Origin of the sequence: Roseobacter sp. FCG-D35, from assembly GCF_033436665.1 — a bacterium.
GTDB lineage: Bacteria > Pseudomonadota > Alphaproteobacteria > Rhodobacterales > Rhodobacteraceae > JAWQFO01.
Genome location: NZ_JAWQFO010000004.1, coordinates 111585 through 165502 on the forward strand (window position 1 = coordinate 111585; position 53918 = coordinate 165502).

General features: G+C 66.4%; 60 protein-coding genes and 1 tRNA gene (1 of these 61 only partly in view). 17 read left to right on the forward strand and 44 right to left on the reverse strand.

Features of this window, described 5'->3' with window-relative positions:
• The first annotated feature begins 253 nt into the window (after positions 1 to 253).
• Together R5H30_RS11400 and R5H30_RS11405 are read left to right on the forward strand one after the other, a co-directional pair.
• Positions 254 to 574 carry a hypothetical protein gene (locus R5H30_RS11400; protein WP_318328442.1) on the forward strand — a complete coding sequence of 107 codons (321 nt, stop codon included), beginning with the start codon at positions 254 to 256 and terminating at the stop codon, positions 572 to 574.
• Positions 575 to 707: 133 nt separating this feature from the next.
• Positions 708 to 1406 (forward strand): glutathione S-transferase family protein, encoded by a 699-nt coding sequence (locus tag R5H30_RS11405; protein ID WP_318328445.1) that lies wholly within the window; start codon positions 708 to 710, stop codon positions 1404 to 1406.
• 36 nt (positions 1407 to 1442) lie between these two features.
• Here the strand turns inward: R5H30_RS11405 and R5H30_RS11410 are convergent, their stop codons facing one another.
• From R5H30_RS11410 to pheS, 4 genes are read right to left on the reverse strand one after another with little or no spacing between them, the layout of a single operon-like run.
• Positions 1443 to 1892 carry a YtoQ family protein gene (locus R5H30_RS11410; protein WP_318328446.1) on the reverse strand — a complete coding sequence of 150 codons (450 nt, stop codon included), beginning with the start codon at positions 1890 to 1892 and terminating at the stop codon, positions 1443 to 1445.
• A 34-nt stretch (positions 1893 to 1926) separates the two neighbouring features.
• Positions 1927 to 4326 carry a phenylalanine--tRNA ligase subunit beta gene (gene pheT, locus R5H30_RS11415; protein ID WP_318328447.1) on the reverse strand — a complete coding sequence of 800 codons (2400 nt, stop codon included), beginning with the start codon at positions 4324 to 4326 and terminating at the stop codon, positions 1927 to 1929.
• Positions 4327 to 4341: 15 nt separating this feature from the next.
• The gene (locus R5H30_RS11420) at positions 4342 to 4626 is read right to left on the reverse strand and encodes a YrhK family protein (RefSeq protein WP_318328450.1); all 285 of its coding nucleotides are present in this window, start codon (positions 4624 to 4626) and stop codon (positions 4342 to 4344) included.
• 3 nt (positions 4627 to 4629) lie between these two features.
• The gene (gene pheS / locus R5H30_RS11425) at positions 4630 to 5703 is read right to left on the reverse strand and encodes a phenylalanine--tRNA ligase subunit alpha (RefSeq protein ID WP_318328452.1); all 1074 of its coding nucleotides are present in this window, start codon (positions 5701 to 5703) and stop codon (positions 4630 to 4632) included.
• A 186-nt stretch (positions 5704 to 5889) separates the two neighbouring features.
• On the opposite strand from pheS, the gene R5H30_RS11430 reads away from it, so the two are divergent.
• The 3 genes from R5H30_RS11430 (at position 5890) to R5H30_RS11440 (ending at position 9222) form a co-directional block, all read left to right on the forward strand.
• A complete protein-coding gene (locus tag R5H30_RS11430; RefSeq protein ID WP_318328456.1) occupies positions 5890 to 7290 on the forward strand; it encodes a selenium-binding protein SBP56-related protein in 1401 nt (466 codons plus the stop codon).
• 81 nt (positions 7291 to 7371) lie between these two features.
• On the forward strand, positions 7372 to 7953 hold the full coding sequence (locus tag R5H30_RS11435; protein WP_412105134.1) for a hypothetical protein: 582 nt from the start codon (positions 7372 to 7374) through the stop codon (positions 7951 to 7953).
• Positions 7954 to 8028: 75 nt separating this feature from the next.
• Positions 8029 to 9222, forward strand: a complete 1194-nt coding sequence (locus R5H30_RS11440; RefSeq protein WP_318328458.1) for a YbfB/YjiJ family MFS transporter — start codon at positions 8029 to 8031, stop codon at positions 9220 to 9222.
• Here the strand turns inward: R5H30_RS11440 and R5H30_RS11445 are convergent.
• From R5H30_RS11445 to pyk, 5 genes are all read right to left on the reverse strand, one after another.
• The gene (locus R5H30_RS11445) at positions 9219 to 10331 is read right to left on the reverse strand and encodes an alpha/beta hydrolase (protein WP_318328459.1); all 1113 of its coding nucleotides are present in this window, start codon (positions 10329 to 10331) and stop codon (positions 9219 to 9221) included. The genes R5H30_RS11440 and R5H30_RS11445 overlap by 4 nt on opposite strands.
• Before the next feature lie 197 nt (positions 10332 to 10528).
• A complete protein-coding gene (rplT, locus tag R5H30_RS11450) occupies positions 10529 to 10894 on the reverse strand; it encodes a 50S ribosomal protein L20 (protein ID WP_318328462.1) in 366 nt (121 codons plus the stop codon).
• 18 nt (positions 10895 to 10912) lie between these two features.
• Positions 10913 to 11113, reverse strand: a complete 201-nt coding sequence (gene rpmI / locus R5H30_RS11455) for a 50S ribosomal protein L35 (protein WP_318328465.1) — start codon at positions 11111 to 11113, stop codon at positions 10913 to 10915.
• 141 nt (positions 11114 to 11254) lie between these two features.
• Positions 11255 to 11482 (reverse strand): hypothetical protein, encoded by a 228-nt coding sequence (locus tag R5H30_RS11460; protein ID WP_318328466.1) that lies wholly within the window; start codon positions 11480 to 11482, stop codon positions 11255 to 11257.
• A gap of 29 nt (positions 11483 to 11511) precedes the next feature.
• A complete protein-coding gene (pyk, locus tag R5H30_RS11465) occupies positions 11512 to 12957 on the reverse strand; it encodes a pyruvate kinase (RefSeq protein ID WP_318328467.1) in 1446 nt (481 codons plus the stop codon).
• A gap of 200 nt (positions 12958 to 13157) precedes the next feature.
• Here pyk and R5H30_RS11470 point away from each other — a divergent pair, with 200 nt between their 5' ends.
• Positions 13158 to 13481, forward strand: coding sequence for a DUF1244 domain-containing protein (locus R5H30_RS11470; RefSeq protein ID WP_318328471.1), 324 nt, complete (start codon positions 13158 to 13160; stop codon positions 13479 to 13481).
• A 293-nt stretch (positions 13482 to 13774) separates the two neighbouring features.
• Complete coding sequence (locus R5H30_RS11475; RefSeq protein WP_318328473.1) at positions 13775 to 14647, forward strand: DUF2189 domain-containing protein; 873 nt, start codon at positions 13775 to 13777, stop codon at positions 14645 to 14647.
• A 36-nt stretch (positions 14648 to 14683) separates the two neighbouring features.
• Here R5H30_RS11475 and R5H30_RS11480 read toward each other — a convergent pair whose 3' ends face one another.
• The 3 genes from R5H30_RS11480 to dgcN form a co-directional block, all read right to left on the reverse strand.
• Positions 14684 to 15544, reverse strand: a complete 861-nt coding sequence (locus R5H30_RS11480) for a D-amino-acid transaminase (RefSeq protein ID WP_318328474.1) — start codon at positions 15542 to 15544, stop codon at positions 14684 to 14686.
• Between the two features lie 12 nt (positions 15545 to 15556).
• A complete protein-coding gene (gene dgcA / locus R5H30_RS11485) occupies positions 15557 to 16522 on the reverse strand; it encodes an N-acetyl-D-Glu racemase DgcA (protein ID WP_318328477.1) in 966 nt (321 codons plus the stop codon).
• Positions 16523 to 16589: 67 nt separating this feature from the next.
• The gene (gene dgcN, locus R5H30_RS11490; protein WP_318328483.1) at positions 16590 to 17591 is read right to left on the reverse strand and encodes an N-acetyltransferase DgcN; all 1002 of its coding nucleotides are present in this window, start codon (positions 17589 to 17591) and stop codon (positions 16590 to 16592) included.
• A gap of 266 nt (positions 17592 to 17857) precedes the next feature.
• Here dgcN and R5H30_RS11495 point away from each other — a divergent pair, with 266 nt between their 5' ends.
• Positions 17858 to 18814 (forward strand): L-malyl-CoA/beta-methylmalyl-CoA lyase, encoded by a 957-nt coding sequence (locus R5H30_RS11495; protein WP_318328487.1) that lies wholly within the window; start codon positions 17858 to 17860, stop codon positions 18812 to 18814.
• A gap of 119 nt (positions 18815 to 18933) precedes the next feature.
• Positions 18934 to 19398 (forward strand): DUF302 domain-containing protein, encoded by a 465-nt coding sequence (locus R5H30_RS11500; protein WP_318328490.1) that lies wholly within the window; start codon positions 18934 to 18936, stop codon positions 19396 to 19398.
• A 2-nt stretch (positions 19399 to 19400) separates the two neighbouring features.
• On the opposite strand, the gene R5H30_RS11505 is transcribed toward R5H30_RS11500, so the two are convergent.
• Positions 19401 to 19853, reverse strand: coding sequence for an Lrp/AsnC family transcriptional regulator (locus R5H30_RS11505; RefSeq protein ID WP_318328493.1), 453 nt, complete (start codon positions 19851 to 19853; stop codon positions 19401 to 19403).
• A 72-nt stretch (positions 19854 to 19925) separates the two neighbouring features.
• On the opposite strand from R5H30_RS11505, the gene R5H30_RS11510 reads away from it, so the two are divergent.
• Positions 19926 to 20519, forward strand: coding sequence for a LysE family translocator (locus tag R5H30_RS11510; RefSeq protein WP_318328495.1), 594 nt, complete (start codon positions 19926 to 19928; stop codon positions 20517 to 20519).
• A 65-nt stretch (positions 20520 to 20584) separates the two neighbouring features.
• Positions 20585 to 21547: an acetyl-CoA carboxylase carboxyltransferase subunit alpha gene (locus tag R5H30_RS11515; protein WP_318328496.1), complete on the forward strand. Its 963-nt coding sequence runs from the start codon at positions 20585 to 20587 to the stop codon at positions 21545 to 21547.
• Between the two features lie 3 nt (positions 21548 to 21550).
• On the opposite strand, the gene R5H30_RS11520 is transcribed toward R5H30_RS11515, so the two are convergent.
• Entirely contained in the window at positions 21551 to 22201 is a 651-nt protein-coding gene (locus R5H30_RS11520; protein WP_318328499.1) for a GntR family transcriptional regulator, read from the reverse strand.
• Positions 22202 to 22256: 55 nt separating this feature from the next.
• Positions 22257 to 22943: a M48 family metallopeptidase gene (locus R5H30_RS11525; RefSeq protein WP_318328501.1), complete on the reverse strand. Its 687-nt coding sequence runs from the start codon at positions 22941 to 22943 to the stop codon at positions 22257 to 22259.
• A gap of 109 nt (positions 22944 to 23052) precedes the next feature.
• Here R5H30_RS11525 and R5H30_RS11530 point away from each other — a divergent pair, with 109 nt between their 5' ends.
• Both R5H30_RS11530 and R5H30_RS11535 read left to right on the forward strand, forming a co-directional pair.
• Positions 23053 to 23382 carry a TIGR02300 family protein gene (locus tag R5H30_RS11530; protein WP_318328503.1) on the forward strand — a complete coding sequence of 110 codons (330 nt, stop codon included), beginning with the start codon at positions 23053 to 23055 and terminating at the stop codon, positions 23380 to 23382.
• Between the two features lie 120 nt (positions 23383 to 23502).
• Positions 23503 to 23578: transfer RNA gene (locus R5H30_RS11535), tRNA-Ala, on the forward strand.
• Between the two features lie 187 nt (positions 23579 to 23765).
• Here R5H30_RS11535 and R5H30_RS11540 read toward each other — a convergent pair.
• The 10 genes from R5H30_RS11540 to pedA1 all read right to left on the reverse strand — a co-directional run bounded on the left by R5H30_RS11540 (position 23766) and on the right by pedA1 (position 32870).
• Positions 23766 to 25577 carry a DUF3604 domain-containing protein gene (locus R5H30_RS11540; RefSeq protein ID WP_318328505.1) on the reverse strand — a complete coding sequence of 604 codons (1812 nt, stop codon included), beginning with the start codon at positions 25575 to 25577 and terminating at the stop codon, positions 23766 to 23768.
• A 257-nt stretch (positions 25578 to 25834) separates the two neighbouring features.
• Complete coding sequence (locus R5H30_RS11545; protein ID WP_318328508.1) at positions 25835 to 26005, reverse strand: hypothetical protein; 171 nt, start codon at positions 26003 to 26005, stop codon at positions 25835 to 25837.
• Between the two features lie 324 nt (positions 26006 to 26329).
• Positions 26330 to 27136 (reverse strand): lanthanide ABC transporter permease protein PedC, encoded by an 807-nt coding sequence (gene pedC, locus R5H30_RS11550; protein WP_318328509.1) that lies wholly within the window; start codon positions 27134 to 27136, stop codon positions 26330 to 26332.
• Complete coding sequence (gene pedB, locus R5H30_RS11555) at positions 27133 to 27867, reverse strand: lanthanide ABC transporter ATP-binding protein PedB/LutE (protein ID WP_318328512.1); 735 nt, start codon at positions 27865 to 27867, stop codon at positions 27133 to 27135. The genes pedC and pedB overlap by 4 nt, the downstream gene beginning before the upstream one ends.
• Positions 27868 to 27870: 3 nt before the next feature.
• Positions 27871 to 28296, reverse strand: coding sequence for a cupredoxin domain-containing protein (locus tag R5H30_RS11560; protein ID WP_412105131.1), 426 nt, complete (start codon positions 28294 to 28296; stop codon positions 27871 to 27873).
• 2 nt (positions 28297 to 28298) lie between these two features.
• Positions 28299 to 28910 carry an ABC transporter ATP-binding protein gene (locus R5H30_RS11565; protein ID WP_318328515.1) on the reverse strand — a complete coding sequence of 204 codons (612 nt, stop codon included), beginning with the start codon at positions 28908 to 28910 and terminating at the stop codon, positions 28299 to 28301.
• Entirely contained in the window at positions 28907 to 29674 is a 768-nt protein-coding gene (locus R5H30_RS11570) for an ABC transporter permease (RefSeq protein ID WP_318328518.1), read from the reverse strand. Before R5H30_RS11570 ends, R5H30_RS11565 begins: the two co-directional genes overlap by 4 nt.
• A complete protein-coding gene (locus R5H30_RS11575; protein WP_318328521.1) occupies positions 29671 to 30639 on the reverse strand; it encodes an ABC transporter substrate-binding protein in 969 nt (322 codons plus the stop codon). Before R5H30_RS11575 ends, R5H30_RS11570 begins: the two co-directional genes overlap by 4 nt.
• Before the next feature lie 31 nt (positions 30640 to 30670).
• Entirely contained in the window at positions 30671 to 31657 is a 987-nt protein-coding gene (locus R5H30_RS11580) for a YVTN family beta-propeller repeat protein (protein ID WP_318328523.1), read from the reverse strand.
• A 7-nt stretch (positions 31658 to 31664) separates the two neighbouring features.
• Entirely contained in the window at positions 31665 to 32870 is a 1206-nt protein-coding gene (pedA1, locus tag R5H30_RS11585) for a lanthanide ABC transporter ABC transporter substrate-binding protein PedA1 (RefSeq protein WP_412105132.1), read from the reverse strand.
• Positions 32871 to 32973: 103 nt separating this feature from the next.
• On the opposite strand from pedA1, the gene R5H30_RS11590 reads away from it, so the two are divergent.
• Both R5H30_RS11590 and R5H30_RS11595 read left to right on the forward strand, forming a co-directional pair.
• Positions 32974 to 33486: a DUF3280 domain-containing protein gene (locus R5H30_RS11590; protein ID WP_318328525.1), complete on the forward strand. Its 513-nt coding sequence runs from the start codon at positions 32974 to 32976 to the stop codon at positions 33484 to 33486.
• Positions 33483 to 34325, forward strand: a complete 843-nt coding sequence (locus R5H30_RS11595) for a quinoprotein dehydrogenase-associated SoxYZ-like carrier (protein ID WP_318328526.1) — start codon at positions 33483 to 33485, stop codon at positions 34323 to 34325. The genes R5H30_RS11590 and R5H30_RS11595 overlap by 4 nt, the downstream gene beginning before the upstream one ends.
• Here the strand turns inward: R5H30_RS11595 and R5H30_RS11600 are convergent.
• The 6 genes from R5H30_RS11600 to R5H30_RS11625 form a co-directional block, all read right to left on the reverse strand.
• Positions 34322 to 34858, reverse strand: coding sequence for a PQQ-dependent catabolism-associated CXXCW motif protein (locus R5H30_RS11600; RefSeq protein WP_318328527.1), 537 nt, complete (start codon positions 34856 to 34858; stop codon positions 34322 to 34324). The genes R5H30_RS11595 and R5H30_RS11600 overlap by 4 nt on opposite strands.
• The gene (locus R5H30_RS11605; RefSeq protein ID WP_412105133.1) at positions 34858 to 35688 is read right to left on the reverse strand and encodes a substrate-binding domain-containing protein; all 831 of its coding nucleotides are present in this window, start codon (positions 35686 to 35688) and stop codon (positions 34858 to 34860) included. The genes R5H30_RS11600 and R5H30_RS11605 overlap by 1 nt, the downstream gene beginning before the upstream one ends.
• On the reverse strand, positions 35672 to 36151 hold the full coding sequence (locus R5H30_RS11610; RefSeq protein ID WP_318328785.1) for a c-type cytochrome, methanol metabolism-related: 480 nt from the start codon (positions 36149 to 36151) through the stop codon (positions 35672 to 35674). The genes R5H30_RS11605 and R5H30_RS11610 overlap by 17 nt, the downstream gene beginning before the upstream one ends.
• Positions 36152 to 36266: 115 nt before the next feature.
• Positions 36267 to 38069, reverse strand: coding sequence for a lanthanide-dependent methanol dehydrogenase XoxF5 (gene xoxF5 / locus R5H30_RS11615; RefSeq protein ID WP_318328529.1), 1803 nt, complete (start codon positions 38067 to 38069; stop codon positions 36267 to 36269).
• 290 nt (positions 38070 to 38359) lie between these two features.
• Positions 38360 to 39190, reverse strand: a complete 831-nt coding sequence (gene fghA, locus R5H30_RS11620) for an S-formylglutathione hydrolase (RefSeq protein WP_318328531.1) — start codon at positions 39188 to 39190, stop codon at positions 38360 to 38362.
• Between the two features lie 4 nt (positions 39191 to 39194).
• Positions 39195 to 40322 carry an S-(hydroxymethyl)glutathione dehydrogenase/class III alcohol dehydrogenase gene (locus R5H30_RS11625; protein ID WP_318328533.1) on the reverse strand — a complete coding sequence of 376 codons (1128 nt, stop codon included), beginning with the start codon at positions 40320 to 40322 and terminating at the stop codon, positions 39195 to 39197.
• A gap of 167 nt (positions 40323 to 40489) precedes the next feature.
• Here R5H30_RS11625 and R5H30_RS11630 point away from each other — a divergent pair, with 167 nt between their 5' ends.
• Entirely contained in the window at positions 40490 to 41104 is a 615-nt protein-coding gene (locus tag R5H30_RS11630) for a hypothetical protein (RefSeq protein WP_318328534.1), read from the forward strand.
• Position 41105: 1 nt separating this feature from the next.
• Here R5H30_RS11630 and R5H30_RS11635 read toward each other — a convergent pair whose 3' ends face one another.
• The gene (locus R5H30_RS11635; RefSeq protein WP_318328535.1) at positions 41106 to 42149 is read right to left on the reverse strand and encodes a quinoprotein relay system zinc metallohydrolase 2; all 1044 of its coding nucleotides are present in this window, start codon (positions 42147 to 42149) and stop codon (positions 41106 to 41108) included.
• Between the two features lie 132 nt (positions 42150 to 42281).
• Between R5H30_RS11635 and R5H30_RS11640 the strand changes: the two genes are divergently transcribed.
• Complete coding sequence (locus R5H30_RS11640; protein ID WP_318328536.1) at positions 42282 to 43076, forward strand: quinoprotein dehydrogenase-associated SoxYZ-like carrier; 795 nt, start codon at positions 42282 to 42284, stop codon at positions 43074 to 43076.
• A 7-nt stretch (positions 43077 to 43083) separates the two neighbouring features.
• Here the strand turns inward: R5H30_RS11640 and R5H30_RS11645 are convergent, their stop codons facing one another.
• The 12 genes from R5H30_RS11645 to R5H30_RS11700 form a co-directional block, all read right to left on the reverse strand.
• Positions 43084 to 43431: a hypothetical protein gene (locus R5H30_RS11645; RefSeq protein WP_318328538.1), complete on the reverse strand. Its 348-nt coding sequence runs from the start codon at positions 43429 to 43431 to the stop codon at positions 43084 to 43086.
• The gene (locus tag R5H30_RS11650) at positions 43428 to 44069 is read right to left on the reverse strand and encodes a hypothetical protein (RefSeq protein ID WP_318328539.1); all 642 of its coding nucleotides are present in this window, start codon (positions 44067 to 44069) and stop codon (positions 43428 to 43430) included. Before R5H30_RS11650 ends, R5H30_RS11645 begins: the two co-directional genes overlap by 4 nt.
• 49 nt (positions 44070 to 44118) lie before the next feature.
• A complete protein-coding gene (locus R5H30_RS11655; protein WP_318328543.1) occupies positions 44119 to 46395 on the reverse strand; it encodes a hybrid sensor histidine kinase/response regulator in 2277 nt (758 codons plus the stop codon).
• On the reverse strand, positions 46392 to 47561 hold the full coding sequence (locus R5H30_RS11660; RefSeq protein ID WP_318328544.1) for an FIST N-terminal domain-containing protein: 1170 nt from the start codon (positions 47559 to 47561) through the stop codon (positions 46392 to 46394). The genes R5H30_RS11655 and R5H30_RS11660 overlap by 4 nt, the downstream gene beginning before the upstream one ends.
• Before the next feature lie 7 nt (positions 47562 to 47568).
• On the reverse strand, positions 47569 to 48291 hold the full coding sequence (locus R5H30_RS11665; protein WP_318328545.1) for a response regulator: 723 nt from the start codon (positions 48289 to 48291) through the stop codon (positions 47569 to 47571).
• Between the two features lie 121 nt (positions 48292 to 48412).
• Positions 48413 to 49606, reverse strand: a complete 1194-nt coding sequence (locus R5H30_RS11670) for a hypothetical protein (protein WP_318328547.1) — start codon at positions 49604 to 49606, stop codon at positions 48413 to 48415.
• Positions 49600 to 50283, reverse strand: a complete 684-nt coding sequence (locus R5H30_RS11675) for a tetratricopeptide repeat protein (RefSeq protein WP_318328550.1) — start codon at positions 50281 to 50283, stop codon at positions 49600 to 49602. The genes R5H30_RS11670 and R5H30_RS11675 overlap by 7 nt, the downstream gene beginning before the upstream one ends.
• On the reverse strand, positions 50283 to 51197 hold the full coding sequence (locus R5H30_RS11680) for a VWA domain-containing protein (RefSeq protein ID WP_318328551.1): 915 nt from the start codon (positions 51195 to 51197) through the stop codon (positions 50283 to 50285). The genes R5H30_RS11675 and R5H30_RS11680 overlap by 1 nt, the downstream gene beginning before the upstream one ends.
• 2 nt (positions 51198 to 51199) lie before the next feature.
• Positions 51200 to 52150 carry a VWA domain-containing protein gene (locus R5H30_RS11685; protein WP_318328553.1) on the reverse strand — a complete coding sequence of 317 codons (951 nt, stop codon included), beginning with the start codon at positions 52148 to 52150 and terminating at the stop codon, positions 51200 to 51202.
• Complete coding sequence (locus R5H30_RS11690; RefSeq protein WP_318328554.1) at positions 52143 to 52526, reverse strand: hypothetical protein; 384 nt, start codon at positions 52524 to 52526, stop codon at positions 52143 to 52145. The genes R5H30_RS11685 and R5H30_RS11690 overlap by 8 nt, the downstream gene beginning before the upstream one ends.
• Positions 52527 to 52530: 4 nt before the next feature.
• On the reverse strand, positions 52531 to 53427 hold the full coding sequence (locus R5H30_RS11695) for a DUF58 domain-containing protein (protein ID WP_318328555.1): 897 nt from the start codon (positions 53425 to 53427) through the stop codon (positions 52531 to 52533).
• Positions 53424 to 53918: the 3' portion of an AAA family ATPase gene (locus R5H30_RS11700; protein ID WP_412105135.1), read on the reverse strand. It continues 471 nt past the right edge of the window; the window shows 495 of its 966 coding nt (coding positions 472-966); its start codon lies off the right edge, out of view; its stop codon occupies positions 53424 to 53426. The genes R5H30_RS11695 and R5H30_RS11700 overlap by 4 nt, the downstream gene beginning before the upstream one ends.

The window sequence follows — 53918 nt, forward strand, 5'->3', positions numbered from 1 at the left end:
TTTCCCTGAAATTGCGTCACCGCACGCCCCGCACCGGGCCTCGGTTCGCGATTTGCCTAGCACAGGTTTTGCCGGATCGGTCACGACTAATCTCGGACGGCGGTGCAATTTCTACAAATTTCTGCGTGAAAACGGGGTGTTATCAACCACGCCGCGACTCGTTAACGAAGACTTAACCTTCCCGTTGTGACGACGCACCGGCGGCGGCTAGGCTAGCGGGCGTTCCGAAACTCTTGCCGATCCGGAGAGATCAATGTCTGCCCATCGCCGTGCCGGGTTCTTGCTGTTGCTCTTGACGCTCGCCGCCTGCGGCCGCCCGTCCCCGGTCGAAGCCCCGCAGTACCGCAACTTCGACCTGCGCATCAGCCACCCGTCGCCCTACAGCACCTTCCTGCTGGTCGAGCCGGCGCATCGCGGCGCCGACCTGCCGGGTCCGGGTCTGGTGAACAACCGCCGCTTTGCGATCTACCTGCGCGAGGCCACGGGCTGCGGCATCGACATGGCGCGGGATACCGTGGCGCTTGGGAACAAGCGGGTGCCGGCAGGCTACATGATCCCGGTGGTCTGTCCCTGATCCGGGGCCCCGTCCGGATGGGCGCGCATGCGGGGGCTGCTGCGCGGTCACGCACAGCAAATCGGCTCTCGGCATCTTCCCGCCGCCGCCACGTCTCCTACAGTTGGGATCAGACCCCTTTAGGAGACATGCCATGAAAGACCTGGAATCCTTCCCGATCGAAAATCGCTGGCCGGCGGCGGATCCGACCGTCCTTCAGCTCTATTCCTTCCCGACCCCGAACGGCGTCAAGGCCGCTATCATGCTCGAGGAGACCGGACTGCCCTACGAGGCGCATCTGGTGACGCTCGCCGACAAGGACGTCAAGAGCCCCGAGTTCCTGTCGCTCAACCCCAACAACAAGATCCCCGCGATCATCGACCCCAACGGTCCGGACGGCGCGCCGCTGGCGCTGTTCGAAAGCGGCGCGATCCTGATCTACCTCGCGGAGAAGACGGGACAGTTCATCGGCAAAACTGCAAGTGAGCGGGCCCATGTCATCCAGTGGCTGATGTTCCAGATGGGCGGCGTCGGTCCCATGTTCGGCCAGCTCGGGTTCTTCTACAAATTCGCCGGCTCGGAATGGGAGGACAAGCGCCCGCAGGAGCGGTACGTCAACGAGGCCAAGCGCCTGCTCGCCGTGCTCGAGAAAAGCATGGAAGGCAAGGAGTGGATCGTGGGCGACTATTCCATCGCGGACATCGCGCTCTGCCCCTGGCTCAATGCGCTCGATTTCTACGGCGCGCGCGAGGCCGTGGGCTGGCAGGATCACCCCAACCTCGTGGCCTATGTCGAGCGCTTCTACGCGCGTCCCGCTGTGCAGAAGGGCAAGAACATCCCGCCGCGGCCCTGACGGACGCTCCGGGGCGCGTTGACCGCGCTCCGGACCTCAGCCCGGCAGCTTGCCGGTCAGAACATAGCGCAGGATGTCCACGACCTGCTCGGGTTCCTGCGCGACGGCCAGCGCTGCCGCGTCGACCTCTTTCAGCGCGTGGGCGTGATCCGGCCCGTGCAGGATGATCAGCGACTTGCCGAGCGCCGCGGCGTAGCCTGCGTCGAACGCCGCGTTCCACTGCTTGTATTGGTCGCCGAAGCGCACCACGACCACGTCGGCGTCGGCGATGCCCTTGCGGGTGCGGATCGCGTTCATCTGCGCGCCCTTGTGGTCGTGCCAGAACTTATCGGCTTCGGCCCCAAGGATCGCGACACCGCAATCGTCGCTTGCCGCGTGATTGGTCACCGGAGACGAAAAGGCGACGTCGAGTTCTTTTGCCCCGTCGACGATCCGCTCGCGCCAGTCAGTGTGGATTTCTCCCGACAGATAGACTTTCAGCGTCATCACGTTCCCTTCCCTTGCCTGACGGTCGCGCGGCCTAGCCGCGCAGCGACCCACCGCTTGCCTTGGTGACCTTTTCGACCACCTTCGCGGCGACCGCCTCGATGTCCTTGTCCTTCAGCGTCTCTGTCGTCGGCTGCAGCCGCACGGTCAGCGCCACGGACTTGCGATCTTCGCCGAGGCTGCCGCCTACGAACTGGTCGAAGACGCGCACGTCGGAAATCAGCGCCTTGTCGGCGCCCATCGCGGCGTTGACCAGCCTGCTGGCCTCGACCTCGCGGTCGACGACGAAGGCGAAATCGCGCTCGACCGCCTGCAGGTCGCTGACCTGCAGCGCCGGGCGCGAGGCACCGGATTTGCGCGGCATCGGGATTTCCGCGGGCCAGAGCGTGAAGGCCATCGCCGGTCCCTTCACGTCCATCGCCTGCAGCACCTTCGGATGCAGTTCGCCGAAGACACCCATAACCTTCTTCGGGCCAAGGCAGATCCGGCCGTGGCGTCCCGGGTGCCACCAGCCGGGGCCGTCCCGCAGGATCTGGACCTTGGCCGGCGCGCCCATCGCGGCCAGCACCGCCTCGGCATCGGCCTTGACGTCGAAGACATCGACCGGGCGTGCGGCCCCGTGCACGTCCTTCGGGCCGGTGCGCCCGATCAGCAGACCGCTGACCATCAGGTGCTGGTCGCCGGGCTCGCCGCCGTGGAAGGCAGGCCCGACCTCGAAGAGCGCCATGTCGGCAAAGCCGCGCGACTGGTTGCGCGCCGCCGCCTGCAGGAGTCCCGGCAGCAGGTCGGGGCGCATGTGGCTCATGTCGCTGCTGATCGGGTTTTCCAGCATCGTGGCATCGACGCCGCCGCCGAACAGCGTGGCCGAGGCCTTGTCGATGAAGCTGTAGGTGACGCATTCGTTGTAGCCCAGCGCCGCACAGGTCCGCCGCGCCGCCGCCTCGCGCTTCTGCATCGGCAGCAGCACCGGCTTCGGCACACCGTCCGAGAGACGTTTCATCGGCTTGCCCTGCAGCTTGGTCAGCGAGGCGATGCGCGCGACCTCCTCGACCAGATCGGCCTCGCCCATCACGTCGGGCCGCCAGCTCGGCACCTGCGCCATGTCGCCCTCGAGCACGAACCCGAGCGCCGTGAGGGTCTGGCGCTGTTCGCTTTCCGCGATCTCCATGCCGACCAGCGAACGCACCCGCGCCGCGTCGAGCCGGTAGGCCCGCGAGGTGTCGGGGGTCTCACCCGCGCGCACCACGTCAGAGGCCTCTCCCCCGGCATGCTCGAGGATCATCCGGGTCGCCGCCTCGATGCCCAGCGGTGTCCAGGCTGGGTCGATGCCGCGCTCGAACCGGTAGCGCGCGTCCGAGTTGATCTTGAGCGCGCGGCCCGTGTAGGCGGTGCGCACCGGGTCGAAGTAGGCCGCCTCGATGAAGACGTTCACCGTCTCGGCGGTGCAGCCCGTACGCTCGCCGCCCATGATGCCAGCGATGCTTTCGACGCCTTCCGCGTCCGAGATCAGCGTCATGCCCGCGTCGAAGGTGTATTCCTTCTCATCGAGCGCCAGCAGGGTCTCGCCGCCCTTGGCACGGTGGATGCGCAGCTTCGCGCCTTCGAGCTTGTCGGCGTCGAAAACGTGCAGCGGTCGGTTGCGGTCGTAGGTGAAGAAGTTGGTGACATCGACCAGGAACGAGATCGGGCGCAGCCCGATGGCCCGCAGGCGGTCCTGCAACCATTGCGGCGACGGCCCGTTCTTCACGCCGCGGATATAGCGCCCGAAGAACACCGGGCATTGCTCCCGCGTGTCCTCGTCGATCGAGACCTCGACGGGACAAGGAAACCCGCCCGCGACCGCCACGACATCGCGCGGCTTCAGCGTGCCGAGACCACGCGCCGCGAGATCGCGGGCGATGCCGCGCACGCCAAGCGCGTCGGGGCGGTTCGGCGTGATCGCGATCTCGATCACCGGGTCGACTTTCGCGGGATCGTTCTGCGCCAGCCAGTCCACGAAGCCCTGCCCGACCGCGCCCGAAGGCAGCTCGATGATGCCGTCATGCTCGTCCGACAGTTCCAGTTCACGCTCGGAGGCCATCATGCCGAAACTCTCGACACCACGGATCTTGCCGACGCCGATGGTGGTGTCGATCCCCGGCACGTAGACGCCGGGCTTGGCGATGACGACCGTGATGCCCTCGCGCGCATTGGGCGCGCCGCAGATGATCTGCTTGACGCCTTCGTCGGTCTCGACCTGGCAAACCCGCAGGCGGTCGGCATCGGGATGCTTCTCGGCAGACCTGACGAAGCCCAGCGTGAAGTCGCGCAGGCGTGCCCCGCGGTCCTCGACGCCTTCGACCTCGAGCCCGAGATCGGTCAACGCCTCGGCGATCTCCTCGACGCTGGCCGTGGTGTCCAGGTGCTCCTTCAGCCAGGAAAGGGTGAATTTCATTCTAGGTGTCCCCCGTCAGCCGTTCAGGCGTTTTGCAAGGTCTTCGGTGTCGCCGATGGCGGCCAGTTTCAACTCGCGGACCAGCCGGATCGTGGGCTTGGCCATGAAGCAGCAGGAGCCGACGATGAAGAGCCACGTTCCCACGGTCTGCCAGTCCTCGGAGAGAAACATCACCGAACCGACGAGAAACAGCAGCGCCGCGGTGAAGTCGACCACCGTGTAGGCGATCTCGAACAGCGCGTAGACCCGCTGGCTGCGCGGGTTCTGGTTGCGCCTTTCCCTGTGGAACAACAGTGCCATGGCTTAACCGCTCAGCCCGCCGCGCAGGGTCGGGACATCGAGCGCGGAAAAGCCGTAGTGCCGCAACCAGCGCAGGTCAGAATCGAAGAACGCCCGCAGGTCGGGGATGCCGTATTTCAGCATCGCGATCCGGTCGATGCCCATGCCGAAGGCAAAGCCCTGCCACGCGGCGGGGTCGATGCCGCCGGCCTTCAGCACGTTCGGATGCACCATGCCTGAGCCCAGCACCTCGAGCCAGCCGTCGCCCTCGCCGACCTTGAGCTTGCCATCTTCCCACGAACACTGGATGTCGACCTCGGCCGAGGGTTCGGTGAACGGGAAATGCGAGGCGCGAAAGCGGGTCTTGATGCCGTCGATCTCGAAGAAGGCTGAGAAGAACTCTTCGAGCACCCACTTGAGGTTGGCCATCGAGATGTCCTTGTCGATGGCAAGCCCCTCGACCTGGTGGAACATCGGCGTGTGGGTCTGGTCGTAATCGGCACGGTAGACGCCGCCCGGGCAGATGATGCGCAACGGCGCGCCTTGCGCCTCCATCGTGCGGATCTGCACCGGCGAGGTGTGGGTACGCAGCACGTGCGGCGGACGATTGTCGCCCTCGGCGCGCGCCATGTAGAACGTGTCCATCTCGGCCCGCGCGGGATGGTGGCCGGGAATGTTCAGCGCGTCGAAATTGTACCAGTCGGTGTCGATCCGCGGCCCCTCGGCCACCGAGAAGCCAAGCTCTCCAAAGATCGCCGTAACCTCCTCGGTCACCTGGCTCACGGGGTGTATCGTGCCGTGGCGCCGGTCCCGGGCGGGCAGCGTCACGTCCAGCCATTCGCCGCGAAGCCGTTCATCCAGAGCGGCATCGGCCAGCGCGGCCTTCTTGGCGCTGAGGGCCGAGTTGATCTCGTCCTTGAGCGCGTTCAGGCGCGGGCCCTCGACCTGGCGTTCCTCGGGTGTCATGCGACCCAGTTCACGCATCTTCAGCGCAACCTCGCCCTTCTTGCCGACCGCAGCGACGCGGATCGCCTCGAGCGCGTTCTCGTCACCCGCGTCGGCAATCTGGCCCAGGTATTTCGATTTCAGATCGTCCATGGTTGTACCCCGGTTTCGGCTGCCGTCCTGCTACCACAAGAGGCCCCGAATTCAAGACCCGCCGCCGCGGGCCGCTGACGCTGCGGCAAGCCGAGGCTTGCCCGACTCCCCCGCTCCGTGCCAGCCTACCGCAAGGGCGCCGACGACCACTTGCGCGCTGGCGCCCGCGCAAGGGAGGACCCAACGATGAACCTGAGACCCGATCCGACGTTCCACGCCACCCCCAAGCTGGCGATGGAGGCCCCCGCCGAGACCCTGGCCTTCACGCTGATGCTCAGCCCCGACGGCTCGCAACCGGACGGTCTGGCCGTCGTCGATGTCGACCCTGCGTCCGATACCTACAGCCAGATCGTGCACAAGGTCATCATGCCCGAAAAGGGTGACGAGTTTCACCATTTCGGCTGGAACGCCTGTTCCTCCTCGCTCTCGCCGCTGACCGGGCACGCGTTTCTCGAACGCCGCTACCTGATTATCCCCGGCATCCGCTCGTCACGGATCTACGTTGTCGACGTGAAGGACCCGCTCAAGGCCGAGATCCACAAGATCATCGAACCCGAAGAGGTTTTTGCGAAGACCGGCTATTCGCGCCCGCACACGATCCACTGCGGCCCCGAGGGCATCTACGTCAGCACGCTGGGCGGCGGCGGCCCGGACGGCACCGACGGGCCGCCGGGCATCTTCATCATGGATTGCCAGACCTTCGAGGTCATCGGCAGATACGAGATGGACCGCGGCCCCCAGGACAAGCAGTACGATTTCTGGTGGAACCTGCCGCGCAACTACATGGTCAGTTCCGAATGGGGCCTGCCGCCGCAGTTCGAGAATGGCATCGTGCCCGAGGACCTGCTGTCCAACAAGTACGGGCACCGGCTGCATTTCTGGGACCTGCGCGCGCGCAAGAACGTGCAGACCATCGACCTCGGCGAGAACCACCAGATGGCGCTCGAGGTGCGGCCCGCCCACGATCCGGTGAAGGAATACGGCTTCTGCGGAGTCGTGGTCGATACCACCAACCTCGAAGGGTCGATCTGGACCTGGTGGCGCAACAAGGACGGCAGCTTCGAGGCCAAGAAGACGGTGACGATCCCGCCGCAGCCCGCTGCGGCGGACGACCTGCCCGACCTGCTGAAGGGGTTCGAGGCGGTGCCGCCACTGGTGACCGACATCGACCTCAGCCTCGACGACCGCTTCCTCTACGTGTCCTGCTGGGGCACCGGAGAGATGCACCAGTACGACGTGTCCGACCCGATGATGCCCAAGCTTGCCGGGAAGGTCGAACTGGGCGGCATCGTCGCCAGGCACAAGCATCCGAACGGGCGCGACTTCGGCTACGGGCCGCAAATGGTCGAGATCAGCCGTGACGGCAAGCGGGTCTACTGGACCAACTCGCTCTATTCGACCTGGGACGACCAGTTCTATCCCGGTGACCGCGGCGCGGCGATGGTCATGGCCGAGGCCGGAAAGGACGGCGGGCTGGAGCTGGCCAAGGATTTCTGGGTCGACTTCCCCGACGGCTACCGCAGCCACCAGATCCGGCTCGAGGGCGGCGACTGCTCGACCGACAGCTTCTGCTATCCGTCCGTCTGACGCGTGCAGGATGCGGGCTCGGCGGCGGCCCTGTGGTGGGCCGTCGTCGCCTCGGGCGTCTATCACGGGCTGAACCCGGGCATGGGCTGGCCGCTGGCGGTTTCGGCGGCGCTGATGGACCGCAGCCGCGCAAGCCTCGGCAAGGCGCTGCTGGCGCTGGCGGCCGGTCACCTGCTGGCGATGGCCGCCGTTCTGTTTCCCTTCTCGGTGCTGACCCTGCTGGCGGCGTGGCAGCGCGAGATCCAGATCGGCGCGGCGCTGCTGGTCATCGGCTTTGGCGTCTTTCTTTTGATCTACCGCCGACACCCGCGTTTTCTCGCCCGGGTCCCGCCCACCCGCCTTGCACTCTGGTCCTTTCTTGCGGCGATGGCCCATGGTGCGGGGCTGATGCTGGTGCCGATCTACCTCGGCATCTGCCGCACGATCGAGACCGACGCGGGCCATGCCGCCGCCGACGCCCTGATGACGGGCACTGCCGGGATCGCCGCCCTCGTGGCGCTGGTTCACACCGCGGCGATGACCGTTTCGGGCGGTGCGCTCGCCGTGATCATCTATCGTTGGCTCGGCTTGAAGTTCCTGTCGAAAACCTGGTTCAACCTCGATCTCGTCTGGGCGGCAAGCCTGGTTCTGGTCGGGGGCATCTCGCTTTTCTTCGTCCATTGAGCCGCCTTTCGCGGCATGGACAGTCCTGACGCGATTTGTAACGTGGCTCCGATGCACCGACAGGTAGACCGCGCGATGACACCGAACACAGCCGAAAGCCACGCCCGGTCCTGGCTGATCCTCGCCGGACTGACGCTGGGCGTGACGGTCACCAACGGGTTCGCGCGCTTCGCCTACGGGCTAATCCTGCCGGCGATGCGGGCCGAACTGGGCTGGAGCTACGCGCAGGCCGGCTGGCTCAACACCGCCAATGCCTTCGGCTATGTCATGGGTGCGGTGGCGACCATGTGGCTGATCGCCCGCCTGCCCCCGACGCGGCTGTTCACCCTCGGGATCCTCGGCACGACGCTGTCGCTGCTGGCCACGGGGCTCGACCCCGAGCTGGGCTGGCAGACGTTCTGGCGCATCGCGGCGGGCATGACCGGCGCACTCTCCTTCTCGACCGCGGGCGTGCTGGCCGCGCGTCTCTTTCCCGGAGACGCCCGGCGCAACGCGCTGGGGATCGCGCTGCTTTTCGGGACCGGCGGCGGCCTTGGCATCGTGCTGTCCGGGGCCTCGATTCCGCTGATCCTCGAGGGCTGGGGGACGTCTGCATGGCCTTGGGGCTGGGGCGCGATCGGCACGCTCAGCCTGCTCTGCCTGCCGCTGAGCCTGTGGTCGGCGCGCAGCCTCTCGGTCGGCACGCAGGAGGCACCGCGCCCGGTGTCGTTGCCCCTGCGCGCCATCGCGCCCGAGTTGGCGGGCTATGCAGGGTTCGGCCTGGGCTATATCGTCTACCTGACCTTTCTCGCGGCATGGATGACCGACCAGGCGGCGACGCCACGCTTCATCGCCGCCGTCTGGATGCTGATGGGGCTCTGCATCTGCGTCTCGCCGTTTCTCTGGCGCCCGGTCTTTGCGCGCTGGGCCTCGGGCCTGCCGCTTGCCCTGGTTTTAAGCGGCATCGCCCTGGGTTCGGTTCTGCCGGTCGTGCTGCCGCCGGGATGGCCGGTCATCGCATCCGCGGTGGTCTTCGGATGCTGCGTCTTCATGGCGCCGCCGGCGATCACCAGCTTCATCCGGCAGAACCTCGAGCCTGCAGCCTGGGGTGCGGCGATGAGCCTGTTCACGGCGGTCTTCGCGGTCTCACAGACGTTCGGACCCTGGGCCGCCGGTCTGATCGGCGACCTTACGGGTAATATCGGCGACAGCCTGCTGGCCGGGGCCGCGATCCTGATGTGCGGCGCGATCTGCGCGCTGGCACAGAAGTCCTTGCCGCGCGCGGGCTAGGGCCTGAAGACCTGGATCGGAACGTTCGACAACAGATCGTCGAGCGCCGACGTCGGACCGGCGCTGAATTGCGTGTTCGAGCGCAACCCGGCGCCGATGAGTTGGACCACCTCGGGAGAACCGGCGAACTTGTTGTGGCTGTCGGTAGAGGAGTCGTCGATCTCGGAGAGGTCGATGACGGTCAGACCCAACCTTTCCAGTTCCTCGGCCTCCGAGGCGCCAACGCGCGGCACGCCACCCGCGACCCGGCGCGAGATCCGCAGCGCGTAGTCGTCCTTGGACACCAGCAGATACATCTTGCGCAAAAGCGACGGCGGCAGGATCGACACCTGCGTGCGGAACAGGTCGATGTCGATATCCGGGGCCGCGAGGATCACGTGATCGATCCTGTCGTGGCTATCGAGCCGTCCGGCGAGTTGCGCATCCACCAGCCCCTCCATGGTCAGGAAGGTCCCCATCGAGTGCGCGAAAACCCCGATCGACTCGGCGCGCGAACTGACGATGATTTCAGAGATTTCCTTGAGTTTTGACCGGGCGATCAGCGCGCTGTTGAGGTCGTAGACATACCGCGTCGTGCGCGCCGCCGAGGCCCATGTGAAAAGGACGGGCACGCCCTGAAATCCGGTGTCCTCGACGAATTGGGCGAGGCGCAGCACCGCGTCGCTGGTGTTGGTGTTGTAGCCGTGCACGAAGAACAGAACCTCGCGATCGGCGCGCGGGCGGCGGTCGAGTTCGCGGTTCAGCGCCGCGACAAAGGCGTTCCGGCTGGTGTAGATCGCCGGGTTGACGACCGCGAACTCGGTGCGCGGATCGGGCGGCAGGTGGCGCGCGCGTTCGAGCACGCCCTGCACGTGGGTCGGCGGAACGCTGACGTCGACCGAGGACAACCCGATCTCGGGCGAGCGACGGTCCGAGTAGAGCGCGCCGACCGCGGCGCTGCCCTGCCGGGTCGTCGTGATGAAGATACGATGCTTTTCAAGCTCGGCGATCGAGGCGACCGGGAAGCGTTCGTTGTCGACCCCGATCAACTCGGGCGCGCGGGCACAGCCGGTCGCCAACAGCATCAGGGAGATCAGCGAAATCAAAACGCTACGGGAGAGGTCGGACATGGCACTCCGCAAGTCTGGATCAACACCAGCAGCCCGCGCTGGGTTCGCGCAAAACTAGCATGGGGTGCGGAACCGGGCAACGCCGGTGCGTGTCTTGCCGGAACAGGCGGGCGGCGCGTGCCGGCCGACGACGTTCGCACGAACGAAAAAGACCGCCCCGATTGGGGCGGCCTCTCGAAATTCGATGGTCGTGACGCTTACGCGGTCAGCGCGTCCTGCGCCTGCTTGACGATCGCGCCGAAAGCTTCCGGCTCGTGCACGGCGAGATCGGCCAGCACCTTGCGGTCCACCTCGATGCCGGCCAGCGACAGGCCGTTGATGAAACGCGAATAGGTCAGCGCCTCGTCATGGCTGCGCACGGCGGCGTTGATGCGCTGGATCCACAGGGCGCGGAAGTTGCGCTTGCGGTTCTTGCGGTCGCGCGTGGCGTACTGATTGGCCTTGTCGACCGCCTGGGCCGCGACCTTGAAGGTGTTCTTGCGACGGCCGTAGTAGCCCTTGGCTGCCTTGACGACCTTCTTGTGACGGGCGTGGGTGACGGTTCCACCTTTGACTCGGGACATGTCTCTCTTCCTTCTGGCTTAGCGGTCGTAGGGCATGTAGCCCTTGACGATCTTGGCGTCGGGGGCGCTGAGCACCGTGGTGCCACGCGCGTCGCGGATGAACTTCTTGGTCCGCTTGATCATCCCGTGCCGTTTGCCAGCCTGACCGGCGATCACCTTGCCGGTCGCCGTCACCTTGAAGCGCTTCTTGGCGCTCGACTTGGTCTTCATCTTGGGCATTTCCGTCTCCTGTCTTCAAGATCGGTTTACGCGCGACTCGGCATGCCACTCCGGCCGGTCCCGCAATCGGAAGCTGCCCTATATGCTTCGGAGAACTGCTTGGCAAGGCCCTTGGAGATGAATCGGCCGAGCCCTGTCGCGTCAGGGCAGGTAGCGCCCCGCGACCGAGACGAAGATGTTCGGGATGTCCTGCATGCGGTAGCCCGGACCCGGCGCCTGGCTGATCGCGTAGAAAATCAGCCCGACGGCGATCAGGATCGTCAGCGCCGAGGCGCGCGGCGCACGGCTGTCGCTCATCGCGGACAGCAAAGAGGGTATGGTAAAGACCGCCAGGACGATGCCCAGCACCAGCGCAAGTTCCGGATCCATCTGTCTCGTCCCCCGTCTTTCGCGGAAGCTTACTCCGGGTCGGTGCTGTAAATCAAACGTTCGTCACAGGGCGCGACGCGCAGGATGTTGGTGCTGCCCGGCACGTTGAACGGCACGCCCGCAGTCACGACGATCTGATCCTCGGGACCCGCCAGCCCCTCCTCGCGCGCTGCGCGGGCGGAGGCGACAACGGCGCCCTTGAAGCGGTCGAGAACCGGCGTAATCACCGTGTTGGTGCCCCAGGTCAGCGACAGGCGCCGCGCGGTGTCCTTGAGCGGCGTCATCGCCAAGATCGGAACCCGCGGGCGCTCGCGCGCAACCAGAAGCGCGGTGGTCCCGCTCTGCGTGAAGCAGCAGATTGCCTTGATATGCGTCTTCTCGGCGATCTCGCGCGCCGCCGCGACGATCCCGTCGGCCACGGTGGCGCCGGCCGCATCGCGCGACGCCTCGATAATCTGGGTGTAAGTCGGGTCCTGTTCGACCTCGGTGGCCACGTTGTTCATCGTCGTGACCGCCTCGATCGGGTAGGAACCAGCGGCGGATTCCGCGCTCAGCATCACCGCGTCGGCCCCCTCGTAGATCGCCGTCGCGACGTCCGAGACTTCGGCGCGGGTCGGCATCGGGCTTTCGATCATGCTTTCGAGCATCTGCGTGGCGACGATCACCGGCTTGGCTGCCGAGCGGCACTTACGCACGAGGCGTTTCTGGATCGGCGGCACGTTCTGAACCGGCAGTTCGACGCCCAGATCGCCGCGCGCCACCATGATGCCGTCGCTCGCGGCGATGATCGCGTCGATCTGCTTGACCGCCGAAGGCTTCTCGATCTTCGAGATCAGCGAGGCGCGGCCACGCGCCAGATCGCGCGCCTCTTCGACGTCCTCGGGCCGCTGCACGAAGCTGAGGGCCAGGAAATCGACGCCAAGCTCGCAGACGAACTCGAGATCGGCCCGGTCCTTTTCCGACAGCGCCGCCACCGGCAGAACGACGTCCGGCACGTTCACGCCCTTGCGGTTCGAAATCACCCCGCCCGCGACGACCGTGCACTCGGCGAAATCGGGTCCGCAATCGTCGACGGTCAGGCGGATCTTGCCGTCGTTGACGAGCAGAGTCGCCCCGGGTTCCAGCGCCTGGAAGATCTCGGGATGCGGCAGACAGACGCGCGAGGCGTCCCCTTCGGCCTCGTCTAGGTCGAGCCGGAACTTGGCCCCCTCGTCAAGTTGTTCGCTGTCGCCGGCAAAGACGCCCACGCGCAGCTTCGGCCCCTGCAGGTCGGCAAGGATCGCGATGGAGCCGCCGGTCTCATCCTCGATAGCCCGGATGATCTCGTGTTTCTTGCGGATTTCTTCGTGGCTTCCGTGGCTCATGTTGAGGCGGAACACGTCCGCGCCTGCAAGATGCAGGGCCTTGATGGTTTCATGCGTATCGGAAGACGGGCCCAGCGTGGCCACGATCTTGACATTGCGGTGGCGTCTCATCTGCACGCTCCTTGGCTCGTTACCGCTAACGGATTGGGTGCCTTATGGCCGATGCCCCGGCGCGGGGCAACTGCCATGCGCGCGCCGCTTCCGGCGTGAGACCCCAATGACACGGCCGTGCGGACAGATGCAACGCCCGGGCGCTTGCATCGGGGCGTGAAACGCCCCAAGTCTCTTGCAGTGCCGAAAGGAGCAGCAGCATGGACGACCTACCCGACCAGACCGAGATCGAGCTGCAGGCCGCCGCCTTCCGCCGGCTGCGCCGCCACCTGATGGAAGAGCGGACAGACGTGCAGAACATCGACCTGATGAACCTCGCCGGGTTCTGCCGCAACTGCCTGAGCCGCTGGTACCAGGAAGCGGCGAACGAACGCGGCATCGAGATGGGCAAAGACGAAGCCCGCGAACGGTTCTACGGCATGACGATGGACGCCTGGAAAACCCAGTTCCAGACCGAGGCCGGAGCGGACAAGCAGGCGGCCTTTAAGCAGTCCTTCAAGGAAAACGTCGAGAACGAGGGCTGACCCCGACGCGCTCGGCGCGCGAAACCTCGGCGCAGCCACACGGCGTCCGGCAGGGTGTCGGCTGTGGCGCGACGGGCGCTTTCCGGGGTCTGCGCGGCCTGCGGCGACGATGACCCCGACACTGTCCCGCGAGTCTGCCGCCCGCGCCGCACGGCCGGGACACAACCGCGTGACACCCCTGCGTCGGCGCGACACAGGCGCGATTTTCTGTTACAGTCTCTGGACATGCATTCTGCCACGCGGGTCCACCCGATGGCTGGCTCCCGCCGGTGTTTCACGGGAAGGAGAGCGTGATGGCAAAAGGCAAGACGATCGGCAATCCGTTGTCCTGGGCCGCCAAGGCCGCGGGATCCGGGTCGACCTACATCGGCGAAGGAACAAGCGAACTCGGCAGCCATGACACTGCCCCCATCGAGCTGAACGACCTGAGCTTCGACGACCTCCGAACCGCGCTGAAAAAGGGGGCGGAGGACTTCATGGCGCTGCGCACGGATGTCGTCTTCGTGGTGCTCATCTACCCGATCATCGGACTTCTGTTGATCTGGGCTGCCGTCAACCGCGAGGTCCTGCCGCTGGTATTTCCGATGATCACCGGATTCGCGATTCTCGGCCCCGTCGCCGCCATCGGCCTCTACGAGATGAGCCGCAGGCGCGAACAGGGCCTCGAGACAAACATCGGTGACGCCTTCGGGGTCATGGGATCGCCCTCCTTCGTGCCAATCGTCGTCCTGGGCTGCTATCTCGCCTTCCTCTTCGCGATGTGGCTTGTGGTCGCCTGGTTTCTCTACGGCGTCACGCTTGGGCCCGAGCCTCCGCAGTCGGCGTCGGCCCTGATCGGGGACGTTTTCACGACCGGTTCAGGCTGGGTCATGCTCATTCTCGGTAGCGGCATCGGTTTTATCTTCGCAGTCGCCGCGCTGGCGATGAGCCTTGTGTCCTTTCCGCTGCTGATCGACCGCCACGTGGGTCTGACGCGTGCGGTGGTGACGTCGGCCACCATCGCCCGGCGCAACCCGGTCGAGGTCGCTGCATGGGGCGCCATCGTCGTCGCAATGCTCGTCCTCGGAGTGGCGACGCTCTTCATCGGGATGATCATCGTGCTGCCGATCCTCGGCCACGCCACATGGCACCTCTACCGATGCGCGGTTGCCAGGCGCCCGCGCTGAAGGATTGGCTGGTCGGCGGCGGACGGCCGGGTCGTCTCAGACCGCGGCCTTGCGGCTCTCGTCGATGTAGATCTCGCGCAGCCGTTGCGACACGCGCCCCGGCACGCCGTCGCCCAGCGCCACGCCGTCGATCTCGACCACCGGCATCACGAAGGTGCTGGCCGAGGTGATGAAGGCCTCGTCAGCCTGCTTGGCCTCGTCGATGCTGAAGCTGCGCTCCTCGACCTCCATCTGTGCCTCGCGCGCGAACCGCAGCACCGCCGCCCGGGTGATCCCGTGCAGGATGTCGTTCGACAGCGCCCGGGTGATGATCCGGTTGCCCTTCACGATGTAGGCGTTGTTCGAGGTACCCTCGGTGACCATGCCGTCCTCGACCATCCAGGCGTCGTCGGCACCGGCCTTCTTGGCCATCATCTTGCCCATCGACGGATAAAGCAGCTGCACCGTCTTGATGTCCCGCCGGCCCCAGCGGATGTCCTCGATGCTGATCACCTTGATGCCCTTCTTCGCCGCCGGGCTGTCCGCCAAGCCGGGCTTCGACTGGGTAAACAGCACGATGGTCGCGGGCGTGGTCGCGGGGTCCGGGAAGGCGAAATCGCGATCCTCGGGGGCACCGCGGGTGATTTGCAGATAAATCATCCCGTCCTCGAGATCGTTGCGGGTCACAAGTTCGCGGTGGATTTCCAGCAGCTCACCTGGATCGACCGGGCTTGGCATGTCAAGCTCGCCCAGAGAGCGCTGCAGCCGTTTGGCGTGGCCCTCGAAATCGATCAGCTTGCCACCCAGGACCGAGGTCACTTCGTAAACGCCGTCGGCCATCAGGAACCCCCGGTCGAAGATCGACACGCGGGCCTCGGTCTCGGGCAGGTAGTCGCCGTTCACGTAAACGGTGCGCATGTCTGGTCTCTCCTATCCCCAGAGGGCCGCTGTGGGCGGATGGATTCCCTGGTCGTCGAATGTCAGGGCGTGGTCCCGGTCTTCGGCCAGAAGCAGCGGCCCGTCAAGATCGACGATCCGCGCGCCCTGCGCGACAAGCACCGCCGGCGCCATCGCGAGGCTCGAGCCGACCATGCAGCCGACCATCACGCCGTACCCTTGCCGCTGCGCCGCGTCGCGCAGCGCCAGCGCCTCGGTGAGCCCGCCGGTCTTGTCGAGCTTGATGTTCACGACGTCGTACTTGCCCTTTAGTCCGGCAAGGCTTTCGCGGTCATGGCAGCTTTCGTCGGCACAGACCGGCACCGGACGCTCGAGCCCGCGCAATGCCTCGTCCTCGCCCGCCGGCAGCGGCTGTTCGACGAGATCAACCCCGAGCCGCAGCAGGTGCGGGGCGAGATCGGCGTAGACATCGGCCGACCAGCCCTCGTTCGCATCGACGATGATCCGCGCCTCGGGCGCGCCGGCGCGCACCGCCTCGAGCCGCGGCATGTCGTCCGGCGTGCCGAGCTTGATCTTCAGAAGCGGCCGCGCGGCGTTCTTCTCGGCCTGCGCCCGCATCGCCTCGGGCGTGTCGAGCGAAAGCGTATAGGCGGTGATCACCGGCCCCGGTGCGTCGAGCCCCGCGATCTCCCAGGCGCGTTTGCCGGCGCGATTGGCCGCGAGGTCCCACAGGGCGCAGTCGACCGCGTTGCGCGCCGCGCCCGCGGGCAGCAACCCGCCCAGCGTCTCGCGCGTGACCGCGCCGCCCAGCCCCTCGATCTGCGCCGTCACGCTCTCCAGCGTCTCGCCATAGCGCGCGTAAGGAACGCATTCGCCCCATCCCGTCACGCCGCCGTCCGAGACCCGCACCGTCAGCACCTGTGCCTCGGTCCGAGAGCCGCGGCTTATGGTGAAGACCTGCGCCAGCGGAAACGTGTCCCGGCTCACCTCGATGTGCATCGCCCGTCCTTCTCTGGTTCGCAAATATCCCCGCCGGAGGCACCCAGTCGTGCCACCGGCGCCGCGGTCAGATCTCTTCGAGCGCCGCCGCCAGCCGCGCCGCCCCGTGGCGAAACGGATCGACCGTGGGCAGGCCCATCTCTGCCTCGACCTTGGCGCAATAGGCCTTCGCCTCGTCCTCGGACATGTGCTGGGTGTTGATCGACACGCCCACCACCTTGCAGTCCGGGTTGGCAACCTTCGCAAGCGCGAGGCCGGTGTCGCGCACCTGTTCCAGCGTCGGCAGCCTGTAGCCCGGCAGCCCGCGCATGTGGGTGCGCGTCGGCTCGTGGCACAGGATCAGCGCATCGGGCTGGCCGCCGTGGATCAGCGCCAGCGTGACGCCCGAATAGGACACGTGATAGAGGCTCCCCTGCCCCTCGATGATGTCCCAGTGATCGGGATCGTTGTCCGGCGTCAGGTACTCGATCGAGCCGGCCATGAAATCCGCCACCACGGCGTCGAGCGGCACGCCGTCACCGGTGATCAGGATCCCGGTCTGGCCGGTCGCCCGGAAGGTGCTTTTCTGCCCTGCCTCGCGCATTGACTTGTCGAGGGCCAGCGCGGTGTACATTTTGCCCGCAGAGCAATCGGTGCCGATGGCCAGCACGCGCTTGCCCCGGCGCTTTTCGCCGTTGGCGATCGGGTATTGCACGCTGGGGATGCGCACGTCGTGCAGCGTGCGCCCGTTGGCCTCGGCGGCCCGCACCAGATCGGGCCAGTCGCGCAGCAGGTTGTGCAAGCCGCTGGCAAGGTCGAAGCCTGCCTCGAGCGCCGCCACCAGCACCTCGCGCCAGGCCGCGCTGATCGTCCCGCCGCGGTTCGCAACGCCGATGACCATCGTCTTGACGCCGGTGGCTTTCGCCTGCTCCAGCGTCATGTCCGGAAGCCCGAGGTCCGCCTTGCAGCCGTCGAGCCGGAACTGACCGACCGCGTTCTCGGGCCGCCAGTCGCGGATGCCCTGGGCCACCTTGGCAGCAAGCTGGTCGGGTGCATCGCCAAGGAACAGTAGATAGGGTGTCTCGATCATGCGCCGCTCCTGAAATTCGTGTCGCGGGAATCTCGCGCGATTCCGGCGCAAGGCTATCGTCTTTTTCGCCGCACTTGCAATCGGACTGCACGATTCTTCGACCAGAGCCCGCAAATGCCTGCATATCTTGCGCCGCACTGCCGTCAGCCGTTCGGATAAAGCCGTCGGCGGATGCTGCAACTGCGAGATCGCTCTTGCAGCATGTCGCGCAATTTAATACCAGCACTTGAGCCAATACCGAAACATTATTACCCAAGGATCCCGCCATGAGCTTCCGCCTGCAGCCCGCTGCGCCCGCCCGTCCGAACCGCTGCCAGCTCTTCGGTCCCGGCTCGCGCCCGGCGATCTTCGAGAAAATGGCGACCTCGGCCGCCGATGTCATCAACCTCGATCTCGAGGATTCCGTGGCCCCCGGGGACAAGGACAACGCGCGCGCCAACGTGATCCAGGCCATCGGCGATGTCGACTGGGGAACAAAAACCCTCTCGGTGCGGATCAACGGGCTCGACACGCCCTGGTGGTACCGCGACGTCGTCGACCTGCTCGAACAGGCCAGCGAGCGGCTCGACCAGATCATGATCCCGAAAGTCGGCTGCGCGGCGGATGTCTATGCCGTCGACGCGCTGGTCACCGCGGTCGAAGCGGCGAAGGGCCGCGACAAGCGCATCGCCTTCGAGGTCATCATCGAAAGTGCGGCCGGCATCGCCCATGTCGAGGAGATCGCCGCCGCATCGCCGCGACTTCAGGCGATGTCGCTCGGGGCTGCGGATTTCGCGGCCTCGATGGGCATGCAGACGACCGGCATCGGCGGCACGCAGGAAAATTACTACATGCTGCGCGACGGCCGGAAGCACTGGTCCGACCCCTGGCACTGGGCGCAGGCGGCCATCGTCGCCGCCTGCCGCACCCATGGCGTGCTGCCCGTGGACGGTCCTTTCGGGGATTTCTCCGACGACGAGGGGTTCCGCGCCCAGGCGCTGCGCTCCGCGACGCTGGGCATGGTCGGCAAGTGGGCCATTCATCCCCGGCAGGTAACGCTTGCCAACGAGGTCTTCACCCCCACCGAGGACGCGGTGAACGAGGCCCGCGAGATCCTCGCGGCCATGGAAGAGGCCAAGGCCAAGGGCGAAGGCGCCACGGTCTACAAGGGCCGGCTGGTCGACATAGCCTCGATCAAGCAGGCCGAGGTGATCGTGCGGCAATACGAGATGATCGCCGGCTGACACCCGAACCGCGGCCCGCGACCCGGATCACAACACCGTAGGTGCTGGTCGCGGACGTGGATTTCCCCGCCCGAGGCGTTAGGCTTCTGGAAAAGCTGCCGGTTTCGGAGGAGATACCCATGCGCCGCATCCTGATTGCCCTCACCGCCCTTTTCGCCACCGCCGCGCAGGCCGAGATCGCGCCGCGCGACGGATGGATCATCCACGAGACCGAAAAATCCCATGCCGAACTGGTCGACAGTCTCAAGGCGGCGGTCAAGGATAACGGTTTCGGCGTGGTCACCGAGGCAGGCCCGACCGCGATGGCGGCGCAACGCGGCATCGAGATCCCGGAGAACCGCGTCGTCGGCGTGTTCAACAACGACTACGCGGTGAAGATCCTCGACCTGTCGGTCGCCGCGATGATCGAGGCACCGGTACGGTTCTACGTCACCGAGGAAGAGGACGGCACCGCGACACTGTCCTACAAGACGCCGAGCTTCGTCTTCCTGCCCTATGCCGATGACGGCGGCGACCTGCTCGCCGCACTGGCGGCCGAACTCGACACCAAGTTCAACGACATCGCGATGGCCGCGATCGAATAGGCTCAGGCGCGCTCGTCCTTGGGCGAGCCCATCACCACGTAGGATGTGATCGCGCTGACCTGCGGCAGGGCGCCGAGCATGTCGGTATGAAACGCCTTGTAGCTCTTGAGGTCCGCGCATTCGACCCGAAGCAGGTATTCGATGGTCCCGGTGATGTTGTGGCACTCGCGCACTTCCGGCGCGCGCGAGATCGCCTTTTCGAAGGCTTCCTGAGACACCTTGGAATGGTTGTTCAGCCCCACGCCGATATAGGCCACGAAGCCCACGCCGAGAGCCGTGCGGTCAAGCACCGCCCGGTAGCCGGTGATCAGCCCGCTGCGTTCCATTTCCTGCACCCGGCGCAGGCAGGCCGAGGGCGACAGCCCGACCCGCTCGGCAAGTTCGAGGTTGCTGATCCGGCCGTTGCGCGTCAGCTCCTGCAATATCCGCTCGGATTTCTCATCGATTCTCGCCATTAGTTGCAAATCTAGCGCAAAACTGCCCGCATTCGCAATTTCATGTCCGCAAATCCGGGCGATCATTGCGTCATGACCATCGACCAACTCACAGCACTTGTCGCCTTTGCCTTCGTCAGCTCGGTGACGCCGGGACCCAACAACCTGATGCTTATGGCCTCGGGCGCCAACTTCGGCTTCCGCCGGTCCATCCCGCACATGCTGGGCATCGGGATCGGCTTCACCGTGATGGTGCTGCTGGTCGGAACCGGGCTGATGCAGGTCTTCGATCGCTATCCGGTGAGCTACACGGTGCTGCGCGCAGCCTCGGTCGCCTACCTGCTGTGGCTGGCCTGGAAGATCGCGCACGCCGCACCGAGCGGTCGGGGCGCAGGCAGACCGCGACCGATGACCTTTTTGCAGGCGGCCGCCTTCCAGTGGGTCAACCCCAAGGCCTGGGCAATGGCGCTGACCGCCAACAGCCTCTATGCTCCCGACGCCACGCTCTGGGCCTTCGCCCTGGTGGCGGGGGTCTTCGGTGTCGTGAACCTGCCTTCGGTCTCGGTCTGGACCGTGCTCGGCCAGCAGATGGCGCGCCTTCTCATCAACCCGCGCCGCCTCGCCGCCTTCAACTGGACGATGGCCGCCCTGCTGGTCGCCTCGCTTTACCCGGTGCTCGTGCCCTAGGGCTGCTGCAGCGTTGCATTGGACGCGCGCTCCGGCCATATATCGCGGACCAACCGGAGTAGCGCATGACCCAGTACCTGGATTTCGAGAAACCGCTGGCCGAGATCGAAGGCAAGGCCGAAGAACTGCGCGCGCTGGCCCGTGGCGAGACCGAGATGGACGTCGCAGCCGAGGCGGCGGCGCTCGACGCGAAGGCCAAGGCGCTGCTTGACGATCTTTACAATTCGTTGACCCCGTGGCGCAAATGCCAGGTCGCGCGACATCCCGAACGACCGCATTGCAAGGATTACATCGACGCGCTTTTCGACGAGTTCACGCCCCTGGCCGGCGACCGCAACTTTGCTGACGACCACGCGGTTATGGGCGGGCTTGCGCGGTTCCAGGACCGTCCGGTGATGGTCATCGGCCACGAGAAGGGCAACGACACCAAAAGCCGGATCGAGCGCAACTTCGGCATGGCCCGGCCCGAGGGCTACCGCAAGGCGATCCGCCTCATGGAACTGGCGGGCAAGTTCGGCCTGCCGGTCATCACGCTCGTCGACACGCCCGGCGCCTATCCCGGCAAGGGCGCGGAAGAGCGCGGCCAGTCCGAGGCGATCGCGCGGTCGACCGAGAAATGCCTGCAGATCGGTGTGCCGCTAATCTCGGTGGTGATCGGCGAAGGCGGTTCGGGCGGCGCGGTGGCTTTCGCGACCGCGGACCGGGTGGCGATGCTGGAGCATTCCGTCTACTCGGTGATCAGCCCCGAGGGCTGTGCCTCGATCCTGTGGAAGGATGCCGAGAAGATGCGCGAGGCCGCCGAGGCGCTGCGGCTGACCGCGCAGGATCTGAAGAAGCTCGGCGTCACCGACCGCATCATCGAAGAGCCCAAGGGCGGCGCACACCGCGACCGCGCCGCGACGATCAAGTCCGTCGGCAAAGCGATCGCCGCGATGCTGAAGGAGCTAGACGGCAAGGAGCCCGCCACGCTGGTCTCCGACCGCCGGCGCAAGTTCCTCGACATCGGCTCGAAGGGCCTCGCCGCCTGAGCCTCAGCTTGCCAGCAGGCGCAACCCCTGGGTGACGTCCGAGCGGACCGCGAGGCGCAGACCGGGCTCGTCGCCCGCACGCAGGGCGGCGATGATCAGGCGATGGAAATGCGGCGGCTCGGTCTGTCGCAGGCGCCCGTAGAGCGCCCGCATCGTCGGCCCCAACTGCAGCCACACCGTCTCGGCCATCGCCAGCATCGCCGGGGCCTGCGCGCGCAGATAGAGCGTGCGGTGAAACTCGAGATTTGTGCGGATGTAGCTGACCGCGTCGCGATGCGCGACGGCTTCGGCGACGGCGGCGTTGATCGCCTGCAGCCGCTCGATCAGCGCCATGTGCGCGCGCGGCAGCGCACGGCTCGACAGTTCGACCTCGAGCAGCGCGCGCAGGGTCGCCAACTCCTCGATCCGCTCGTTGCTCAGTTCCGGGGTCGAAATGCGCCCCGAGGCCGACATCGTCAGCGCCCCCTCGGCGACAAGCCGGCGCACCGCCTCGCGCGCGGGCGTCATCGAGACCTCGTATTCCTTGCCAAGCCCGCGCAGCGTCAGCGCCTGCCCGGGCGGGATGTCGCCGTGCATGATCCGCGTGCGCAGGTTGCGGTAGAGGCGGTCATGGGCGAGTGGCAGCGCCTCGACGGGGCGTGAGTGAAGGTTCATGCGCCTTTTGTGATCACAACGTGACGGGCCGTCAAGAGATCCGCCTCCGGGCGGCTCAGAAGCGGTAGCGGTGCAACTCCGCGCCGTTCTTGCGCAGCCAGCCGCGCGGCGCGGCGTAGTCGCCGTGGATGCGGGCGACCTCGGCCCAGAACGCCGGTGAATGGTTCATCTGCGCCAGGTGCGCGACCTCATGTGCAGCAACGTAGTCGAGCACTTCGTCCGGGGCGAGAATCAGCCGCCAGGAGAACATCAGCCCGCCGTCCGAGGTGCACGACCCCCAGCGCGAGCGGGTGTCACGCAGGGTAATCCGCTGGTACGACCGCCCAAGCCGGGCCGCGTAGCGGTCGGCGGCTTCTGCAAGACGCGCGCGGGCGAGTTCACGCAGATGCCCGCCCAGCCGCGCGCCGACGCGCGCCGGATCGCCGGGCACCGACACCTCCGCATCCGAAAGCATCACTCGCCGGCCGGCGCCCGGCACGATCAGACGCGGGCGTCCCGCGACCGGCACGCTGGCCCCCAAAGCCACCGTCACCGCGTCCGAGCGGGCATCCAGATGTTTGCGGATCCAGCCTTCCTTTTCCCTGGCGAAGTCGATCGCCTCGCGCGCGGCGAGGCGTTTCGGCAGGGTCAGCGTAACCCGCCCGTCAAGCTGCGAGATGCGCAGCGAGATGCGCCGCGCCCGCGCCGAGCGGCGCAGCACCAGCGGAATCGGCGGATCGCCGGGAAGAACCGGATCGGACATGACGCTCCCTTGCCGCTGCCCCTCGCAAGGCAGCCCTTTACAGCCTCCCCGTCATATGGCAGTTGGCCGGAATCATCTACATCCCAACAGCTGTTCGAAGGGGATTTCCATGCCCAAGGAAGAATGGGGAACGAAGCGCGTCTGCCCCACGACGGGAAAGCGTTTCTACGATCTGAACCAGAACCCGATCATCAGCCCCTACACGGGCGAGCAGGTCGAGGTCGACATGTCGCGCGCGCGCATGATCGCCGCCGACAACGAGGACGCGGCGACGACCAAGGCCAAGAAGAACGCGGCCCAGAGCGACGACACCGTGATCGAGGACGACGAAGAGGTTGATGTCGACATCGACGACGATCTGCTCGACGAGGACGAGGACGACGATGACGACGTCTCGCTCGACTCGCTGACCGACGTCGCGGCGCCGGACGACGACTGATCCGGCCTTACGCCGGGGCGGTTCGATTTTCCTCTTGATCCCGCCCCGAGTTGCGCCTATTCAGCGGCGCACCACGGAACCAGACGTGGGACTGCTGCGGGCCAGACCGGCCCGCCTGTTGGGGCCTTAGCTCAGCTGGGAGAGCGCTTGCATGGCATGCAAGAGGTCACCGGTTCGATCCCGGTAGGCTCCACCAAACCTCCTTTTCTTCGGGACCAAACGTTACGCTTGTTCGACGGGGGTGCGGACATGCGCGCCCATGAGCGGAGCCTTCGATGCAAGAAGGCTGTATCCGGGCGAAAGCTGTGACCCTCGCTGGCCGGTCGCCGGCCAGGGTATCGACCCGCCCGCGTTCCCTGCGCGGTGAGTGAAGCGTCGTCTCGTCAGCGCTGCGGCGTGTACCAGACCGGCGACGTCCAGGCGCGTTCCTGGATCGAGGGCGGCAGCCCCTCCGGGATCTCGACGCCAAGCGCAACGGCGTCATGGGTCGACCAGCGCGGTGTCGGGATCTGCAGAACCCGGGCGTAGTAAAAGGCCGGCAGTGCCGCGTCGAAATCCGGATCGGTCCAGGTCGCGGTCAATTCGGGCGCGCCGATATCGTTGGTGTAGCTCGCCGTGGCCACATCGACGGTGTTTCCCACCGCCTCGCTGCCGTCGCTGCGCCCGTCCGACAGCGCGACATCGTAGATCTGTTCCATCTGCTCGCCGTTCTCGACCCACCCCTTGACGATCTGGATACGGTCGAGATTGGCCCCGTCGGCTTCCTTCATCGCCGCGACCAGCAGCATCGGCGCCGCCCCGTCCGGCGCCGCCGGCAGGTCGCCGCCCATCGGCACACCACCGTCATAGGCGGCCTGAAGCCAGTCGGCGCTGTTCATGGCGTCCTCGGCGTAGTCGAAACCAGCAAACAGGCGCACTTTCATCCGAACGCCCGAGGTCGCGAAGGTCTCCTTGCGCATCATCGCGTCGAAGATCGCCTCGCGGGTGTTCGATTCGGCCCAGACGCCCGCCACGCCGCCGGTGCTGAACTGCTGCACCTGCTTGATCGCGGACTGTGGCACCCCTGGCGGGCCTTCGAGGCGATGCCGGGGTTCCTGCTCGAAGCCGAACTTGCCCGTGTAATTGTCTTCCTCGATGGAGGCGGCGGCATTGTGCGTGTCGCTGTCACCGATGAAACCGAACTTGAACGGGTTGCCCTTGCCCTCCTCTTCGTAGCGCATGCCCCGGATCAGTGCCTCGCGGGCGTATCCGCCCAAGCGGTTCTCGGGCGGCACTGCCTCCGGAGACAAGGTGTAGTCCCAGATCTCGAAGTTGGCGAACTCGTCGTTCGGGCTCATCGCCGGGAAGACCTCGGAGGTGCCCTTGATCTGCGTCAGCTCGAACAGCGGCTCGTTGCGGGTGCGCCGCTCGGCGTAGTCGGCATCGACGGTCACACCGCCCGTCGCCTCGCCCACCGGGAACATCATGCCGTCGCTGGCATTGCCGTTGTGCGGCACCGCAAGAAGGGTCGAGCCGGCCGCGCGCTGCGCCTCCATCCAGTCCCAGAGCTCGGACGGAACGCTGGTGTCCATCGCCGTGAGCGGCATGTCGGGCACATTCTGGGAATCGCGGAAAAGCACCACCCGGTGCAGGTTCTGCCAGTTCGGGGCCGAGGTCCATTCGAACGCCGGGAAGGTGGTGAACTGCCCCGGCTCGTAGTGCGAATCGGTGATCTTCACGACTTCGGCCCACAGGCTTTCGCGCAACTCCGGGGCATAGAGCACAGGGTCAGGACTGGGCGGGACCCCGTAGATCTGGTCGGAGATTTCCTGGTAGGCGGCAAAGGAGGCCTCGGGGTCGCCCCCGAAAACGTCCATCGCAAGTGGATGCTGGCCAACTTCAGTGGTCTCGTCGGCCATCAGCGGCAGAACGCCAAGGTATTCGGCGTGTTCGGACACCGCGTACCAGTCGAGCGGTTCGAGGATCTGCAGGTCCGGCAGTCCGGCCCCGCCCGAGATCGCCTCGCCCTTGGCCCAGCGATACGCGGCGTCCGGTGTGGTGATGGAGCCGTTCGTCGTTGCATCGAACGACCAGCCTGAATGCACGTGCAGGTTCCCGAAGTAAGCGTCACGGAGGGGGTTCGTCGCAACCTCCTGCGCGGCGGCAAACCCCGCGGTCGCGACGAGACCCAACGACACGGTTACAAGTCTGATCATGGCTTCACCTCTTCGACGATGCGTTTCTTACCTTAGGTAGCATCACGTCCTGTGTCGACTTGGTGACAATTCTCCCGCACGACCGGTTGTAGCAAAAGGCGCGCGTTTCCAGGCCGAAGCGGAAGCAACATGGTTCTACGTCGGCGTATCGGTTGAGCCTCGGGCCTTGTCGGACCACCCGACGAACAGTCGCGCGCCATTTTAAAAAAAAACGCGCCTCAGCGGCGCGCCCTTCATGCAGGTGTCGCATTTCTCGGTTATCGCTGCGAGCGTTCCTCGAGCGTGTCGGCGCACAAAAGTGCAATTGCCAGCAGCACGACCGCGAATGCTCCGAAGGCCGAATAGGTCATGATTGCCTTGAACGCGGAAGCGCCGGTCAGAAGGCTCGTCACGAATGCGATAAACCCCATGGTGCTACCAAACGTCATGTAGAGTATCGACATTTCACCTCCCCAGGTGGGTCACGACGATCGGCCGAGGGCCGCTTCTCTCATCACTGACACCGTTATACACGTGCCAGTAGTATTAATCACCATTGAAATTAATATTTCTTCAACTTTCCCCAAATCGTCCCGTCTTCGGCAACAAATACCGGATCGGGTCGTCGATTTGCCACGAAAATTGCACGAATGCCACACCAATCTCGGCTCTCATCCAGCAGAACGGGCGATTCGCGCTATAGGGGTGATACCTGCGGCAACCGATCGGCCAGATTGCGAACATGGCGGGTCAACCGTTTTCGAATCGCAGGCTCAGCCGGCGCGTCCCGCCCCGCCCTTGCGGATCAAGCCTACGGCCGGGTCGTAGCCGACGATCGCGCCGGCAAGGAACACCGCAAAGGATGCCGCCACCCAGACCAGCGCCGCGCCGTTGAACTGCTGGTACATCGCAAAGCGCAGCAGTTCGACCGCGTGGGTGAAGGGGTTGAGCGCGCAGATGTCACGCAGCAGCGGCGAGCTTTCGGCCATCTTCCAAAGCGGGTAGAGCGCGGAGGACAGAAAGAACATCGGGAAGATGACGAAGTTCATGACACCGGCGAAGTTCTCCAGTTGCCGGATCGTCGACGAGATCAGCAGGCCCAGCGCACCGAGCATGAGCCCGGTGAGGATCAGCACCGGGAAGGCCCAGGCGTAGCCCGCCACGGGCAGCTCGATGCCGAAGCCCCAGGCAATGACGAGAAACACATAGACCTGCAGGATCGACACGGCCGTGCCGGCCAGAAGCTTGCAGAACAAAAGCCAGCCGCGCGGCAGGCGGCTGGTCAGGAGCAGGCGCATCGACCCCATCTCCTGGTCGTAGACGAGGCTGAGCGAGGACTGCATCCCGTTGAAAAGCTGGATCATCCCGCACAGGCCCGGGACGATGTAGACCTCGTAGGTGATGTAGGTCTGGTAGGGCGCGATGATCGACAGGCCTAGCGCGGCGCGAAAGCCGGCGGCAAAGACCACCAGCCACACCAGTGGACGCACCAGCGCGGCGAGGAACCGGCTGCGCTGGTTGACGAACCGTGTCGCCTCGCGGCGGGTAATGGCCCAGAGCGCGACGAGATAGGCGTTCAAAGCGCCACCTGCCGTTGCGGGGCGCGATCGGTCATGGCGATGAAGGCGTCGATCAGGCTGCCCTGCCCCGCGATCCGGCTGGCACGGTCATGCGCCAGCACCCGGCCTTCGTGCAGGACGACGACGTCGTCCTCGGGGCGGATCTCGTCGACGAGATGCGTGGCCCAGAAGACGGTCAGCCCGCCGTCCGCGAGGTCGTGCACATGCTCAGTGATCGCCCGGCGGCTTGCGGTGTCGAGCCCGACGGTCGGCTCGTCGAGCAGCAGGACCTGCGGGTCGTGGATCAGCGCGCGGGCGATCTCCATGCGCCGGCGGTGTCCGCCGTTCAGCCCGCGCGCCTTCTCGCCGCGGCGTTCGCGCATCGCCAGCCGGTCGAGTGCCGCGTCGATGTTGCGGGCCGCGGCCCGCCCCGAAAGCCCTTGCAGCGCCGCGAAATAGCGCAGGTTCTGATCCACGGTCATGTCGAGTTCGATGGTCTGCTGCTGGAACACGACGCCGATCTTGCCCAGCGCCGCGCGGGGCGCGTGCGCGAGGTCGTGCCCGGCCACCTCGATCTGCCCCTCGCGCGTCACCAGAAGATGCGTCAGAAGCGCAAACAGCGTCGACTTGCCGGCTCCGTTGGGTCCGAGAAGGGCGCAAAAGCGCCCGTTCTCGAGTTCAAAGCTCACGTCGTCGAGTGCCACCCTCGTGCCGTAGCGATAGGTCACGTTGCGGACAGCGAGGGTGCTCATGACCTACTGGATCACGATCTCGACGCGCTGACCTTCGCCCGTCGATCCCGGCTGGCGCAGGAAGTAGCGTCCGGGCTTGATGGCAATGAACTCGATCTCCATTGTGCCTGCCTCGTCGAACTCGACGCTCTCGATACCAAAGGGTCGGATCTCCAGCCCGTTGATAACGATCTCGTTGATCCAGATTGCCCGGAAGAAGCCCGGCCCTTCAAGAGCGAGCTCGCCTGTGCCGTCGGCCACGATTTCGAGCTCGTAACCGGTGCCGGATTTCAGCGTGACCGGCCCCTCGGCGATCGGTTTTCCGACCGAGAGAGTGATCTCGTCCATCTCTTCCATGTTGTCGTTGGACAGGATGCCGGCAAATCCGAATTCATGCGCCAACGCGGGCGTGGCCGTCATCAGGGCGGCAACGATGGCAAGGGTCTTCATGATCATGTCTCCTTTTGAAGCATTGATTCCCGAGTGGCGGGATGGCCCGCAAGTGTCAGGGTCCGGTCGGCGAGCCTGTCGGCTTCCGGGCGCGCGTGGGTGACGAAGATGGTCGCGGGGCGAATCCGCGCGATCAAGCGTTCGGTCAGTCCCAGCATCTCGTCCGCGGTCTTTGCATCGAGCGACGCGAAGGGTTCGTCCATGATCAGGAGTTCGGGCCGTCCTGCGAAGCCGCGGGCAAGTGCCAGCCGGCGCTGCTGACCCAGCGACAGCTGACCGGGATAGTGCTGCGCCTTCGTTCCGAGACCTACGTCTTCCAGCGCCGCCTGCGCGGCGTCGCGCGACAGATCTGGGTGCACGAGGCGCAGGTTGTCGAGGGCCGAGCGCCAGTCGAGCAGCACAGGCTCCTGGAACACGATCGCCATGCGGTCGGGTCGCCGCACGCTGCCCTCGAAGGTGGCGTCGATCCCGGCGACGATCCTCAGCAGCGTCGACTTGCCGATACCCGACGGCCCCAGCAGCGCCAGCGTCTCGCCCGGTGCGACGCCAAAGCGAATGTCGCGCAGCACCTGCGTCTGCCCGAACCACTTGGCGGCCACGTCCACCTCGATCATGCCGACCTCCAGCGCCGCACACGGGTCTCCCACGGCTGCAGCAGCGCCCATTCGACGGCCAGCATCAGCGCGATGAACGACAGCGCGTAGATCAGGACATGCGTCACGTCGAAGAGCTGGAAGTAGAGATGGATCTGGAAGCCTATGCCATCCGAGCGCCCGAGGAATTCGACCACGAGCACGATCTTCCAAATCACAGCGATACCGGAGCGCGCGGCCGCGGTGATATAGGGCGCGAGTTGCGGCAGAACGATATGCCGCAGGCGCCGCCAGCGCGACATGGCAAAGACCTGCGCCATCGCCGAAAGGTTCGGATCGAGGGCGCGCGCGCCCTCGCGCACGATGGTCGTCACATTGGGGACCTTGTTGAGCGTGACGGCGGCGATCGCGGCGGTCTCGTTGAGGCCGATCCAGAGATAGCACAGCACGATCAGTACTAGCGCCGGCAGGTTGAGAAACACCACCAGCCAGGCGTCGAGCCAGCGGTCGAGGCGCGGTTTCAGCCCCATCGCGAGACCCAGCGCGATGCCCAGCACCATCGCCAGCGCAAAGGCCCAGGCGACACGTATCAGCGTGCGCCAGAGGTGATGCAACAGCTCGCCCGAGGTGAGTTCGATCCAGAACGGCCCAACCAACGCCTGCGGCATCGGCAGCACCTGCGGGTCGTCGGCGATCCATGCCACGACGGCCCAGAAGACCAGCAGCCCCAGCAGCGAGGCGATGCGGACACCCAGCCCGCCGGTCGTCATTGCGTCCCGCGTCATTCAATGTCCGCAAAAAGACCTTCGGGCAGGGTCGTGGCCTCGCCCACGAGCTGCGCGCCGCCCAGGTCTGCCATCAGCTTTAGAAGCTCGTCGGCGGCGGCTTCGTTCACCGCCCCCCGCGCCGGGATTCCGGCGCGCCAGTCGTCGCGAAGGCGCGCAAACGCGGCATCGTCGGCGGCGTTCATCCGCGGGCGCAGGTCCGCCCAGGGCGCATCGCTCTCCAACAGCGCCTTGGCGTCGCGGGACGCCTCGTAGAGCGCCTGGTCGATGCCCGGGTGTGCGGCGATGTAGCTTTCCTTGAGCACGTAGCCCAGAAGCGGCACCTCGGGGTCGAGCCCCAGCGCTTCGGACGCGGTCTCGACCGAGATCAGCTCGCGCATGCCTGCGGCCTTCATCTTTGCGAGGAAATGCCAGAAATTGATCGCGCCCGCGGTCTCGCCTGAAAGTGCGCTCTTGAAGATCAGCGGCGGCGCGCCGAAGACCTGTTCGGTCTCGGCCTTGAGGTCCATGCCGTATTTCTGCGTCGCATAGGCGCGCAGGATCAGCCAGCTTTTGTCGAGCGGGCCGCCGGCGATCCCGATCTTGCCGCCCGCGAGGTCCGGCAAGCTCTGCGCGGCGCTGTCTTCGGGCACGACCAACCCACCCACGGCCTTGGAATAGGGGATGAACACGTAATCCCTGCCTGCGGCGCGCTGGCGCGCCACCCAGATCCAGTCGGCGACCATCATGTCAGCCGTGCCGCCTTCCATCGCGACGCGGGTGGCCCCGTTGTCGGCATAGGGCTGCATCTGCAGCTCGAACCCGTGGCGCGTGTCGAAACCGTTGGCGACGATGGTGTCGAGTTCCCAGTTCACCGTTCCGATCTTCAACGTGGCGGCGCGAAGAACCGGCAGATCTTCGGCCCACGCGGGCGACGCAAGGGCTAAACCCAGGCTGACGATCCAGAGTGCCCGTCTCGCGAACATCGTCCCTCCTTGTCCGGCGCGCCGCATCACCTCAGTTGGGTTGCACCACGACACCCCAAGGCTGCTGACCAACCTGGATCGAGCGCACGGCCTTTTCATCGGCGACGTCGATCACGGTGATGTCGTTGGAATTGCCGTTGGTGGTCAGAAGGTATTTCTCGTCTGGCGTGAAGGCCATCTGCCAGACCCGCTGGCCCACGAGGATGTAGTCGAGCACCTCGTCGGTCTCGGCGTCGATCACGGCCACGCGGTTGGCCGGGCCGAGCGCCACGAAAACCCTGCTGCCGTCGGAGGTGGCCTTGACGCCGACCGGCTGCAGCCATTCGGGCTGCACGCCCGAGACCTCGAAGCCGATCTTGTCGGTCAGCGCCGGCGGCCCGGCGGTCATGTCGATCACGCTGACCGTGCCGCCGATCTCGGACGACACGTAAAGCTTTTCGCCGTCGGCGGTGAACTCGGCATAGCGCGGGCGCTGGTCGACGAGGATGTTGTGCTTGATCGCGTAGTCCGAGGTGTCGATGAAATGCGCCATGTTGGTGGTCTCGGAGGTGTTGATGACCCAGGCGCTGTCGGGGCTGATCGCCATACCCTCGGGCTCGACGCCCACCGGAACCTCGGACAGGACGGTGCGCGTCTCGGTATCGACCACGGTGACGAGGTTGTCGTCCTCGTTGGCGATGTAGAGCGGGTTGCCCGAGGGGTGCAGCACGAAAAGCTCCGGGTCGGGACCCGAGGGCAGCGTGTGCAGCTCCTCGTAGGTTTCGGTATCGAAGACCCGCACGAGGTTGTCGTCCGAGGCGCAGACATAAAGCTTGCTGCCGTCCGGGCTGATGGTGATGCCGCGCGGGCGGTTGCCGGCGGGAAACTCCTCTAGCACTTCCCAGCTGTCGCCGTCGATTACCGTCACGGTGTTCCCACGCTCGTTGCTGACGAAGATCTTGTTCGCCATTGCCGGGGTCGCCACGACGAGCGCGGCGAGCCAACAGGCGGTGAGGCGGAGTGTGGTTCTGGGAATCATGTCATCCTCAATGCTGAAAGGCCTCGCAGGTGCTTTCGGGTGCGTCGAGACCGAGGGTGTCGAGGGTCGAGACCTGGTGCAGGAACCCGTCCTGCGGAGAGACGCTTACGGTGATCCGGCTGTCGGCAAGCAGGATCGGTTGACGCAATTGTCCGTTCCAGGGCCGGAAGGTCACGGGGCGGCCCTTGAACGCGGCGAGCTCGAAGGCATCACTCAGAATGTAGTCGCGCAGCGTCGCGGGATCGGCGGCGTTGGTCCGGATGACCGCCTCGCCGATCACCCGCAGCGCCAGCCAGACCTCGTAGTCTTCCTCGCGAACATAGCGGCCGGTCAGCTCCTCGAAGCGGCGCTGGAATTGCGTCGCCCCCCAGGCCTCGTGCGCGGCGTGAAACGTCACAGGGCGCAGACCCGCCGAGCCCATCACCGGACGCGGTGTCCAGAGGTGAAACGGCAGGTAGGGCGCGAAGACGTCCGAGGCATCGGCTGCGATCACCGCGTCATGCGCCTCGGCCTCCTGCATGAAGACCGGCAATTGCCGCTGCACCTGGACGTGGCCGGTGTCGGTCCGGCGCGAGCCTCCGGTGTCCTCGAACTCGCGTTCCTCGACGATCTCAGTGCCGAACTTTGCGGCGGATCGTCGGTAGGCCTCGGCAAGAGCTTGGTCGGGCGGGTTGGAGCCGTGCACGAGGAAAAGTTCGCGCCACTGTTTCCACGCCGCGAACTGGATGACTGCGTCGGCCAGCATCGCGTTCGACGGCGCGACGTGAAGCAGGTTGGGGCGGCAGTCTGCGCCGCGCAGCGCCTCCGCCCGGGCTCCGGCGTTGAACACCAGCGCCTCGTCACCGGCAAGGTCGGCGACCCGCAGCGTGTCGGCGGCATCGGCGAGCACGACCAGTAGCCCGACCCCGGTCGAGAGAGCGGCCGCGACGGTCCCTTCAAGCGCCTCGGGGGTCGTGGCAACGCTCTCGGAGGCAAAATTCATGCCCAGAAAGCTGCCCGTGGTCTGATTGTCCTCGTCCGCGAGGACCGCGCCGGCAAAGCCAAGATCGTCGGGCTTCCGATCATACCGGGAAATCGGCGCGAGCGTGGGATAGTCGACGCGAACCACCGTCGCCGCCACGTCGAGCGCATGCGCCGCCGTAGCCCCAAGCGACACCATCCAGGCCAAGCAAAAGATCGCAACCAGCGGTCGCGTCTGCCTCGTCCGCGGCATGATCCCATCCTCCCTCGGCACCACTGTGCACCCGCTGCAAGGGAAGTCAAAACCCATACCTTCGGCGCATTGCCAGCGGACCGTGCCAGACTAGGATTGCCGCATGAGGTTTATCGGCGCGTTCCTGCTGGTCTGCGTTTCCTGTCTTGCCGTCACGGCGGAGGAGGCGCTCGACCGCGCGGGTCCCGTGGCCTTCCTCGGGGTTGTCTTTCTCGATACCTCGACCGAAGGCGACTACTTCGGCGAGCGTCCCGAGGAACGCGCACGCGTCGCGTTGCTGGAACGCACGATCCGCGACCGGTTGCAAGCCGAGGGATTCATGCTCGCCGACCTCGCCCCGATCAGGGCAGATCTCGACAACACCGTGAACCCGGCAAATTGCTACGGCTGCGAGGTGCGCATGGCCGAAAAGGCCGGTGCCCGCTACGTTGTGGTCGGAATGGTTCAGAAGGTATCGAACCTGATCCTGTCGATGAACCTCGTGATGCGCAGCGTGCCGGACGGCGCCGTCGTGCGGGCGCGCTCGGCGGACATCCGGTCGAACACCGACGACTCGTGGCTGCGGGGCATGAACTACATCCTCAAGACGGCGTTTTTCACGGAGGGAACGCGATGACGAGACGGCTTGCGACATGGACGATCCGGGCCCTGGCCATCGCGCTGGTGGCGCTGCCCGCAGACGCACGCGAACCGGCCTGGCCCGAGTTGCGCGAGATGCTCTACGACGACCAGTTCCTGACCGATGCCGGCGCATTGATCACGATCCATGCGCCTTATCGGTCGACCGAGGATGCGCGCACGCAGATCGGCGCCAACGTCGCCGCCCCCGAAGGCCGGTTGCTGGACAGCGTTACCGTGATCCTCGACGAGAACCCGATGCCGGTCTCGGCGGTCTTCACCTTCGCGCAGCCCCTGCCCCGCTTCTTCTTCGACCTGACGATGCGGGTGAACGGGCCGACGCCACTGCACGTGGTTGCGAGGACGACCGAGGGCCAACTCTTCGTTGCCGAAAGCTTCGTCAAGACCTCCGGCCAGGGCGCCTGCGCGGCGCCGCCGGGCACCGACCCCGAACTGGCGCTGGCGACGCTGGGCGACATGGCCATCGCCATTTCCGAGATCGAGGAGGTCGCGCGCCTGTTGCCGACGGCACCCGGACGCGCACAGAGCACGGCCTACAGCCATGACCGGCGCATGGATCTCGACATCAGCCACCCGAGCCATTCCGGCATGCAGATGGACCAGATCAGCCTGCTTTTCATCCCCTCGCGCTATGTCGAGACCGTCGAGGTCGATCTCGACGGCGCGGGATATGTCGACGTGACGGGCAGCATATCGCTGAGCGAGAACCCGCGTCTCAGCCTCTCGGTGCCGGGCTACACCCAGTCGGTCGACATCACGATGACCGACACCGACGGGACGGTCAGCACGGCCCGGAAGACCGTTTCGGGCTTCTAGTAGCCGGGTTCGGGGGCCACGACCTCGGTCGGGTGGTCCTCGAAGGTCCAGCCGTCTGTGCCATCGGGATACCAGTAGACCCGGGTGTGCCCGTATTCCAGCGCGCGCCTGGCGGCATTCCAGGACATCCAGCAGTCGGCGAGGCAGAAAAACAGCACCGGGTGGTCCGGATCGCCCTCTGTGGCCTTCTCCAGCCCCTCCCGGAAATAGTCATGCGTGACGTCCGCAAGCTTTCCGTAGCCGACGTTGGGCAGCCAGATCGCGCCCGGGATCGAGTGGCGCGGCTTGTCGCGCCAGATCGTGCCTTCGGGCAGGTTCTCGGGCTTGGGCGCGCGCGGCAGAACGTCGACAAAGGCGGTCTCGCCCGCCTGCCAGAGGGCGTGCGCTTCCTCGGTCTCGACGACGATACCGCCCGCAAGCGTGCCCGGCACCGGCGCGCGGTACTGGTCGATCCTGTAGTCGTCGGGTTCGGGAACCGCGTCGGCGAATGCGGCCAGCGGTAGCAGGACCGCCACCGCAAGCACACACCGCATCAGAGACCCGGGTCCAGCAGGTCCGTTCCCATGTCATTGACCAGCGGCACACCGGCGCTGGCCAGGATCTCGTTGATCTCGTCTTGATTGCGACGGATCAGCGAGTTGAGTTGGCGCTGCCAGACCTTCTCGCCCTGGCGCACGCCCATGGTGATGCGGAAGAAAAGCCGTGGCGGCAATTCTTCCTGCAGAAGCGGCGTGACCTTAAGCCCCGGGTGGTCGGCCTTGACCAGAGGTCCGGCGATCGGTCCCCAGGCCACCGCGGCGTCGATCTCGCCGGCCTCGAGATCGTCGAGCATGTCGGGGATCGGGGTGGCATGGCGGCTGTCGACGACGAGGTGATAGGGCCGTGCCTTGGCAATCAGCCCGTTGCGCGCGAGATGCGTCGCCGGCGGCGAGCCCGCCACGATCCCGAGACGCAGCCCGTCGAGACGCGGATCCGACAGCGTGGCAACGTCCGACAGAGGCCCGTCGGCGGGCACGATGACGGAATAGGCCGAGGTGAAGTAGTGGTTGGTGTTCAGAACCAGTTCGTGGCCCTGCGCGTAGCCGATCACGACATCGCACTTGTTGGCCCTGAGCGTGTTTCGGACGAAGCCGGTGGTCATCGGGTAGTATTCGTAGCGCAGCGGCAGGTCGAGTTTGTCGGCAAAGAATTCCGCCAGTCTGTTCTCGTAGCCCGCGCCGTCTTTCGTCGACACCGGGTAGTTTGCAGGGTCCGCGCAGACGCGGAAGGCAGACCCCGAGACCAGATCGGAGGTCTGCGCGGACATCGCGCCTCCGATCAGGCCGAATAGTATCGCGGCAAGGGATCTAGCCCAGGCACGCATCTTCGTCCTCGCGGATCAGGTCCGACTTGGCTTCCTTCTTGGCGGGCCGTCCCCGGTCCAGCGCCCCGGCGCCGCGCGCCTTGAGGTAGACGTAGATGTCGTCGATGAAGCACATGACGTTGGGGTTGTCGCCCAGCGCCGGCATCACCTGGTTCTCGGCGGCGTTGACCTTGGCGCGCCCGCTCGCCACGACACCGAGGAAATCGTAGTAATCCATGTCGATGGCCGATGTCTTGAGCGCCGGGGCGTAGGTCGAACCCTCGCCGTCCGGGCCGTGGCAGACGTGGCACTCGGCGTGGTAGCGCCGGTAACCGTTGAAGGTCGGGTAGTCGACCGTGCCGTCCTCGGCCACGTTGAAGGTCGGGATATCTTCGGCGGTGTAGTAGCGCCCGCCCTCTTCGCTGGCGACGGCGATGTTGTCCGCAGCGTCCTGGGCCTGGGCCGAAGCGCCGAAGGACAACATGGCAGCCGAAGCCAGCAGGATTGCGAAATGTCGCATGATCTCTCCGTGTTTTCCTGAACAAGGGGTTGGCGCGCCGGAACGCGCCAACCCGTGACCGTTTACGTCGTGCCCGCGATCAGTCGGGCAGTGCGAAGACCGTCAACTGTCCGCCCAGCGCGGTGTAGTCGCTGAGGGCCGCGTAGCCGCCCACGGCGCCGAGACCGTCGTTGGGGTTGGTCAGACCGGCTGCGAGACCGATGCCGGCCCAGCCGCCCACACCGGAGAGGACCGCGATGTACTGCTTGTCGTCCTGTGTGTAGGTCATCACGTTGCCGATGATGCCGGACGGGGTCTTGAACTTGTAAAGCTCGTCACCCGTCTCGGCGTCGACCGCCTTGATGAAGCCTTCGAGCGTGCCGTAGAAGACGACGCCGCCAGCCGTTGCGAGGGCTCCGGACCAGACCGAGAACTGCTCGGGGATGGACCACTTGATCTCGCCGTTGATGTTGTCCCAGGCGATGAAGTTGCCCATGCCGCCGTGGCTGTCGGGTGCCGGGTACATCGAGAGCGTCGCCCCGACGTAGGGTTGGCCCGCGGTGTAGGCGACCCGGAACGGCTCGTAGTCCATGCAGACGTGGTTGGTCGGCACGTAGAAGAGCTCGGTCTCGGGCGAGTAGGCCGCCGGCTGCTGGTCTTTGGTGCCCAGCGCCGCCGGGCAGATGCCGGTCGAGTTCACGTCCTCGCCGTTCTGCTCGGTCGAGTACTGGGCCACGACTTCCGGACGCCCGTAGGTGTCGGAATTCGGGTCCATGTCGACGCCGGTGGTCCAGTTCACGGACGGGTCGTACTTCTCGGCCACGAGCAGCTCACCGGACACGCGGTCCATGGTGTAGGCCAGACCGTTGCGGTCGAAGTGGGTGAGCAGCTTGCGGCTTTCGCCATCCCAGTCCTGCTCGGTCAGGATCATCTCGTTGACCCCGTCGTAGTCCCACTCGTCATGCGGGGTCATCTGGTAGACCCACTTGGCCATACCGGTGTCGACGTCGCGCGCGAAGATGGTCATCGACCATCGGTTGTCGCCGGGCCGCTGGGCCGGGTTCCAGGTCGAGGGATTCCCGGTGCCGTAATAGACCAGGTTTTCCTCGGGATCGTAGGAGTACCAGCCCCAGGTGGTCCCGCCGCCGATCTTCCACTGGTCGCCTTCCCAAGTCGCGGTGCCAGAGTCCACACCCACCGGCTCGCCGAGGTGCGTGGTGTTCTCGGGATCCATCAGCGTGTCGGCGTCCGGGCCCATCGAATAGGCGCGCCAGGCCTGCGAACCGTCCGACATGTTGTAGGCCGTGACCGACCCGCGCACGCCGAATTCGCCGCCCGAGATGCCCACGAGCACCTTGTCGTTGACCGGCAGAACCGTTGCAGTGTTGGTCTCGCCGATCGCCGGGTCGCCGTTCTTGACGCTCCACTCGACCGCACCGGTGTCGGCGTTCAGCGCTACCACCGTCGTATCGGCCTGGTGCAGGAAGACCTTGCCGTCGGCATAGGCCACGCCGCGGTTCACCGTGTCACAGCACATCACCGGGATGACGTCGGGATCCTGCTTGGGCTCGTACTTCCACTTGATCTTCCCCTCATTGGCGAGATCGAGCGCGTAGACGATGTTCGGGAACGGCGTGTGCACGAACATCGTGTCGCCCACGACGAGCGGCGAGCCTTCGTGGCCGCGCAGCACGCCGGTCGAGAACGTCCAGGCCACCTGCAGGTCGCCGACGTTCTCCTTGTTGATCGAGTCGAGCTTGGAAAAGCGGTGGTTCTTGTAGTCGCCGGTCTGGATCGCCCACTGGTTGGGATCGTCCATCTGGGTCATCAGGTCGTCGTTCGCCACGACCATGCTGGTCGTTCCGAGCAACAGACCCATCGTCAGGGTCAGAGTCTTTTTCATCGATTACCTCCCTTGGGTGTGAAGGCAGGTCCGACCGTTTCCGGCTGTCCTGCCGCCGCTCTGGCGAGCGTGTCCCCGCTTGTGCTTGTGGCGTCGCGAGGGGAAATTGCGGTGTTCTTCGGTCCTCCTGTTCGGTTCGCGGTCACGGACCCGCGCGATCCTCCGCATCGCGCGGGCCGGCCGCCGTCAGTGTCGCGCCACCAGCCTCCGGCGCCCGCGACGCGCGTTGCGCGTTCGTGCCGAGCGGCGGAAGTTGGCGGGTTGGTGCATGCGCTTCGGTCTCCTCGGGTTCAGGCGGCGTGAAGCCTGTCGGCGTGCCAGCCGACATGGTCGCCGGCAAAGCTCGACACGAAGAAATAGCTGTGGTCGTGGCCCGCGTGGGTTCGCAGGACACAAGGTTGGCGCCGCTTCGAGGCGGCCTCGGCAAAGGCTTGCGGGCGCAGCAGGTCGATGAACTGGTCGTCGGCGCCCTGGTCGATCAGGATGTCGCCCTTCCATCCCGCTTCGCTCATCAGGATGGTGGCGTCGTATTGCGCCCAGGTCCCCTCGTCATCGCCGAGATAGGTCGAAAACTGCTTGCGCCCCCAGTCCGACCGCGTCGGGTTGGTGATCGGCGCGAAGGCCGACAGGGACTGGAACAGTTCGGGATTGCGCATCGCGATGGTCAGCGCTCCGTGGCCGCCCATCGAATGCCCGGTGATCCCGTGCGCCCCGTTCACCGGCAATTCGCCGGTCACCAAGCCGCGCAGTTCGCTCACGATGTAGTCGTACATCTGGAAATTCGGCTTCCAGGGATCCTGTGTTGCATTGACGTAGAAACCAGCGCCCATTCCGAGGTCGTAGGCCTCGTCGTCGGCGACCCCCTCGCCGCGCGGCGAGGTGTCGGGGTAGACCACCGCGATCCCGTGGCGGCTGGCATGCTGTTGCAGCCCGCCCTTGGTCATCGCGTTGTCATGGGTGCAGGTGAGCCCCGAAAGGTACCACAGCACCGGGACCTTGCCGGTCTTTGCCTGCGGCGGCAGGTAGACCGCAAAGGTCATGTCCACGCCACAGGTCTTCGAGGCATGCTTGTAGACCGCCTGCTCGCCGCCGAAGCACTTGTTGCGAGACACGACCTCCATCAGCTCAGTACTCCACCACGGCCCGGATCGACTTGCCCGCGTGCATCAGGTCGAACCCTTCGTTGATGTTGTCGAGGGTCAGCTTGTGTGTGATCATCGGGTCGATCTCGATCTTGCCGTCCATGTACCAGTCGACGAATTTCGGCACGTCGGTCCGGCCCTTGGCCCCGCCGAAGGCCGTGCCCTTCCAGACCCGGCCCGTGACCAGCTGGAACGGCCGGGTCGAGATCTCGGCACCCGCCGGCGCCACGCCGATGATGACCGAAACGCCCCAGCCGCGATGCGAACATTCGAGCGCGTCGCGCATAACCTGCACATTTCCGGTGGCATCGAAGCTGTAATCGACACCGCCGATCTGGTCGTCACCGCGCTTGGTAAGGTTGACGATTTCCTGCACGGTGTTGTCGACCTTGGACGGGTTGACGAAATGCGTCATGCCGAACTTCTTGGCCATCTCCGCCTTGGAGTCGTTGAGATCGACGCCGATGATGATGTCGGCCCCGGCCATGCGCAGGCCCTGGATGACGTTGAGCCCGATGCCGCCAAGGCCGAAAACGGCAGCGGTCGATCCGATCTCGACCCCGGCGGTGTTGATCACCGCGCCGATGCCAGTGGTCACGCCGCAGCCGATGTAGCAGATCTTGTCGAAGGGCGCGTCGTCGCGCACCTTGGCGAGCGCGATCTCGGGCATCACCGTGTGGTTGGCGAAGGTCGAGCAGCCCATGTAGTGAAAGATGGGCGTCCCATCGAGCATCGAGAACCGCGAGGTGCCGTCGGGCATCAGGCCCTGGCCTTGCGTGTTGCGGATCGCGGTACAAAGGTTGGTCTTGCCCGACCGGCAGGACGCGCATTGGCGGCACTCGGGCGTATAAAGTGGGATGACGTGATCGCCGGGCTTGAGCGTGGTGACGCCCTCGCCGACCTCGACGACCACCCCCGCGCCCTCGTGGCCGAGGATCGACGGGAAAAGCCCTTCGGGATCGGCGCCCGAAAGGGTGAATTCGTCGGTGTGACAGATGCCGGTGGCCTTGATCTCCACCAGCACCTCGCCGGCTTTCGGCCCGTCGAGATTGACTTCCATGATCTCGAGCGGTTTGCCCGCCTCGAGCGCGACAGCGGCGCGTGTGCGCATTCGCCTCCTCCCACATTGTCGTCCACGGCTCTACCGTCCGTTGAAAAAATCCTAGCGTCGGAGCCTCTTGCCAAACAACCAAGACCTTTGTGTGTGTCGCGCGGAACCGCCTCTGCGTGGACTCTGCGTGCCGCCCGGCTAGACTGGCCCTTGGGGAGGATTTTCCGATGCTCATGCCGCGTAAAGCCGGCCTTGCCGGCCTCGCGTTCCTGCTGGCCCTGCCGGCCGCAGCCGCGGACTTTTCCGATCCCGAATGGCCCTGCGTTCAGCGCAAGGTGGAAAGCCTGTCGCTGGGGCTGATGTGGGCCTCCGAGATCGCCGAGGAGGGTCTGCCGGACGACCGGGCAGGCGCGGGCGCGGAACTGGTCGAAACCCTGATCCTGCGCCGCATCCCCGTCGAGGAGATCCCGGTACGTGTGGACGCTTTCATCGCCGCGCACCCCGATGTCGGGGATGCCGAACTCGGCAGTCTGTTCGAGGCGGCCTTCACCCGCGTGAACCGCGAACGCACCCGACTGGTCAAGGGCATCACGCGCTATTCGCTGGCGCAGATCGAGGCGGCGAAACGCATCGATGCCGCGCGGACCGAGATGGACCGGTTGATGGCGATGGACGACCCCGACTACGACAGGGTCGATGCGCTGGAGGAACAGATCGACTGGGACGAACGGATCTACCGAGACCGGCAGCAGTCGCTCACCTACGTCTGCGAAACGCCGGTGCTGATGGAAAAGCGCCTGTTCGCGATTGCCCAGGCGCTCTCGGCGCACCTCTCGGGTTGAGTCACTCCCATTCGAGCTCGGTATAGGCGACTGTCGCGTTGCGCGGATTGAAGAGCCGGAACAGCGACCATTCGTCGGCTTCGGACTGCGCCACAGTCGCCACCGCCTCGGACAGCGTGTCGCCCCGGTCGATCGCCGCGCGCGTGTCCGCGGCTAGTACGTCGAGGTATCCGACCAGCGGCGCACCGCCCTCGGGCCAGTCGAGCAGCGGACCGCCGTGCCCCGGCACCAGACCCGCAAGCGGCATGCCGCCGATCTCTTCAAGAACCCGCTGCCAGCCGGTCAGGCTGCCGTCGAGCGCCGGGGCGTGATCCGCGAACACCAGATCGCCGGCAAACAGCAAGCCGCTTTCGCTGTCGAGGACGGTGAGATCGGTACCGGTATGCGCGGCGCGCCACGCCCGCAGCTCGAGACTACGCCCGCCGAGATCCAGCAAGGTGACTTCGGTCACTTCGCGCAGAGTCTCTGGTACTTCGGTTCCGAGAAACCCGACCGGACCAATCAGCCGGCCGAACCCGTCGAGATAGCTTTGCGCCCTGTCCGCAAGAGCCCGCGGAAGCCGGGCGTGGCCGATCACCTCGGCCCCGGCCTCGGCGAAAACGGAGGCGCCGAGCACGTGGTCGGGATGCATGTGGGTCAGGATCACGGTGCGGATCGGCAGATCGGTCCGGCTCCGCACCGCGCGGTAAAGCGCCTCGCCGACCGCGCGCGACCCGCCGGTGTCGATGACGGCCACCGCCGTCTCGCCGATCACGAACCCCGCGTTCGAGACATCGCCACGATTGACCGCCCCCGCCTCGGCGATGCCTCCGCGATGCACGAAGACACCCGTTGCGACCTCCTCGACCGCAAGCGCGGGTCCTGTTTCGGCACAGTGCGGCATCCCGGGGTCCGCCACTTGGGCGAGGGCGATGAGGTCCGGCGGATCATCCAGCAGCGCGGCTTCGCAGGCCGCCCGGTCGGCCCCCTCGTAGCCCGGCAGCAGCGCGTCGCGGCAGGTCTGCGGATCGCCGAGCAGGCAGAGCGTGACGATGGCTTCGAACATGGGGCGATCCGGGCTTGCGTCGACAGGGGTCCATCGTAGGTCCGGCTTCACGTCCGCGCGAGGCATCCCAAGGGATCAATTCCCGCGGATCGTGTTTCGTGGTAGATATCCGCCCAGATTTGGGAGGATCCGATGAGATACCTGATCGCCGCAGTCGCTGTGTCGCTCGCGCTCCAGCCGGCCTTCGCCAAGGACAACCCCTTGATTAACGGCGAAAGTTGGGATTACCTCAAGCCCGACTTCGTCGATGTGCCGCCGAAGGACGGATCGGCACTGTTCGAGGTCGATGCACCCTACCGCGCCAACGACGCCGCAACCGTTCCGATCGCCATTTCGCAGCCGGAAGACGCCACCCCGATCGAGCGCGCCACGGTCATCATTGACGAGAACCCTGCACCGATGGCCGCCGACCTGCGCTTTTCACCCGCGATGCAGCCGCTGGACTTCGAGCTGCGGGTGCGTGTCGACCAGTATTCCAACGTACGCGTGCTGGCCGAGGCCGGGGGCGAGACCTACATGAACGGACGCTTCGTCAAGGCCTCGGGCGGCTGTTCCGCCCCGGCCTCGCGCGACCCGGAGGTCGCCCTTGCCTCGATGGGCCAGATGCGCTTGCGGCATTTCGACGACACGCCGATGATGTCGGGCCAGCGCCGCGAGGCGCAGATCATGATCCGGCACCCGAACTACTCGGGCCTGCAACGCGACCAGATCACGCAACTCTTTATCTCGGCGCATTTCATCGACAAGCTGGAAGTCTTCCAGGGCGACGAGGTGCTCTTCACGCTCGAGGGCGGCATCTCGGTCAGCGAAAACCCGGTCTTCCGGTTCTTCTACCGCGACAACGGGGCCGAATCCTTGCGCGTCCGGGCGCACGACACCGAAGGCAATGTCTTCGAGCAGGAGCTGCAGAAAAGCGCGGAAAGCTGACCCGCCCCTAGAAGCAGAGAATCTCCGCCTCGGCCTGCGCCCGGCGCAGGTCGGCAACGAGCGTCTGCGCTACGGCGGCGCTGCGGAAGACCGCCATGCGCTCGCCGCCCGTCAGGCGCATCGACAGCACGGTCTCGGCTTCGACGTATTTCTCGTAAGGCAGAATCTCGGCGATGTGGTCGATCGAGCAGGCGCATTTTTCCAGCATGTCCCGCCCCTGCCCGTTCGCGGCCATGCAGCCGAAGACGTAGTCGGCGCGGGCCACGGTCGGGTAGTCGTTGAGCCGTTCGGCCACGCTCTGGGCCGCGACCGGGCTGGCCAAAAGCGCGCAGAGAAGGCCCGCCAGCGTCTTCACCCATCCTCTCCCGCGACAAGGGTCAGGGCATTGCGGTAGCCTGCGCGACCGTCCTTCGCCGGGGCCTCGGCAACAAGGGAGCCGTACCAGCCGGGCAGCGCCTCGGACATGGTAAAGGTCAACGAAAGGTCGCCATAAGGCCCCATCCTGGGGCGGTTCTTGTCATGCTCGAAGGGGCGCAGGGTCACCCGCTGGGCGGCGATCTCCGCGCCGTCGACGTTCACCGTCACCTCTTCGACCGGCGCCTCCTGGATCAGGGCGTCCTTGATCCGGTTGCGAATGTAGAACGGGCTGCCGCCCGCCTCCTGCGCCACGTCGCGCAGCACCGTCTCGACAAAATACATCACGATCGGGTTGCCGACGGTCGCCGGGAACAGGCCGACCTTGCGATGCTTGCCGTCCTTGAAAAAGCGCAGGCGCGCCATCTCGTCGGGCTGGAAATCAAGCTCCACCTGTCCAGTGTTGCGCGCCGCGTAGTCGGGGTTATCGCCGATCTCGACGCGGCGGTCGTAGATCAACGTATCCGCGCCCGAGAGGTCGGACAGCGTGCCGGTCTTGAAGATCAGGTCGTAAGGTCCGGACGCGCGCAGCGGAGCGGCGGCCAGAAGTACGATCAAGAGGGCAAGAAGGGGCTTCATGCGCAGATCCTTTGCATCGTCCCGAAGGCTACCGCGCGGCGTGGGCGGGTCATCGCAGACTTTCGTCGTAGCGCCGCGCGCCGTCCTGCGCAGCGGCCGGGCGGGTCTTCCAGTCGATCAGTGCGCGCAGGCGGGACAGGTTCACCGGCTTGGTCAGCACCGAAAAGCGGTGCGCCGCACCGATGTCCTTGATCGCGGCATCCTGGTTGGCGGTGATGATTATGGCCGGAATGTCCTCGCCGGTGCTCTCGCGCACGCCGAGAATGGTCTCGACCCCGGTGTCCGCGCCGTTGAGCTGATAGTCGGCGAGGATGATGTCCGGGCTCATGCCGATGTCCGAGACCTGTCGCATGGCCTCGGCGGTCGAATTGCAGGCCAGGACGCTGGCGCCCCAGGTCTCGAGCTTCTGGGTCATCGCGAACAGCACGCCCGGATCGTTCTCGACCAGCAGCACGATCAGGTCCATATCGGCGCCCTGCCCGTCCGAGCCGCGGCCGTCGCGTCGTGTCGCGGGCTCCGACGGGGCCACCATCGGCAGGGTGATGGCAAAGACCGATCCGACACCCGGCTTTGATCTCACCGACACCGTGTGGCCGAGATGGGCACAGGCGCGCTGTACGATCGACAGGCCCAGACCCATCCCGTAGCCCGAACCCGAGGCCGGATCGACGCGGGTAAACTCCTGGAAAATGCGCTGCTGGTCGCGCTTGGAAATCCCGATGCCGGTGTCCCAGACCTCGACCACGACCTGCCCTCCGCGCCGCCGGCAGCCGACAAGGACCCGACCCGTTTCGGTGTACTGGATCGCGTTGGTCACGAGGTTCTGGACCGAACGCGCGAGGTAGCGCCGATCCGACCGGACCCAGGCGCGCGACGGCACAACGTCGAGGCGCAGGCCCTTCTCGGCGGCCAGAGGCCCGATGTCCTCGGCGACGTTGGCGAGGATCGTGTCGATGGCGAAGTCCGTGATCGGCAGCTTCATGTCCATCGATTCCAGCCGCGAGATGTCGAGCAGCCCGTGCAGCAGCCCCTCCATCGACTGGAACGAGCCGTCGAGCCGCTTGACGGTTTCCTCCATCACCGTGCCCACCGCCATGTCGCCCAATGACGAGATCATCAGCTTGGCAGCATTGATCGGCTGGAGAAGATCGTGCGAGGCGGCCGCGAAGAACCGTGTCTTGGAACTCATCGCCGCCTCGATCTCGGCCTTGGCGACGCGAAGGTCCTCCTCGACCCGCGCCTGTTCTTCGTACTGGCGCCGCAGCATCGTGTTGACGTTGGTCAGTTCCTGCGTGCGCGCCCGCACCCGGTTCTCGAGCTCTTCGGTGGTCTGCGACTGCACCGTCACGTCGACGACGTTCACGATGCTGCCGCCGTCGGGCAACGGATCGACGTCGATGTCGAGAACCGGACCGTTCACGTGCCTCTCGCGCAGATGCAGGCGCCCGTTGCGCCGCAGGTAGCGCGTCAGCCCCTCGTAATTGCCCTGCGGGACCGCGCCGATCAGGATCTTGGCGTTGAGGTACTCGACGATCTGCGCGTAGGAGGTTCCTGCGCGCGTGAGTTGCAGCGGCAGGACCAGGAGGCTTGCGAACCGCGCGTTCGAGATCAGCAGCGTTCCGTCCGACGAGAAGGTGCAGACACCCTGCGGCATGTTGTCGAACGCCGCCTTCAAGAAGTGCTCCTGTGCGTCGATGAGCCGGTCCTTCTCGAGCCGGTTCGAGCGCACGATCGCGGTGATCTCGGTCTGGAGCACCACGGTGTTGTTGTTGCTGGTCTGGCGGAAGGTGATGACGAACCAGCGGTCGTTCTTCAGTGCGAACACAAACGGCGGCGCTGCCTCTGCCTCGTGGCGCATGGCGGCGCTGGCAACGTTGAGCCGGTCGGCCTCGTCGCGCGGAGAGATGTCGCGGCTGTTGCTGACTGCCTTGAAATATCGGTTGAGCGTGAGCCCCGGCTGGATCAGGGCGCGCGCATCCGGGATCAGGCGCTTGAAGAAGTCGTTGAAGACCCGCAGCCGCCCTTCGGTGAAAAGCGCGAACCCGCCTTCCATCGATTCCAGCGCATCGGTCAGGCTCTGTTCGGTGCGGAACCGCGCCTCCTCGGAGGTTTCGAGCTGGTTGCTGGCGCGCCCGAGCGTGGTCAGCGCGTCCTCGAGATCACGGGTCTTTTCCGAAACCTTGCCCTGCAGGGTGATCGCCGACTGGAACAGCGAATAGGCCGAGCGGCCAAGCTCGTGGCGCTGGTTGGCGCGTTCCATCAGCGCGCGGATGATCTTGTCCTGCTTGGCGACCTGGGTTTCCAGCGGAAGATCGCGGTCGATCACAGTTCCATCTCCCCGTCTGGCGGGTAGAAGGCGATGCCGACGAACGTCTGGTTCATGTGGATGCCGCCGTGCTGCTCGCCGTAGGTGTTGAAGCCCAGCACGCGGCCGCGGCGCAGCACACCCGATGCCTCTGCCGAGAGCTGCTTCTGCTCGATCTCGAGCCGCCGCAGCACGCAGTCGAAACCGAGCACGAAATCGGGCCGCTCGCCCTTGCGCCCGCGCAGGTCGAGTTCGGCCTCCATCGTTTCGATGATCGCCTTTCCCCGCGCCAGCGTCAGGATCAGCCCGTTCTCGATCGCGGACAGGAAGGCCAGCGAGCCGTCGTCGCCGACCTGCTGGATCGCCCGCACGTGCCAACTGTCGAGATTGCGCACCAGCACCGGGTTCTCGGCGAAGACCCGTGGCGACAGGTCTTCCGGTGCGCAGCCGATCAGGCGCGCGTATTCCTCGGCCGCCGGTGTGCCGTTGATCTCCTGCACCACCCGGTCTTCCGGGTTGGCCTCGGTCACGACGATCTGGCGCTCGGTCGGCAGGAAATGGTCGAACTCGATGCTTTCAAAGGCAAGGTCGGTCTCGATGATCAGCAACAGCGCCGCGTTCTCGCGGAACTGCCCGCCATGCAGAATGTAGGTCACGTCGAAGGACAGCCCGTGCCCGGCGGAGCCGCCGACCACGGGAATGTCGCCAAGACCGGCATCGAGCGCGGCGACCAGCATGTCCTCCTGCTTGGAGAGCCCGTCTGCGAAGATCAGCCCGAAGCGCCGCCAGTGGGCCGTGCTTCGGAACCGCTGGGCCAGCGTCTTGGCCTGGCGCGCGGTGTTCTCGATCGACACCGGCTTGAGCGGGTGAAACAGCGTCGAGGCGACGCGGAAATGCTCGCGCGGGAAGCCGACCAGCAGCAGCGCGCTGTCCTCGTAGCCGTTGGGCGTGATCTGGCCGCCGCTGGTACAGCCGAAAACCGGTGTCTGCGGCAGATGCCGGTTCAGCGCCTGCGCCACGCCCTGGTGATCGAGACACTCGGGAACGAAGGCAAGCACGAAACAGCTTGCCCGGTCGCCCAACGCCCCGGCGGCCTCGGCAACCGCCGCCTCGGCTTCGCGCGCGGCGGATACGCCCACCGAGACCATGCGGAAGGCGTTTTCGAGATCCTGCGGGACCGCGTCCACCTGCCCGTCAGCTCAGGAGCGCGCCGGGATTGCCGTCACCGGGCGCGTCCTGCCGGTCGAAGGCCACGCTGTTGACCAGAACGGCGGCCTGGGTCCTGTTGCGCACGCCCAGTCGGCGCAAAAGCGCCGTGATATGAGCCTTGACGGTGGCTTCGGCCAGTGACAGCTCGTAGGCGATCTGCTTGTTCGGCTTGCCGGCGCAGATCAGGCTCATGATGCGGCTTTGCTGCGGGGTGAGATCGGCGATCCGCTTCGAGATCTCCTTGAGCTCGACGTTGTAGCGATCCGGGCGGGCCTGCGGCACGAAGCCCGGCGGCAGGTACTTCGACCCGTCCTGCACACGCTCCAGCGCCTCGGCGATCACCGTGCGCGGCGCGTCCTTGGGAATGAACCCGACCGCGCCCGCGTCCATCAGCGCCTGGATCGTGTCGTCGCAGGAGTCCGCCGAGATGATCAGGATCGGCACGTCTGGCAGCATCTCCTTGAGCTTGAGAAAGCCGCTCAGCCCCGTCACGTCCGGCAACTTGAGATCGAGCATGACGAGGTCCGGCACCATCCCACCGGCCAGTGCGGCGACGGCCTCGCGCAGAGAATTCACGGTCCGCACCTGACCGACGTCGAACAGCGACTTCAGCGACGCCGCCATCGCGTCGCAATAAAGCGGATGATCGTCGACGACGAGCGTCAGCCGGATCGAGACCGGCTTTTCGCGGTCTGCTGAATGCTTCATTGGTAGTCCTCCCGGATACGATGGTTCACGATTTCCGGGCCGCAGACAAGTAAACTTGTCGGCGCAACTCCACGATTTGAGCCGAAAATCGCCGGATTCCGCGCCTCCATACCTAGCTCGGCTAACCCAGCGTCCGGCAGAACTCCCGGTAGAAGCGTCCGAGATCGGTCGCCGTGGGACGCCGCCCGAAAAGATCGTCGTCGAGCCTGCGCAGCAAGGCTCGGCGCATGTCAGAGGGCGGTTCGGCACGGTCCAGCGCCCAGGCCGCGCGGCGCAGGGCCGGCAGATCACCGCGACCGGCACCGCGGCGCAGGGCGCGGCGCAGCCCGAAGCGACGCCAGCGCGCGCGCAAACCGTCCAGCGACATCGTGCGCTTACGCAGAAACAGGCCGCAGGCCGCCGCAAAAGCCAGCAGCGCAGCCGTGATCAGAAGTTCGGGACTCTGCCTCGGCTGCGGTGGCAGAGCGTCAGCTTGCGCCGTCGTCTCGGGCGTGACCGTGCCGAAGGCGACGCGTTGCGGTGCGATGACCACCTCGCGCGACACCCGCGCGACCGTGTCGAAATAGTCGAACGAAACCGGTTCGAGGATCGCCGAACGCCCGTTGGTGGGCGTGATCGTCCAGCGCCAGAAGGCCACCGCCTCGGGCCCGTCCGGTGTCAGGTCGACGAGACGCTTTTCGGGATGCGCGAAGATCAGCGCGGACGGCGAGGTCAGTTCCGGCATCGGCGGCAGCATGTCCGGGCTTGCGCCCAGCGCCGAGACCCGGATCACCCGCAGCACGCCTTCTCCCGGCGCCAGTTGGTCGGGCGCATTCGACCAGTTGTCGGCAATCTGGAGGCGGCGCACGGGAAACCACCAGCCGCCATCTCCCGCAGGTTCGGGCAGAACCTCGATTTCGATCGGCTCCGCCTCGACCACGTGTTCGAACCACTTGTTGCTCTCGTCGAGCAGGGTCAGCCGGTGCTTGAACCCGCCGATCCGCAACCGGCCCGTGGTCTCGGGAAAGACCGCCATGCGCCGGCGCATGTTCTTCACCGGTCGTCCGTCGCGCATGCTGTCGTACCAGTAGTCCTCGCCCAGCTGCATCCAGTTGAACCCCTCCAGATCGGGCTGCACCAGCTTCTCGCGGGTAATGTGGCGCTTGTAGACCCCGTGGATCGTCAGCAGGATCATCTCGCGCCGGTAGGGCGTCTCGGCCAACGGCTCCATGGTCACGGTCAGCGAAAGGTCGTCGGGATCGACCGCACGCGACTGGGCCAGCGCAAGGGCCGGAAAAAGCAGAGCGACAAACACAATCACGCGCAGGCCTACCATTCGGTTTCCTCCGGCACCTGGCCCGTACCCGCTTTCCTACGCCGCTCGTGTTCGGCGGCGATCCGGGCGCCGAGAAACGCGCCGGGAACATCCTCGAGCGTCGCCAGCCAGCGCGGGCTTGCAACGATCCTCAGGTCGTCAAAGATGCGCCGGACGCCGAGATTGCCGTGGCTCTCGAGTTCCAGTAGGTCGGGCGCGGTGGCGGTGTTGGTCACCTCGTCTCCGGTCCCGGCGCCCCGGGCCGCGCCACGCGCCACGAAAGACTCCTCGGTCGCGCCCTCGCGTTCGGTGCGGAAGATCACCGCCGCCGGGTCGAGCGCGGTGGCCCCGTAGAAGGTGCGGACAAGGTCGAAGTTGGCCTGTGCCTGCGGGTCGGGCCCGCGCAGCAGGGCCAGGTCAAAGGCCTCGAGGGCGGCTGCGTACTCGGAGCGCATCGCCTGCGCATTGCCGAGGTTGAAAAGCGCTGCGGGCCCGGCGGCGGTGAAGGCCTCGGCCGCCGCATCGAAGGCGCCGGACCGGTAAGCCGCCGCGCCGCGCCAATATGGGTCCGAGAAGAACGGCGCAGCGATGCCGGGCAGGCCAAGAGCCAGGGCGACGCGCCCGACCGGGGCCGTTCCACCCAGGAGCGTGGCCAACAGGAGGCACATCGCCACCCCGGCAAGCAGCACCCGGCGCATCAGGCGGCGTCCCGTCGAAAGAGCATCAGCATCGGCAGCAAGGCGAGACTGAGAAGATACCGACCGTAATCCTCGTAAAACAGGAGCCGCAGGTCACGCTGCGCCAGCAGCTCCGGTTGCGTGTCCGAAACCGCGGCGACGAAACTGGCGATATCCGTGGTCGAATGGACGCTGCCGCCGCCGACGCGGGCCACCGTTTCAAGTTCGGCCATGGGCGCCGCATTGCCCGACACGGTGGTATCGAGACGCAGGATCGACAGAGAGGCGCCCTTCGCCGCGATCCGTGCGGCCTGCTCCAGGCTCTCCGGGCCCAGCCCCTCGCCGTCGGTCACCAGCACGACCTGGCCGTCAAGGACCGCGGCCTCTTCGAGCAGGCGCGCAGCCAGTGCCAGCGCAAGTTCGGGCCGGTTGCCTCGATCCGGCACGGTCGTCTCGTCCAGCAGCGAGACCGTCTGGCCGAGCTGGAGATGATCCGTGGTCAGCGGAGCGGCGAGGTAGCTGTCGCCGGCATAGACCACGAGAGCGGCGGGCTTCCCGCCCAGTCCCGACAGCGCGCCGCGCAACAGGGTCACCGCCGAGACCCACGCCGGATCGCGGGTGGTCGAGCCGGAGACGTCGACCGCGAAGACAACGCCGTCGAGGTTGCGGAACGTCCGCGCGGTGTCGCGCTGCAGGGCCGGCCCGGTCAGTGCCAGCGCGATCAGACCGGCGACGGCAAAGGGCAGCATCGCGCCGCTGCCGGTGCGGCCACGCTCGACACGGCCCATGCGTGCGAGGGCCGACATCAGGTGCGGCTCGATCTGGTCGTCCCAGTTGCCGGGCCGCGATGCGTGTCTGTGCGCCAGCACCGCCAGCGCGACGACGACCGGCAGCGCCAGCACCCAGAGCGGGCGCAGCAGGACGATATCCGCCAACGTCACCGCTCCCGCGTCCCGATCCAGAGGCAGAGCAGCAAGGCGGCGGCACCCGGCCACGGCCAGAGCGCACGGTGGGTCTGCGCCGCCAATCCGGCCCGCGCCGTCGGTTCGAGCGCGTCGAGCGTTCGGGCGGCAGCGCGTAGGTCCTCGGTCGTGCGTACGCGGAACATCTCGCCGCCGCTCAGCTTCGCCATCGCGCGCAGGGTCTCGACATCCACTACGCCGCGGTCCTCGGGGGCCTCGTCGCGCGACAGCGGCCCGAGCGCTATGGTATGGACGCGCACACCCATCCGCCCGGCGAGCGCCGCCGCCTCGCGCGGGGTGGCCGCGCCGGCATTGTTCGACCCGTCTGACAGAAGGATCACGACGCGGGACTCGGCATCCGATGCTTCCAGCCGCTTGAGCGCCAGCCCCAGCCCGTCCGAGATGTTGGTCGCGCGCCCGGAGATGCCGATCTCCATCTCCTCGATGGCGCGCGCAACGGCTTCGGCGTCGAAACTGGGCGCCGAGGCGACGTAGGCCTCGGAGCCGAAGACGACGAGGCCCACCCGGTCGCCTTCGCGCGCACGGGCGAATTCCGCGCCGACGCGGCGCACCACCTCGAGGCGCGTGGCGCTAGTGCCGTCGAGCGTAAAATCGTCGCGCACCATCGACCCCGAGAGATCCAGAACCAGCATCAGGTCGCGCCCCGACATCGGCAGCGCCGCCTGCGGGGCCAACACCCGCGGACCGGCCAGTGCGACCACCAGCAGCGTCCAGGCCAGCCACAGGGCGATCAGCCGGCGCGAGGGGCGGCCCGCGCTGCCCGCCGCCCCGGCGAGGATGTGGCGACCGACGCCTTCCGGGACCACCAGGGCAGTGCCGATCCGCGACGCCACCGGTGCAAAGCGACGCACGAGAACCGGCAGCGGCAGAAGCAGCAGCAGAAGGGGTTGCGCGAAGTCAGCCATCGGCGTGTTCGGCCTGCAGCAGGCGGGCCTGCAGTGCGCGCGCCTCAGGGAAGACGCCGGGTGCGTAGAGCCGGTCGCGCCGCGCCTCCGTGAGATCGAGGCCCGCTTCGCGCCCCAGGTGGAGCAGCGCAAGCGCACGGTCGGTCTCAGGCAGATCCCGCAACTCGGCGGCACGCTCTGCGAGGCTGGTCGCGCCGGTCGGCGTGCGAGGCCGCGACAGCCACGGCAGGACAAGCGCCACAGCGAAGGCCGCGAGAAGTCCCAGCGCCACTGCAACGAGGAGGTCTGCCAGAAGCCCGCCCGAGGCGGTGGGCGGCAACCGGATGTCGTGCAGGCTGGCCAGCATCGTCTCGCGGTCGATCCCGTTGGTCTCCATCGCCCTACCCCTGAAGCCCGCTGCGCAACAGCGCAGGCCCCGGCGGTGCGCCCGCATCGATGGGCAGCGTCTCGAGCCCGGCAAAGCCGGTTCCCTGGTGCGGCTCAGCGGGCGGTGCGCGGAAGCGGGCGCTGCGGCGCCGGCCATCCGGGCCGCGCAGCGGGTAGACCCCGGCGGGAAGGTCACGCAACACCGCGTCCTCGATCCGCAGGATGCGCACCGCGCGGCCCTGCGCGAGTTCGCCAAGTAGGGGTTCGAGCCCCACCCCTGGAGTGTCCAGCGCACTGGCAAGGGTCACCGCGGCCCCGCGCGAAGCGATCCGGGCAAGCCCGGCAAGCGCCGCATCGAGCGGCGGCTCGGGCGCCAGCGTCTGCCTGTCCGACCCCGCTTGCATCGCCCGGGAAAGCGCCGTCGCGTGCGCGCGCACCAGCCCGCCGATCACCGCCAGCATGCCTCGGGGACCGCCGCGAGTACCGACGATGACGCTGTCCTGCGCGGTGACGGCCAGCAGGCCGACGCGCCCTCCGGCATCCACCGCCTGCCAGCCGATCCAGGCCAGCGCCTCGGCGGCGGCGACCGAGCGCAGGGCACGGCGCATGCCCCAGAGCATCGAGGGACGGAAATCCGCAACGAGAAAGCTCACCCGGTCGCGTTCCTCGTGAAAGGTGCGCACGTGCAGCTTGCCGGACCGCGCGGTGGCACCCCGATCGACATGCCGCATGTCGTCGCCCGGCGCATAGGGCCGACTGTCGGCCACCGCCTGGCCCTGCCCACGTTTGCGGATCTCGAACCCACCCGGCAGGGCGCTGACGTTTTGCGACCGCGCAGGGGACGCCCGCAAGGCCGCGCGCTGCGCGATCAGCAGCTCGGAGGTCAGGTGGATACCGTCGCCCCCGGTCACAGCGCGGGCGTGGCTGCAAGGACGTCCGCGACCACCGCGCGCGGTGTCCGCCCGTCGGCAAGGGCTGCCCAGCGCAGCACCATGCGGTGCGCCAGCGCGTCGCCCGCGAGGTCTTCGACATCCTCGGGCAAGGCGTGATCGCGCCCCGAAAGGTAGGCCCGCGCCCGTGCCGCCGCGGCCAGCGCCAGCGACCCGCGCGGAGAGACCGCGTGTTCGACCTCGGCATCGAAAGGCGCGCTGCGTGTGGCGACCACGAGGCGCACGATGTAGTCGCGCAGGGCCGGCGAGAGATGAATGCCGGCGACGTCCTGGCGCACCGACGTCACCGTGTCAGGCCCGAGCGCGGGCGGTTCGGACACGCCGGACGCGATTTCGCTCTCGACGAGATCGAGGATGCGCCGCTCGGTCTCGAGATCCGGCAGGTCGAGCACGGTGTGCATCAGGAAACGGTCGAGCTGCGCCTCGGGCAGCGGGAAGGTGCCCTCGTGCTC

Coding starts and splice junctions, on each gene's coding strand:
- R5H30_RS11400 (WP_318328442.1), top strand. CDS start 254: ATGTCTGCCCATCGCCGTGCCGGGTTCTTGCTGTTGCTCTTGACGCTC.
- R5H30_RS11405 (WP_318328445.1), top strand. CDS start 708: ATGAAAGACCTGGAATCCTTCCCGATCGAAAATCGCTGGCCGGCGGCG.
- R5H30_RS11410 (WP_318328446.1), bottom strand. CDS start 1,892: ATGACGCTGAAAGTCTATCTGTCGGGAGAAATCCACACTGACTGGCGC.
- pheT (WP_318328447.1), bottom strand. CDS start 4,326: ATGAAATTCACCCTTTCCTGGCTGAAGGAGCACCTGGACACCACGGCC.
- R5H30_RS11420 (WP_318328450.1), bottom strand. CDS start 4,626: ATGGCACTGTTGTTCCACAGGGAAAGGCGCAACCAGAACCCGCGCAGC.
- pheS (WP_318328452.1), bottom strand. CDS start 5,703: ATGGACGATCTGAAATCGAAATACCTGGGCCAGATTGCCGACGCGGGT.
- R5H30_RS11430 (WP_318328456.1), top strand. CDS start 5,890: ATGAACCTGAGACCCGATCCGACGTTCCACGCCACCCCCAAGCTGGCG.
- R5H30_RS11435 (WP_412105134.1), top strand. CDS start 7,372: ATGGGCTGGCCGCTGGCGGTTTCGGCGGCGCTGATGGACCGCAGCCGC.
- R5H30_RS11440 (WP_318328458.1), top strand. CDS start 8,029: ATGACACCGAACACAGCCGAAAGCCACGCCCGGTCCTGGCTGATCCTC.
- R5H30_RS11445 (WP_318328459.1), bottom strand. CDS start 10,331: ATGTCCGACCTCTCCCGTAGCGTTTTGATTTCGCTGATCTCCCTGATG.
- rplT (WP_318328462.1), bottom strand. CDS start 10,894: ATGTCCCGAGTCAAAGGTGGAACCGTCACCCACGCCCGTCACAAGAAG.
- rpmI (WP_318328465.1), bottom strand. CDS start 11,113: ATGCCCAAGATGAAGACCAAGTCGAGCGCCAAGAAGCGCTTCAAGGTG.
- R5H30_RS11460 (WP_318328466.1), bottom strand. CDS start 11,482: ATGGATCCGGAACTTGCGCTGGTGCTGGGCATCGTCCTGGCGGTCTTT.
- pyk (WP_318328467.1), bottom strand. CDS start 12,957: ATGAGACGCCACCGCAATGTCAAGATCGTGGCCACGCTGGGCCCGTCT.
- R5H30_RS11470 (WP_318328471.1), top strand. CDS start 13,158: ATGGACGACCTACCCGACCAGACCGAGATCGAGCTGCAGGCCGCCGCC.
- R5H30_RS11475 (WP_318328473.1), top strand. CDS start 13,775: ATGGCAAAAGGCAAGACGATCGGCAATCCGTTGTCCTGGGCCGCCAAG.
- R5H30_RS11480 (WP_318328474.1), bottom strand. CDS start 15,544: ATGCGCACCGTTTACGTGAACGGCGACTACCTGCCCGAGACCGAGGCC.
- dgcA (WP_318328477.1), bottom strand. CDS start 16,522: ATGCACATCGAGGTGAGCCGGGACACGTTTCCGCTGGCGCAGGTCTTC.
- dgcN (WP_318328483.1), bottom strand. CDS start 17,591: ATGATCGAGACACCCTATCTACTGTTCCTTGGCGATGCACCCGACCAG.
- R5H30_RS11495 (WP_318328487.1), top strand. CDS start 17,858: ATGAGCTTCCGCCTGCAGCCCGCTGCGCCCGCCCGTCCGAACCGCTGC.
- R5H30_RS11500 (WP_318328490.1), top strand. CDS start 18,934: ATGCGCCGCATCCTGATTGCCCTCACCGCCCTTTTCGCCACCGCCGCG.
- R5H30_RS11505 (WP_318328493.1), bottom strand. CDS start 19,853: ATGGCGAGAATCGATGAGAAATCCGAGCGGATATTGCAGGAGCTGACG.
- R5H30_RS11510 (WP_318328495.1), top strand. CDS start 19,926: ATGACCATCGACCAACTCACAGCACTTGTCGCCTTTGCCTTCGTCAGC.
- R5H30_RS11515 (WP_318328496.1), top strand. CDS start 20,585: ATGACCCAGTACCTGGATTTCGAGAAACCGCTGGCCGAGATCGAAGGC.
- R5H30_RS11520 (WP_318328499.1), bottom strand. CDS start 22,201: ATGAACCTTCACTCACGCCCCGTCGAGGCGCTGCCACTCGCCCATGAC.
- R5H30_RS11525 (WP_318328501.1), bottom strand. CDS start 22,943: ATGTCCGATCCGGTTCTTCCCGGCGATCCGCCGATTCCGCTGGTGCTG.
- R5H30_RS11530 (WP_318328503.1), top strand. CDS start 23,053: ATGCCCAAGGAAGAATGGGGAACGAAGCGCGTCTGCCCCACGACGGGA.
- R5H30_RS11540 (WP_318328505.1), bottom strand. CDS start 25,577: ATGATCAGACTTGTAACCGTGTCGTTGGGTCTCGTCGCGACCGCGGGG.
- R5H30_RS11545 (WP_318328508.1), bottom strand. CDS start 26,005: ATGACGTTTGGTAGCACCATGGGGTTTATCGCATTCGTGACGAGCCTT.
- pedB (WP_318328512.1), bottom strand. CDS start 27,867: ATGAGCACCCTCGCTGTCCGCAACGTGACCTATCGCTACGGCACGAGG.
- R5H30_RS11560 (WP_412105131.1), bottom strand. CDS start 28,296: ATGAAGACCCTTGCCATCGTTGCCGCCCTGATGACGGCCACGCCCGCG.
- R5H30_RS11565 (WP_318328515.1), bottom strand. CDS start 28,910: ATGATCGAGGTGGACGTGGCCGCCAAGTGGTTCGGGCAGACGCAGGTG.
- R5H30_RS11570 (WP_318328518.1), bottom strand. CDS start 29,674: ATGACGCGGGACGCAATGACGACCGGCGGGCTGGGTGTCCGCATCGCC.
- R5H30_RS11575 (WP_318328521.1), bottom strand. CDS start 30,639: ATGTTCGCGAGACGGGCACTCTGGATCGTCAGCCTGGGTTTAGCCCTT.
- R5H30_RS11580 (WP_318328523.1), bottom strand. CDS start 31,657: ATGATTCCCAGAACCACACTCCGCCTCACCGCCTGTTGGCTCGCCGCG.
- pedA1 (WP_412105132.1), bottom strand. CDS start 32,870: ATGCCGCGGACGAGGCAGACGCGACCGCTGGTTGCGATCTTTTGCTTG.
- R5H30_RS11590 (WP_318328525.1), top strand. CDS start 32,974: ATGAGGTTTATCGGCGCGTTCCTGCTGGTCTGCGTTTCCTGTCTTGCC.
- R5H30_RS11595 (WP_318328526.1), top strand. CDS start 33,483: ATGACGAGACGGCTTGCGACATGGACGATCCGGGCCCTGGCCATCGCG.
- R5H30_RS11600 (WP_318328527.1), bottom strand. CDS start 34,858: ATGCGGTGTGTGCTTGCGGTGGCGGTCCTGCTACCGCTGGCCGCATTC.
- R5H30_RS11605 (WP_412105133.1), bottom strand. CDS start 35,688: ATGCGTGCCTGGGCTAGATCCCTTGCCGCGATACTATTCGGCCTGATC.
- R5H30_RS11610 (WP_318328785.1), bottom strand. CDS start 36,151: ATGTTGTCCTTCGGCGCTTCGGCCCAGGCCCAGGACGCTGCGGACAAC.
- xoxF5 (WP_318328529.1), bottom strand. CDS start 38,069: ATGAAAAAGACTCTGACCCTGACGATGGGTCTGTTGCTCGGAACGACC.
- fghA (WP_318328531.1), bottom strand. CDS start 39,190: ATGGAGGTCGTGTCTCGCAACAAGTGCTTCGGCGGCGAGCAGGCGGTC.
- R5H30_RS11625 (WP_318328533.1), bottom strand. CDS start 40,322: ATGCGCACACGCGCCGCTGTCGCGCTCGAGGCGGGCAAACCGCTCGAG.
- R5H30_RS11630 (WP_318328534.1), top strand. CDS start 40,490: ATGCTCATGCCGCGTAAAGCCGGCCTTGCCGGCCTCGCGTTCCTGCTG.
- R5H30_RS11635 (WP_318328535.1), bottom strand. CDS start 42,149: ATGTTCGAAGCCATCGTCACGCTCTGCCTGCTCGGCGATCCGCAGACC.
- R5H30_RS11640 (WP_318328536.1), top strand. CDS start 42,282: ATGAGATACCTGATCGCCGCAGTCGCTGTGTCGCTCGCGCTCCAGCCG.
- R5H30_RS11650 (WP_318328539.1), bottom strand. CDS start 44,069: ATGAAGCCCCTTCTTGCCCTCTTGATCGTACTTCTGGCCGCCGCTCCG.
- R5H30_RS11665 (WP_318328545.1), bottom strand. CDS start 48,291: ATGAAGCATTCAGCAGACCGCGAAAAGCCGGTCTCGATCCGGCTGACG.
- R5H30_RS11670 (WP_318328547.1), bottom strand. CDS start 49,606: ATGGTAGGCCTGCGCGTGATTGTGTTTGTCGCTCTGCTTTTTCCGGCC.
- R5H30_RS11675 (WP_318328550.1), bottom strand. CDS start 50,283: ATGCGCCGGGTGCTGCTTGCCGGGGTGGCGATGTGCCTCCTGTTGGCC.
- R5H30_RS11685 (WP_318328553.1), bottom strand. CDS start 52,150: ATGGCTGACTTCGCGCAACCCCTTCTGCTGCTGCTTCTGCCGCTGCCG.
- R5H30_RS11690 (WP_318328554.1), bottom strand. CDS start 52,526: ATGGAGACCAACGGGATCGACCGCGAGACGATGCTGGCCAGCCTGCAC.